At 68.8% G+C, this 55841-nt stretch carries 55 protein-coding genes, 3 tRNA genes and 2 riboswitches (2 of these 60 cut by a window edge); of the genes, 36 read left to right on the forward strand and 22 right to left on the reverse strand.

The features are described 5' to 3' along the window. Positions 1 to 84, reverse strand: the start of a protein-coding gene (locus VMT65_RS28255; RefSeq protein ID WP_326311527.1) for an EI24 domain-containing protein. It extends 690 nt beyond the left edge of the window; 84 of the gene's 774 nt are visible here — the first part of the coding sequence; it begins with the start codon at positions 82 to 84; its stop codon lies beyond the left edge, outside the window. 16 nt (positions 85 to 100) lie between these two features. After that, positions 101 to 613, reverse strand: coding sequence for an STM3941 family protein (locus VMT65_RS28260; RefSeq protein ID WP_326311528.1), 513 nt, complete (start codon positions 611 to 613; stop codon positions 101 to 103). Between the two features lie 150 nt (positions 614 to 763). Here VMT65_RS28260 and VMT65_RS28265 point away from each other — a divergent pair, with 150 nt between their 5' ends. The 4 genes from VMT65_RS28265 to VMT65_RS28280 all read left to right on the forward strand — a co-directional run bounded on the left by VMT65_RS28265 (position 764) and on the right by VMT65_RS28280 (position 3784). Then, positions 764 to 1504, forward strand: a complete 741-nt coding sequence (locus VMT65_RS28265) for a spermidine synthase (RefSeq protein ID WP_326311529.1) — start codon at positions 764 to 766, stop codon at positions 1502 to 1504. Positions 1505 to 1650: 146 nt separating this feature from the next. Further along, positions 1651 to 1860: a hypothetical protein gene (locus VMT65_RS28270; RefSeq protein WP_326311530.1), complete on the forward strand. Its 210-nt coding sequence runs from the start codon at positions 1651 to 1653 to the stop codon at positions 1858 to 1860. An 89-nt stretch (positions 1861 to 1949) separates the two neighbouring features. Continuing rightward, a complete protein-coding gene (locus VMT65_RS28275; RefSeq protein ID WP_326311531.1) occupies positions 1950 to 2843 on the forward strand; it encodes a 1,4-dihydroxy-2-naphthoyl-CoA synthase in 894 nt (297 codons plus the stop codon). 125 nt (positions 2844 to 2968) lie between these two features. Then, positions 2969 to 3784: an alpha/beta fold hydrolase gene (locus VMT65_RS28280; RefSeq protein WP_326311532.1), complete on the forward strand. Its 816-nt coding sequence runs from the start codon at positions 2969 to 2971 to the stop codon at positions 3782 to 3784. Here VMT65_RS28280 and VMT65_RS28285 read toward each other — a convergent pair. Together VMT65_RS28285 and VMT65_RS28290 are read right to left on the reverse strand one after the other, a co-directional pair. Then, positions 3753 to 4592 carry an MmyB family transcriptional regulator gene (locus tag VMT65_RS28285; protein WP_326311533.1) on the reverse strand — a complete coding sequence of 280 codons (840 nt, stop codon included), beginning with the start codon at positions 4590 to 4592 and terminating at the stop codon, positions 3753 to 3755. The genes VMT65_RS28280 and VMT65_RS28285 overlap by 32 nt on opposite strands. 280 nt (positions 4593 to 4872) lie before the next feature. Further along, positions 4873 to 6462 (reverse strand): FAD-dependent monooxygenase, encoded by a 1590-nt coding sequence (locus VMT65_RS28290; RefSeq protein WP_326311534.1) that lies wholly within the window; start codon positions 6460 to 6462, stop codon positions 4873 to 4875. An 87-nt stretch (positions 6463 to 6549) separates the two neighbouring features. Here VMT65_RS28290 and VMT65_RS28295 point away from each other — a divergent pair, with 87 nt between their 5' ends. The 4 genes from VMT65_RS28295 (at position 6550) to VMT65_RS28310 (ending at position 11805) form a co-directional block, all read left to right on the forward strand. Beyond that, complete coding sequence (locus VMT65_RS28295; RefSeq protein ID WP_326311535.1) at positions 6550 to 9402, forward strand: ATP-binding protein; 2853 nt, start codon at positions 6550 to 6552, stop codon at positions 9400 to 9402. A 60-nt stretch (positions 9403 to 9462) separates the two neighbouring features. Further along, complete coding sequence (locus VMT65_RS28300; RefSeq protein WP_326311536.1) at positions 9463 to 10269, forward strand: AfsR/SARP family transcriptional regulator; 807 nt, start codon at positions 9463 to 9465, stop codon at positions 10267 to 10269. A gap of 151 nt (positions 10270 to 10420) precedes the next feature. After that, a complete protein-coding gene (locus tag VMT65_RS28305) occupies positions 10421 to 10951 on the forward strand; it encodes a DUF3558 family protein (protein ID WP_326311537.1) in 531 nt (176 codons plus the stop codon). An 8-nt stretch (positions 10952 to 10959) separates the two neighbouring features. Next, a complete protein-coding gene (locus tag VMT65_RS28310; RefSeq protein ID WP_326311538.1) occupies positions 10960 to 11805 on the forward strand; it encodes an AfsR/SARP family transcriptional regulator in 846 nt (281 codons plus the stop codon). A gap of 65 nt (positions 11806 to 11870) precedes the next feature. Here the strand turns inward: VMT65_RS28310 and VMT65_RS28315 are convergent. Continuing rightward, a tRNA-Leu gene (locus tag VMT65_RS28315) sits at positions 11871 to 11952 on the reverse strand. Positions 11953 to 12341: 389 nt separating this feature from the next. Here VMT65_RS28315 and VMT65_RS28320 point away from each other — a divergent pair. Both VMT65_RS28320 and acpS read left to right on the forward strand, forming a co-directional pair. Then, positions 12342 to 21689, forward strand: coding sequence for a polyketide synthase (locus VMT65_RS28320; RefSeq protein WP_326311539.1), 9348 nt, complete (start codon positions 12342 to 12344; stop codon positions 21687 to 21689). A 227-nt stretch (positions 21690 to 21916) separates the two neighbouring features. Continuing rightward, on the forward strand, positions 21917 to 22339 hold the full coding sequence (gene acpS / locus VMT65_RS28325; protein WP_326311540.1) for a holo-ACP synthase AcpS: 423 nt from the start codon (positions 21917 to 21919) through the stop codon (positions 22337 to 22339). Between the two features lie 32 nt (positions 22340 to 22371). Here acpS and VMT65_RS28330 read toward each other — a convergent pair whose 3' ends face one another. Beyond that, positions 22372 to 23010 carry a TetR/AcrR family transcriptional regulator gene (locus tag VMT65_RS28330; protein ID WP_326311905.1) on the reverse strand — a complete coding sequence of 213 codons (639 nt, stop codon included), beginning with the start codon at positions 23008 to 23010 and terminating at the stop codon, positions 22372 to 22374. Positions 23011 to 23316: 306 nt separating this feature from the next. Between VMT65_RS28330 and VMT65_RS28335 the strand changes: the two genes are divergently transcribed. After that, a complete protein-coding gene (locus tag VMT65_RS28335) occupies positions 23317 to 24615 on the forward strand; it encodes a hypothetical protein (RefSeq protein ID WP_326311541.1) in 1299 nt (432 codons plus the stop codon). A gap of 70 nt (positions 24616 to 24685) precedes the next feature. Here the strand turns inward: VMT65_RS28335 and bcp are convergent, their stop codons facing one another. Continuing rightward, positions 24686 to 25159 (reverse strand): thioredoxin-dependent thiol peroxidase, encoded by a 474-nt coding sequence (gene bcp, locus VMT65_RS28340; RefSeq protein ID WP_326311542.1) that lies wholly within the window; start codon positions 25157 to 25159, stop codon positions 24686 to 24688. A 162-nt stretch (positions 25160 to 25321) separates the two neighbouring features. Between bcp and VMT65_RS28345 the strand changes: the two genes are divergently transcribed. Further along, entirely contained in the window at positions 25322 to 25546 is a 225-nt protein-coding gene (locus VMT65_RS28345; RefSeq protein WP_326311543.1) for a DUF3618 domain-containing protein, read from the forward strand. Between the two features lie 193 nt (positions 25547 to 25739). Here the strand turns inward: VMT65_RS28345 and VMT65_RS28350 are convergent, their stop codons facing one another. Next, complete coding sequence (locus VMT65_RS28350; RefSeq protein WP_326311544.1) at positions 25740 to 26045, reverse strand: excalibur calcium-binding domain-containing protein; 306 nt, start codon at positions 26043 to 26045, stop codon at positions 25740 to 25742. A 389-nt stretch (positions 26046 to 26434) separates the two neighbouring features. On the opposite strand from VMT65_RS28350, the gene VMT65_RS28355 reads away from it, so the two are divergent. After that, a complete protein-coding gene (locus VMT65_RS28355) occupies positions 26435 to 26899 on the forward strand; it encodes a MarR family winged helix-turn-helix transcriptional regulator (RefSeq protein ID WP_326311545.1) in 465 nt (154 codons plus the stop codon). Between the two features lie 23 nt (positions 26900 to 26922). Here the strand turns inward: VMT65_RS28355 and VMT65_RS28360 are convergent, their stop codons facing one another. Both VMT65_RS28360 and VMT65_RS28365 read right to left on the reverse strand, forming a co-directional pair. Further along, positions 26923 to 27954 (reverse strand): crotonase/enoyl-CoA hydratase family protein, encoded by a 1032-nt coding sequence (locus VMT65_RS28360; protein WP_326311546.1) that lies wholly within the window; start codon positions 27952 to 27954, stop codon positions 26923 to 26925. A 52-nt stretch (positions 27955 to 28006) separates the two neighbouring features. Beyond that, complete coding sequence (locus VMT65_RS28365) at positions 28007 to 28321, reverse strand: hypothetical protein (protein WP_326311547.1); 315 nt, start codon at positions 28319 to 28321, stop codon at positions 28007 to 28009. Positions 28322 to 28450: 129 nt separating this feature from the next. Here VMT65_RS28365 and VMT65_RS28370 point away from each other — a divergent pair, with 129 nt between their 5' ends. Together VMT65_RS28370 and VMT65_RS28375 are read left to right on the forward strand one after the other, a co-directional pair. Next, the gene (locus VMT65_RS28370) at positions 28451 to 28840 is read left to right on the forward strand and encodes a VOC family protein (protein ID WP_326311548.1); all 390 of its coding nucleotides are present in this window, start codon (positions 28451 to 28453) and stop codon (positions 28838 to 28840) included. Between the two features lie 27 nt (positions 28841 to 28867). Further along, a complete protein-coding gene (locus tag VMT65_RS28375; RefSeq protein WP_326311549.1) occupies positions 28868 to 29725 on the forward strand; it encodes a GNAT family N-acetyltransferase in 858 nt (285 codons plus the stop codon). A gap of 51 nt (positions 29726 to 29776) precedes the next feature. Here VMT65_RS28375 and VMT65_RS28380 read toward each other — a convergent pair whose 3' ends face one another. After that, positions 29777 to 30223: a MarR family winged helix-turn-helix transcriptional regulator gene (locus tag VMT65_RS28380; RefSeq protein WP_326311550.1), complete on the reverse strand. Its 447-nt coding sequence runs from the start codon at positions 30221 to 30223 to the stop codon at positions 29777 to 29779. A 78-nt stretch (positions 30224 to 30301) separates the two neighbouring features. Between VMT65_RS28380 and VMT65_RS28385 the strand changes: the two genes are divergently transcribed. The 4 genes from VMT65_RS28385 to VMT65_RS28400 all read left to right on the forward strand — a co-directional run bounded on the left by VMT65_RS28385 (position 30302) and on the right by VMT65_RS28400 (position 32941). Beyond that, complete coding sequence (locus VMT65_RS28385; RefSeq protein ID WP_326311551.1) at positions 30302 to 30676, forward strand: cupin domain-containing protein; 375 nt, start codon at positions 30302 to 30304, stop codon at positions 30674 to 30676. Between the two features lie 57 nt (positions 30677 to 30733). Continuing rightward, positions 30734 to 31552, forward strand: a complete 819-nt coding sequence (locus tag VMT65_RS28390) for an acyl-CoA thioesterase domain-containing protein (RefSeq protein WP_326311552.1) — start codon at positions 30734 to 30736, stop codon at positions 31550 to 31552. Between the two features lie 44 nt (positions 31553 to 31596). Then, complete coding sequence (locus tag VMT65_RS28395; protein WP_326311553.1) at positions 31597 to 31983, forward strand: avidin/streptavidin family protein; 387 nt, start codon at positions 31597 to 31599, stop codon at positions 31981 to 31983. Positions 31984 to 32071: 88 nt separating this feature from the next. Further along, complete coding sequence (locus VMT65_RS28400) at positions 32072 to 32941, forward strand: SGNH/GDSL hydrolase family protein (protein WP_326311554.1); 870 nt, start codon at positions 32072 to 32074, stop codon at positions 32939 to 32941. A 188-nt stretch (positions 32942 to 33129) separates the two neighbouring features. Here the strand turns inward: VMT65_RS28400 and VMT65_RS28405 are convergent, their stop codons facing one another. Next, complete coding sequence (locus VMT65_RS28405) at positions 33130 to 34038, reverse strand: LysR family transcriptional regulator (RefSeq protein WP_326311555.1); 909 nt, start codon at positions 34036 to 34038, stop codon at positions 33130 to 33132. 88 nt (positions 34039 to 34126) lie between these two features. Here VMT65_RS28405 and VMT65_RS28410 point away from each other — a divergent pair, with 88 nt between their 5' ends. The 8 genes from VMT65_RS28410 to VMT65_RS28445 all read left to right on the forward strand — a co-directional run bounded on the left by VMT65_RS28410 (position 34127) and on the right by VMT65_RS28445 (position 39985). Then, a complete protein-coding gene (locus VMT65_RS28410; RefSeq protein ID WP_326311556.1) occupies positions 34127 to 34477 on the forward strand; it encodes a DoxX family protein in 351 nt (116 codons plus the stop codon). Positions 34478 to 34706: 229 nt separating this feature from the next. After that, a complete protein-coding gene (locus VMT65_RS28415) occupies positions 34707 to 35726 on the forward strand; it encodes an AraC family transcriptional regulator (RefSeq protein ID WP_326311557.1) in 1020 nt (339 codons plus the stop codon). A 127-nt stretch (positions 35727 to 35853) separates the two neighbouring features. Beyond that, entirely contained in the window at positions 35854 to 36330 is a 477-nt protein-coding gene (locus tag VMT65_RS28420; RefSeq protein ID WP_326311558.1) for a hypothetical protein, read from the forward strand. 4 nt (positions 36331 to 36334) lie between these two features. Next, positions 36335 to 37006 carry a class II aldolase/adducin family protein gene (locus VMT65_RS28425; protein ID WP_326311559.1) on the forward strand — a complete coding sequence of 224 codons (672 nt, stop codon included), beginning with the start codon at positions 36335 to 36337 and terminating at the stop codon, positions 37004 to 37006. After that, positions 37006 to 37938, forward strand: a complete 933-nt coding sequence (locus VMT65_RS28430; protein WP_326311560.1) for a carbohydrate kinase family protein — start codon at positions 37006 to 37008, stop codon at positions 37936 to 37938. Before VMT65_RS28425 ends, VMT65_RS28430 begins: the two co-directional genes overlap by 1 nt. Beyond that, entirely contained in the window at positions 37935 to 39302 is a 1368-nt protein-coding gene (locus VMT65_RS28435) for a flavin monoamine oxidase family protein (RefSeq protein WP_326311561.1), read from the forward strand. Before VMT65_RS28430 ends, VMT65_RS28435 begins: the two co-directional genes overlap by 4 nt. A 13-nt stretch (positions 39303 to 39315) precedes the next feature. Further along, complete coding sequence (locus tag VMT65_RS28440) at positions 39316 to 39774, forward strand: SRPBCC family protein (RefSeq protein ID WP_326311562.1); 459 nt, start codon at positions 39316 to 39318, stop codon at positions 39772 to 39774. A gap of 16 nt (positions 39775 to 39790) precedes the next feature. After that, positions 39791 to 39985 carry an O-methyltransferase gene (locus tag VMT65_RS28445; RefSeq protein ID WP_326311906.1) on the forward strand — a complete coding sequence of 65 codons (195 nt, stop codon included), beginning with the start codon at positions 39791 to 39793 and terminating at the stop codon, positions 39983 to 39985. Here VMT65_RS28445 and VMT65_RS28450 read toward each other — a convergent pair. Next, positions 39948 to 40023: transfer RNA gene (locus VMT65_RS28450), tRNA-Lys, on the reverse strand. The genes VMT65_RS28445 and VMT65_RS28450 overlap by 38 nt on opposite strands. 275 nt (positions 40024 to 40298) lie before the next feature. Here VMT65_RS28450 and VMT65_RS28455 point away from each other — a divergent pair. Then, complete coding sequence (locus VMT65_RS28455; RefSeq protein ID WP_326311563.1) at positions 40299 to 40499, forward strand: hypothetical protein; 201 nt, start codon at positions 40299 to 40301, stop codon at positions 40497 to 40499. A 66-nt stretch (positions 40500 to 40565) separates the two neighbouring features. On the opposite strand, the gene VMT65_RS28460 is transcribed toward VMT65_RS28455, so the two are convergent. Both VMT65_RS28460 and VMT65_RS28465 read right to left on the reverse strand, forming a co-directional pair. Then, complete coding sequence (locus VMT65_RS28460) at positions 40566 to 41159, reverse strand: hypothetical protein (RefSeq protein WP_326311564.1); 594 nt, start codon at positions 41157 to 41159, stop codon at positions 40566 to 40568. A 41-nt stretch (positions 41160 to 41200) separates the two neighbouring features. Then, positions 41201 to 41294, reverse strand: a riboswitch (glycine riboswitch). Further along, positions 41295 to 41382, reverse strand: a riboswitch (glycine riboswitch). 98 nt (positions 41383 to 41480) lie between these two features. Beyond that, on the reverse strand, positions 41481 to 42188 hold the full coding sequence (locus VMT65_RS28465; RefSeq protein ID WP_326311565.1) for a hypothetical protein: 708 nt from the start codon (positions 42186 to 42188) through the stop codon (positions 41481 to 41483). 125 nt (positions 42189 to 42313) lie between these two features. On the opposite strand from VMT65_RS28465, the gene VMT65_RS28470 reads away from it, so the two are divergent. Together VMT65_RS28470 and VMT65_RS28475 are read left to right on the forward strand one after the other, a co-directional pair. Continuing rightward, positions 42314 to 42961 carry a cyclase family protein gene (locus tag VMT65_RS28470; RefSeq protein ID WP_326311566.1) on the forward strand — a complete coding sequence of 216 codons (648 nt, stop codon included), beginning with the start codon at positions 42314 to 42316 and terminating at the stop codon, positions 42959 to 42961. Positions 42962 to 43121: 160 nt separating this feature from the next. Then, entirely contained in the window at positions 43122 to 43475 is a 354-nt protein-coding gene (locus VMT65_RS28475) for a hypothetical protein (protein ID WP_326311567.1), read from the forward strand. A gap of 25 nt (positions 43476 to 43500) precedes the next feature. Here VMT65_RS28475 and VMT65_RS28480 read toward each other — a convergent pair whose 3' ends face one another. Then, entirely contained in the window at positions 43501 to 44706 is a 1206-nt protein-coding gene (locus tag VMT65_RS28480; RefSeq protein WP_326311568.1) for a L,D-transpeptidase, read from the reverse strand. 211 nt (positions 44707 to 44917) lie between these two features. Between VMT65_RS28480 and VMT65_RS28485 the strand changes: the two genes are divergently transcribed. Further along, positions 44918 to 44993: transfer RNA gene (locus tag VMT65_RS28485), tRNA-Lys, on the forward strand. Here VMT65_RS28485 and VMT65_RS28490 read toward each other — a convergent pair. The 3 genes from VMT65_RS28490 to VMT65_RS28500 all read right to left on the reverse strand — a co-directional run bounded on the left by VMT65_RS28490 (position 44956) and on the right by VMT65_RS28500 (position 49032). Beyond that, on the reverse strand, positions 44956 to 46176 hold the full coding sequence (locus VMT65_RS28490) for a GGDEF domain-containing protein (RefSeq protein ID WP_326311907.1): 1221 nt from the start codon (positions 46174 to 46176) through the stop codon (positions 44956 to 44958). The two genes, VMT65_RS28485 and VMT65_RS28490, sit on opposite strands and share 38 nt — an antisense overlap. Before the next feature lie 398 nt (positions 46177 to 46574). Continuing rightward, positions 46575 to 48062 (reverse strand): gamma-aminobutyraldehyde dehydrogenase, encoded by a 1488-nt coding sequence (locus tag VMT65_RS28495; RefSeq protein WP_442790317.1) that lies wholly within the window; start codon positions 48060 to 48062, stop codon positions 46575 to 46577. Between the two features lie 127 nt (positions 48063 to 48189). Then, positions 48190 to 49032: a class I SAM-dependent methyltransferase gene (locus VMT65_RS28500; RefSeq protein WP_326311569.1), complete on the reverse strand. Its 843-nt coding sequence runs from the start codon at positions 49030 to 49032 to the stop codon at positions 48190 to 48192. 112 nt (positions 49033 to 49144) lie between these two features. On the opposite strand from VMT65_RS28500, the gene VMT65_RS28505 reads away from it, so the two are divergent. Continuing rightward, on the forward strand, positions 49145 to 49570 hold the full coding sequence (locus VMT65_RS28505; RefSeq protein WP_326311570.1) for a helix-turn-helix domain-containing protein: 426 nt from the start codon (positions 49145 to 49147) through the stop codon (positions 49568 to 49570). Here the strand turns inward: VMT65_RS28505 and VMT65_RS28510 are convergent. Next, positions 49555 to 50037: a MarR family winged helix-turn-helix transcriptional regulator gene (locus tag VMT65_RS28510; protein ID WP_326311571.1), complete on the reverse strand. Its 483-nt coding sequence runs from the start codon at positions 50035 to 50037 to the stop codon at positions 49555 to 49557. The two genes, VMT65_RS28505 and VMT65_RS28510, sit on opposite strands and share 16 nt — an antisense overlap. Positions 50038 to 50141: 104 nt before the next feature. On the opposite strand from VMT65_RS28510, the gene VMT65_RS28515 reads away from it, so the two are divergent. From VMT65_RS28515 to VMT65_RS28530, 4 genes are all read left to right on the forward strand, one after another. Next, positions 50142 to 50765 carry a DUF4386 domain-containing protein gene (locus VMT65_RS28515; RefSeq protein WP_326311572.1) on the forward strand — a complete coding sequence of 208 codons (624 nt, stop codon included), beginning with the start codon at positions 50142 to 50144 and terminating at the stop codon, positions 50763 to 50765. Positions 50766 to 50810: 45 nt separating this feature from the next. Beyond that, positions 50811 to 51575 (forward strand): SDR family NAD(P)-dependent oxidoreductase, encoded by a 765-nt coding sequence (locus VMT65_RS28520; protein WP_326311573.1) that lies wholly within the window; start codon positions 50811 to 50813, stop codon positions 51573 to 51575. Between the two features lie 91 nt (positions 51576 to 51666). Beyond that, complete coding sequence (gene sigI / locus VMT65_RS28525; protein WP_326311574.1) at positions 51667 to 52530, forward strand: RNA polymerase sigma factor SigI; 864 nt, start codon at positions 51667 to 51669, stop codon at positions 52528 to 52530. 30 nt (positions 52531 to 52560) lie between these two features. Next, positions 52561 to 53430 carry a hypothetical protein gene (locus VMT65_RS28530; RefSeq protein ID WP_326311575.1) on the forward strand — a complete coding sequence of 290 codons (870 nt, stop codon included), beginning with the start codon at positions 52561 to 52563 and terminating at the stop codon, positions 53428 to 53430. Positions 53431 to 53439: 9 nt separating this feature from the next. On the opposite strand, the gene VMT65_RS28535 is transcribed toward VMT65_RS28530, so the two are convergent. Continuing rightward, on the reverse strand, positions 53440 to 55074 hold the full coding sequence (locus VMT65_RS28535; RefSeq protein ID WP_442790318.1) for a thiamine pyrophosphate-binding protein: 1635 nt from the start codon (positions 55072 to 55074) through the stop codon (positions 53440 to 53442). A 13-nt stretch (positions 55075 to 55087) separates the two neighbouring features. Further along, positions 55088 to 55841: the 3' portion of a cyclase family protein gene (locus tag VMT65_RS28540; protein ID WP_326311577.1), read on the reverse strand. It continues 17 nt past the right edge of the window; only the last 754 of its 771 coding nucleotides appear in the window; the start codon falls outside the window, past its right edge; it ends in the stop codon at positions 55088 to 55090.

The following is a 55841-nucleotide window of genomic DNA, read 5'->3' on the forward strand; positions in this document are numbered from 1 at the left end:
CCCGAAGGCGTACTGCCGCGGATGCCGACTCATCCACCGTTGCCCCGCGAGGAGATACCTGAGCCCGGCCCCGAAATCGCGCATGCCCGGACGATAGCCGCTACGACTCGATGACGAGGCTCGGATGGTGGCGGCGCATGGCGTCGGCGAGGTCCTGCAGCGAGACCGGGACGGTATGGGCCGAGATGGTCACGGGGCTCAGGCCGATACCCCGGTTGGCTTGTCCCAATACCCTTTTGACGAGGGACCCGCGCGTCAGGTAAGCGTCCGGATCGTGCAGCAGCACCTCGAGGAAGCCCTGCCAGCCGATCTGCTGGAAGCGAATGCGGTCGATCTCGGCCCACTCGAGTGAACCGCGACTGTGGTGGGTGATGCCCGTGGCGGTGATGGTCAATTCGGGCGAGCGGCGCACCAGGTGCAGCACGGTGACGGCGAGGTAGGTCAGGAAGAAGCACACCGCGAGCAGGCCGACCACCATCGCACTGGCCTCCCCGGTCTCGAACAGCTTCACGCCGAACTGCACGAAGAGGAAGGCTCCGAATGCGTGCAGCAGGGTGCGCGGCTTCGACGACTGGAAGACGGTCGCGGTGGCGTGGGCGTCGCGGGTATTCACTGTCCCTCTCCGAGGATCTCGCGCGGGCTGAGCGCGTCGGCGTAACCCGCTCACGCTAGCCATCATGTCGGCACCGTGAATCGGTCGTCCAATCAGTCGTCGTCCGGCACGGTGGCCAGGGCGTCCCCGCGGGCCTGCGATCATGGACGAATGAGCAACTGGCTGGAGGTACCCGCGAGCCGTCGGGTGCGGTTCGGCACCGCCGAGTTGCGGGCCGACGCCGAGCGGCCGGGCGGTTGGCTGCTGACCGTCAATGGCATCGCCCAGTCCTATGTCGACCTGGACGACCCGACCTTCCTCGAACTCGAATACGTCCGCTACCTCGGCTACGTGGTCGACGCCCTGGAACCTTCCGACGCCCCGTTGGACGCTGTGCACGTCGGCGGTGGCGGCGCGACCTTCCCGCGCTATCTCTCGGCGGTGCGGCCCGGCTCCCGGCATCTGGTCATCGAGGCGGACGAGGCCTTGGCCGAATTCGTGGACGAGCACCTGGGATTGCGATCGGTCCCGGGCCTCGAACTGCGCCTCGGCGACGGCCTGACCGAAATCGGCTCGCTCCCACCGGCTTCCGCGGACCTGGTGATCGCCGACGCTTACGAGGGACTGCGCCTGGCCCGGGGCATCACCGGTGCCGCCTTCACCACCGAGGTCGCCCGCGTCCTGCGACCCGCGGGCGTCTACCTGTTGAACCTGGTCGGCGCCCGCCACAACCTGGACGCCATCCGCGCGCTCTTCCCGCACCGGGCGCTGCTCGACGGCGATGTCTTCGCCGACTACAACGGCAATCAGGTCCTGGCCGCCAGCCGCGTCCCCCTCCCGCTCGAAGCAATGCGGCAGCGAACCGGCCAGGCCATGCCCCCGGCCCGCGTCTGCGTCGACACCCCCGAGTGAAAAGCGTTCCGCGCGTGGCCCAGCACACGAACCGCGCGGTTCGTAAGTGCCGATTGCCGGTCCGGCTGTGATTGAGTACTGGAGTGGGAGACGAACTTTCAGCTATCGGCGGTCGTCCTGACACTGGTGCGAGTCGTAAGCGCCCCGTGAGCCTGGGTGGCCGCATCGACAACCTCGGCACCTATCGATTCCGGTGCCCGACGCCGGGTTGCCGGTGGTACCGCGACGAGAACACCACCCACACCAATCCGGACTGGCGGGAGCTGGTCGAGGCAGCGATCGACGAGCATCTCGCGGCCAAGCATCCGCACTGGATCCATCCGGAATGGGATCGGCTGGAACCCGACGAGAGTTGATGTATCGCAACGTATTTCGGTCAGTAGCCACCGGAGTTCACTGAGGGGTCGTGGATCTCGCGGCGGGCGCGCCTGTCTAGGGTGGGGCGGTGACCTTCAATGCGAGTTTGTGGCGGCCCGTTCCGGGTTTCGAGAATTTGACCGACATTACGTATCACCGGCACATCGAGCAGGGCACGGTGCGGATCGCCTTCGATCGCCCCGAGGTGCGTAATGCGTTTCGCCCGCACACCGTCGACGAGCTGTATCGGGCCCTCGATCATGCGCGCATGACCTCCGATGTCGGTGCGGTGCTGCTGACCGGCAACGGCCCCAGCCCGAAGGATGGTGGGTGGGCGTTTTGTTCGGGTGGGGATCAACGCATCCGCGGCCGCAGCGGCTACCAGTACGCCTCCGGTGAGACCGCCGACACCGTCGATGTGGCGCGGGCGGGTCGTCTGCACATTCTCGAGGTGCAGCGGTTGATCCGGTTCATGCCCAAGGTGGTCATCGCGTTGGTGAATGGGTGGGCGGCCGGTGGTGGGCACAGTTTGCATGTGACCTGTGATCTGACTCTGGCGTCGCGGGAGCATGCGCGGTTCAAGCAGACCGATGCCGATGTGGGCAGCTTCGACGCCGGGTATGGCAGTGCGTATTTGGCGAAGATGGTGGGGCAGAAGTTCGCGCGTGAGATCTTCTTCCTGGGTCGGCCCTATACCGCCGAGGAGATGCATCAGATGGGCGCGGTCAACGCCGTGGTCGATCACGAGCGGCTCGAGGAGGTGGCGTTGGAGTGGACGGCCGATATTTTGGGGAAGTCGCCGCAGGCGATTCGGATGTTGAAGTACGCGTTCAACCTCCAAGACGATGGTTTGGTCGGTCAGCAGTTGTTCGCTGGGGAGGCCACGCGCCTGGCGTACATGACCGATGAGGCGGTCGAGGGCCGGGATGCGTTCCTCGAGAAACGCGAACCGGATTGGAAGCCCTACCCCTGGTATTTCTGAGCTGACGTATTTCCGAGCTGACCTGCGCTGTCGCGGATTTCGCCAGGCTGTCGGAGGGAACCCACCTCTGCACAGAGTGTGCCCGGGCCGCGACAGCGGGCCGAGGGCGCGGTTAGGCTACGGCAATGCCGTACGTCAGTACCGATGGGGCTCGCGTCTTCTACACCGACTCCGGCGGCCACAGCAGCTCGGTCGTCGTGTTGAGTCATGGATTCTTCATGGACCTGTCGATGTTCGCGCCGCAGGTGGAATATCTGGAAGCCGCGGGGTTCCGGGTGCTGTGCTGGGACGCCCGCGGGCACGGCGGCACCGTCGCCGAGCCGGATCGGCCCTTCACCTACTGGGATTCGGCGCGCGACCTGTTGGCCGTCATGGACGCGGCGGGCGTGGATCGCGCCATCCTGGGCGGAATGTCGCAGGGCGGCTACACGATTCTGCGCACCGCCCTGCTCGCGCCCGAGCGCGTGCAGGGACTGATCCTGCTCGACACCGAGGCCGGTGACTCGCCCGAGGAGCAGCGGGCCGAGTACCGCCAACTGTTCGACGCGTGGACCAATCCCGAAGTGCCCCTGGCGAATCTGGCCGACGGCCTGGCCCCGAACCTGATCGGCGGCACCGCGGCCGACCAGGCGCCGTGGCGCGCCAAATGGGCGGCCAGCGACCGCTCGGCCATCACCCAGGCCGCCAACTGCCTGATCGAACGAGAGTCGCTGCTCGACCGATTGGACGAGATCACCTGTCCCGCCCTCGTGCTGCGCGGTGAATTCGACGGCTCCAGCACCGCCGAAAAGTCCGCCGCCCTGGCCGCCGGACTGCCCGGGTCCGGTCCGGTGACCACGATCACCGGCAGCGGCCACGCCGCCAACTGGACCGACCCCGAGCCGGTCAACGACGCGATCGGCGGATTCCTCAGTCGGCTGGTGAACTCGCCGGCCCGCTGAAGGATTCGCGCATGCCGATGAACCACTGAAACGGCGCGTCCACACTCGGCACATCGGTGATCCGGACCCGTACGCTGTAGGGCTCGCGGGTCACCGGCTCCCGCAGGTGCATCAGGGGTTGATGGCGTTCGAAGTCGACGCGCTCGGCCAGATACATCGTCCGGAAGGTCTCACACGAGCTGAGCCGATCGAGCAGGTCCAGGGCCCACTGCGGGTTCTGGTACCTGCCCATGTGCCACCGGAACCAGTTCACGGTGAGCCTGGCCTCGTCCTCCCATTCGATCATCACCTGCCGCGACTCCGGGACCAGGAAGAACCAGACGAGAATGTTCTCCACGTCCGACAGCCGGGGAAACGCGCGATCGTAGGCCTCATTGGCCCACAACACATTCCAGCGCTCGTCGACATATCCCGACAGGTGCGGGATCAACCCGTCGCCCGCCGCGCGCAGATCGTCGGAGATCAGTTCACGCATCCGGGCGACCGACATCGGGGTGTGCGTGCGCGGTCCCGGAGTCTTGGGCGCCGCGAGATTGTGCATGTGCTGCCGCTCGGCGGGCGTCAGCCGCAGCGCGCGGGCGATCGCGTCCACCACCTCGGGACTCGGCGCGGTCTTCTCGCGCTGCTCGATCTGCGCGATATAGCTCGCGCTGACATCACACAGACCGGCCAACGCCGGACGGCTCAACCCGCGGGGATGATCCGGGTATCGCGGAGCCGTGCGATGGGTTCGAACGAAGTCGGCGAGGTTCGGAGCCAATAACCGCTCGACCTCGACTTCCCCCACTGTGGTGTAGCCAGCTTTCACGGCTGCAGAATACTCTCCGGCGAGCGCGACGACCCGAATCAGAGTGTGCCCCGGCCACCGGAACCCCATGTCGGAGTGGGTATCCCGCCGCATTTCCAATGAACCACCGGCCAGAGGTACCTCTGACCAGCGTGCCCTCGCCGTCTTTACCGCCGTGATCTCCGCGTGATCTGATTTTCCAGCCCCCGCCTCGCACGAGGGGGCGGGGATCCCGCCGCGAGGGCTGCGCGAAGGGGGCGCAGCCCTCGTAGAAGGCCTTCGCCGCGCTGGACGTCGTCGACTACCGTGACCCGCTCCGACGGGACGGCTCGGCCTCCGCGGTGCCGGCGATGGCCGCGAGCGCGTCGCCGAGGGCGTCGGGACGGGATGGACGTTCGGTCCAGACCGCGGCGATATGATCGTCGGGGCGGACCAGCAGCGCACCCTCGCGATCGAGGCGGAACAGCTCGGCCTGCTCACCGGTGAGGGCTTCGACGCGCAGCGGGCAGAAGCCGACGCGCTGTCGTCGCCACAGCGCCGGATCGGCGGTGAAGACGGTGAAGTGCTCACCGACCGCGTCGAGGGTGGAGCGATTCGCGCTCAGCCACAGGTGCGGCATGCGATGCCCCGGCTCGGGCGTGGGCCGGTAGTCGGTACCGGGCTCCGGCGGGTCGGACTCGCCGTGGGCCAGCACCGCCGCCGAGCGGTAGACAACACCGAGCACCAGGCCGAGCTGCGCGAAATACTGCTCCGACCAAGGCAATTCCATCTCCGGCGAGGTGGTCGCGGCAGGCGGCGACACCTCCTGGCGCAGTTGTTGGGTCCGCCGCATCAGCCGGGAGTTCGCCACCGCCTGGTCGAGTGTGCGATGCGCCACCGGAAGCCGTTCCACCGCATAGGTTTCCAACAGACTCGCATCCGCCCACCCCGACAGCACGCCCGCCAGCTTCCAGCACAGGTTGTGCACATCGCCGATACCCGCGTTCATCCCGAGCCCGCCGGCGGGCGGTACCGCGTGCGCGGCATCGCCGGCCAGCAGCACGCGGCCGTCGTGAAAGCGCTCGGCGACAAAGGCGTTGACCGTCCAGTGCTGCACCCGCAGCACATCGACCTCGACGGGGCGACCGGGCCCGATGGCCGCGGCGACGATCGCGTGCCAGTCGGCCGGGGCGTGTTCCTCGGCGACGGTCCCGATCCAGGCCCAGCCGCCCTCCGGATACAGCGGGGTGAAACTGCCGCGCGTGGTCATGTAGACCCCCGCGGGCTGCTCGGCCCGCCACTCGTTCAGGTCGGCGTCGAACACCACCGTCGTGCTGTCTCCGATCGCGCCGGGACCGGCGGCGGGGATGCCCAGCCGTTGTCGGACAGTGGAATTCGCGCCGTCGGCGGCGAGCACGTAGTGGGCGCGCACCCGAGACCGGGTGCCCCGGCGATGGTCGACCAGCTCCGTCCACACCCCCGCGGGTTCCGCGGCCAGATCGATCAGCTCGACGCCGAAGGCCACCGGCGCGTCGGCCGCGCCGAGCAGCACCGGCTCGAGTCGATCCTGTGAGCTGACCACGCCCAGCACCGGGCTGTCCGGGATCGGGGCATTCAGCCCGATCATCGCCGCGCTCGCGAAATCACCGCTGCGCAACGTATCTCGAAATCGCACCCGCCCGAATTCGGGCGCGAACGCGGCCGCCGTCACCGCCTCGGCCAGCCCGAGCTGGCGGAAAATCTCCATGGTGCGCACGTTCACCAGCCGCGAGCGCGGAAACGGCGACAGCGCGCGGTGCTTCTCGACCAGCAGCGTCCGCACCCCCCAGCGCTCCAGCAGGGCACGGGCCGTCAGCCCGACCGGGCCGCCGCCGACGATCAGGACATCCACTTCCGACTCCGCAACGGACATGACCCACTCTTCCTCTCCGCCGGGGCGCGCCCGCCCGGATTCTCGGAGCCGACGCGTTTCCGGTCAGTTTGCGAGAATGGCCTTGCAGTGACGTTTCAATGTCCCCGGCCGCCGACCACACGTCCCCGGCCGCGGGGACTCCGGCGAGGGAGGGCGACCATCACGCGGCAGAGCGCGTCGGCCTTCGGGCACAGCACCACACCCTTCGTCGGGCGGATTCGGGAGCTGGCCATCCTGGTCGAAGCCCTGGACAGCGTCGTCGCGGGCGCGGGCCGCATGGTGCTGATCGCGGGCGAACCCGGTGTGGGCAAGACCCGGCTCGCGGACCTGCTCGCCGAGCGGGCGCGGCGCCGGGGCCTACGTGCGGTCCGCGGACGCGGGCTCGACGACGAGGGCAGCCCGCCCTACTGGCCACTGCGCGAGATCCTGAAATCCTGGCACGACGGCGCCGAACAGCTGCTCGTCGCGCCGAGTTCCTCTTCGGCGGAGCGATACGCGCTGTTCGAGTCGGTCACCGACTATCTGAGCCGGGCCGCGACGCCCACCGGGCTGGTGATCGTGCTCGACGATGTGCAGTGGCTCGACCCGGGCTCGCAGGCGTACCTCACGTATCTGGCGCGCGACATCGCCCGGATGCCGATCCTGGTCGTCGCCACCTACCGCGACACCGAGGTCGTCGGCAACGAACCGCTGCGCAGAACGCTGTCGACGCTCGCCGACGAGCCGGGTGTGACCGGTCTGCGCCTCGGCGGACTCACCGAGTCCGAGGTCGACACCCTGCTGACCGAGTTGCTCGGCGCCGGCGGTGCCGCCGCGGACGTGTGCCGCCGGACCCGCGGCAACCCGTTCTTCGTCACCGAGCTGGCCCGGGTGCTCTCCGACGACGTGAATGCCGCACTGCCGGAACGGATTCGCGACGCGGTGCGCAGCAGACTCGATCGCCTCACCCCGCCCTGCCGCGATATCGTCACCGCCGCGGCCACGGTCGGCTCGGGTGCGGGCACCGGTGCACTGGCCGCGCTCAGCGGCCATCCCATGCCGACCGTGCTGGCCGCGCTCGACGAGGCCGCCGCCGCCGCGATCCTGTCCAGCACAGGCGAATTCGAACACGACCTGGTGCGCGAGACCGCGCGGGTGGAGACGCCCACCGCGCGGCGGCTCGAATTGCACAGGCGCATGGCCGAATACCTCGCCCACCGCGTCGACGCGGCCGACCGGGTCGCGGAGATCGCCTTCCACCTGCTCGCCGCCCTGCCCGTGGGCGACCCGGCCGCCGCCGCGACCTGGGCCGAGCGGGCGGCCGAGCGCGCACTGACCCAGCTTGCCTGGGAGGAGGCGGCTCGACTGTACGGGCGCGCGGCCGAGGTCTCCGCCGACGCCGGGTTCGGCGAACTCGACCGGTCCCGCATGCTGATCGGCAAGGCGAAGGCCCAGGCGCGCGGCAACGATATCGACGGCGCGCGCGAATCGGTGCTGGCCGCAGCGGAACTCGCGCGCGCCGTCCACGACGGGGCCGGGATCGCCGAGGCGGCGCTGGCCCTCGAAGGCATCACCGACAACTGGATCCAGCCGCGAAAACCCCTGTACGAGGAGGCCTTCGAACTCCTCCCGGACGGTGACAGCCCGCTGCGGGCACGCCTGCTCGCGCACTGGGCGATCCAGCTCGCCTACCGTGCCCCCGAGGAGGCGGAGGCACGGTCGGCGCTGGCACTGGCCATGGCCGAGCGAACCGGCGATCGCACCGCCCTGCGAGAGGCGTTGCGGGCCAGGCAGATCACCCGCGGCGGACCCGACGGCGTGACCGAGCGCCTGACCCTCGGCGACCGCATGATCGCCCTCGGACGCGAGGACGATGACGACTACGTCGTCTTCTGGGGGCACCTCTGGCGCTTCGACGCACTGGTCCAGTCGGGCCGCATCGATCACGCGGACGCCGAATTGATCGCCGTCGGCCGCTGCGCCGAGCGGCTGCGCTCACCGTTGGCGCGTTGGCACCTGACCCGCAGCAGCGCCGCCCTGGCGCTGGGGCGGGGACGGTTCGAGCAGGCGCGCGAGCTGGGGGAGCGGGCGCTGGCGCTGGCTCGCTCGGCGTCGCACATCGGCGCGGTCAGCCCCTCGTTGGGCTTCGTCTCCCTCGCCGATGTCCCGACCGGGCGCGGCCGCGATCGCGCGGACGAGTACTGCGCGGGCGCGGCCGCGGCGTTCCCGCCGCTGCGCGCGTTCGGCGCGGCCATGGTGCTGGGCATCGGCCGCCGCGCCGAGGCCGAGCGGCTCTACCGGACCCTGCTGCCCTTCGACTCGCTGCCGGTCTTCGTCCGGCTGGCGGTGCTCGCCGATACCGCCGAGCTGGCAAGGGAATTCGACGACCGCGAGATGGCGGCGGAGATCTATCGCAGGCTCGAGCCGCACGCCGAACTGTTCGCCTGCAATGGCGCGGGCATCACCGCCGTGCGCGGCAGTGTGCACCTACCCCTGGGGCGCGCCGCGGCGACCCAGGGCCGATTCGACACCGCGATCCGGCATCTGCGCGCGGCGATCGAGGTGAATCGGTCGGCCGGATTGCCGCCCGCCGCGCTCGAGGCCGAATTCGAACTCGCCCGCGTCCTGGCCCGGCGCGGGCGCGCGGGCGATCGGGAGCAGGCGCAGGCGCTGGCGGCCGCGACCGCCGCTGCCGCGGCCGCGCTCGGCATGGTGCCGCTGCACGAGCGGTGCCAGGAGCTGGCCGAGTCGCTGGCCGACCACGCACCGGGACCATTGACCCCACGCGAACGCGAGATCGCCGAACTGGTTTCGCGGGGGCTGACCAATCGCCAGATCGCCGCGGCCCTGCACATCGCCGAGCGCACCGCCGAAAATCACGTCCAGCACATTCTGGTCAAGCTGGGATTCACGGGCAGAGCACAGATCGCGGCGTGGTTCGTCGTCGATCGCCGCGAATGAGTACCGAGACTGAGTAGTCGCGCCGACGCGAATCCGGGCGCGGATCCCGACCATCGAACCATGACAATGGAGGGCTCAACCACACTGTTCTTCCGCGCATTGGGACCGACCCGGGTCGAACTCGGCGACACCGCGGTGCATATCGGCGGACCGGTGCCGCGCCGCATGCTCACCGCCCTGCTCGCCGCCGACGGACACCAGGTCTCCGATGGCGCACTGGTGCAACAGATCTGGGACGCGCCGCCGGGGCGCGTGATCGAGACGCTGCGTGTGGTCGCCTGCCGGCTGCGCACCGCGCTCGGCCGTGACGCCCGGAATCCACTGCGGCGCAGCGAATTCGGCTACACCCTGGTGCTCGAGGCGGGCGCGACCGATATCGAACTCTTCCGCGATCGCGTCGCTCGGGGACTCGCGCTGTCGCGTCTCGGTCGTGCGGCCGAGGCGGTCGCGACATTCGATGCGGCGCTGGACCTATGGCACGGACAGCCGTGGGCAGACCTGGGCGACTCGATCGAGATGACGGCCGCGCGACAGGGCCTGCTGGACCTGTACGACGCCGCGGTCGAGGAACGAATCGCGGCGTGCCTCGCCGACGGCGACACCATCGCGCCCCTGGCCGCGCTGCGCACCGCGCTCGCCGCCGGACCCTATCGCGAACGCCGTTGGGAACTACTGGCATTGGCGCTGTACCGCTGCGGACGACAGGTACACGCCCTGACCGAACTACGCCGAGCCCGGGAACTGTTCGTCCGCGAGATCGGCATCGAGCCCGGGCCGGCCCTCCGCGACCTGGAACACCGCATCCTCACCCATGACCCGCACCTGCTGGTCGCCGGTACCCGCGAACTCGTGGGCGGCCGGTTCTGATGCTTCCGCGCGTGGGGCTCGGCAGGGCTTCCTGGCTGGCGGGCTACCCCTGTAATGGCCTTGAAACGCCTGGCTGCAACGGTCAGCAGCGTCCTTCGGTGTAGCGCGGTTAGGAAGGGGCGAACAAATGCCGAATGTCAGGATGTCGTCGGTGTCATCGACCGTATCGATCGCGACGCTGACGTTGCTGACGCTGACCGGATGCGGCGGGGAGACTTCGTCCGCGACGCCGGGAACCTCGGTGGCCGCACAGGCCACCACCGTGGCCGCGAAGGCCACCACGGGATTCACCAAAGACCCTTGCTCACTGCTGACTTCGGCCGAGATCGCCCAGGCCCTCGGCGCCGATGCCACCGCGGCGCCGAGCACCGGCGCCGTCGGCCAGAAGAAGTGCGACTGGAATCTGCCCGGCGACACCACCGGTATCCCCGGCCTCAGCCTGTCCTACTTCAGCCCCAGCCTGGCCACCGCATTCGCGAACGCGATGCACCGGCACGAGCCGCTCGCGCAAAACGAGCGGCAGGTCGACGTGGGTGACGGCGCGATCCTCGAGACCGCCGCCTCCATCATCGATGTGCTGGTCGGCGACTCGGTCTTCCGTGTCACCGGCTACTCCCAGCACCCGATCTCCGACGACACTCTCACCTCCCTCGCCAGGGCAGCCGCTGCCCGATTGCCGTGACGCCCGGCGTGCGTCGAGGAGCGATCGGACCGCGATCGAATGCGCGGACGGCTCCGGCCGTGCTGTGCCGGGTGCTGGGGCCGATCGAAGTGGAGATCGACGGGACTGCCGCGGACTTGGGCGGGCCGCTGTCGCGGCGGGTGCTGGCGGTCCTGTCCACCGGTCTCGGCAATGCCGTCCCCGACGACGAATTGATCGAGCGGGTGTGGGGTGATGGCCGCCGCGGCAATGTCGTTCAAGCGCTACGCGTGATCATCTGGCGACTGCGGGCCGGGCTCGGCCCCGACGGCAGGAGATACCTCGAACGCAGCAGATCCGGATACGCGTTCACCCTGCCGGTCGCGATGACCGACCACGGTCTGCTGGCCGATCTGGTCGCCCGCGGTGAGCGGCACCTCGGCAACGGGGAAACCGGCAGTGCCGTAGCCGCTTTCGCGGAGGCGGTCGCCCTGTGGCGGGGGGACCCGTGGCAGGACCTCGGTGCCGCGGTGGAATTGTCCGGCACCCGTGCGCGCATGTGCGAGCTGCGCGACGTCGCGGTCGAAGAGTGGCAGGCGGCGCGACTGGCCGATGGCGACACCTCGACCGCCGTCGCGGCTCTCCACGAGGCCGTGGTGGACATGCCCTACCGCGAGCGCCGCTGGGAACTCTTGGCGCACGGCCTCTACCGATGCGGTCGACAGGCCGACGCCCTGGCCGCCCTGCGCCGAGCCCGTGCCGCGCTCGTCGCCGACATCGGCGTCGAACCCGGCCCCATACTGCGGACGCTCGAGCAACGCATCCTCGCCCACGACCCCGATCTGCTCGCCGATCCGCTGCTCGGCTCGGGTCGCCGGATGGTTGCTCTGATCTGAAACGAGTACCGACACCAGGGGATTCGAGGGTGTCGGAATCGGGTGATCGGATGCCGATCGTGTTGTGCGCGAGGCGGGACTTGAACCCGCACGTCCGAGGACACCAGAACCTAAATCTGGCGCGTATGCCAATTTCGCCACTCGCGCTGATGGTACGACCGTCCAAACTTTACCGGGTCTAACGGGGATCGCGAAGCACCGGGGAGGTGTGGCGTACTGGTCGGTAACCCTAGCTGGGATTATAACGATTTGATAAACGGCAATGTGAGGGGGCCTCATATTTCCTTCACGGGTGTAACTGACCTCACCAGCGGGTTCAAACATGAGGGAGAGTCATGTTTCGAGGCATTCTGGTACGGACGTACGGAAATACCGGCCGGTAGTGACCCTGGCGGAAACCAAACATGAGGAGATCCTCATGATTTTGTGCCATCCTCGGCGTCTACCAGGGCCTGCGGGCCGAGGGGATACCTGCGCACCGTGAGCGCGGCCCAGTCCTGTTGATGGGGGCCGCCAGGAGAAGGAAGTCGATTGTCTTGACGATCAACGAGAGCACCGGGACCGGATCGAAGGCCAGGGCGGCGGGGAAGTCACGGGAGAGTGGGGTCAGGTCGTCACTGTTGGACCGGTTGCTGGGGGGCGCGCCGTACGCTCTCGCATTCGGTGGACAGGGCGCGCAGTGGCTCAGTGAACTCGAGGAGATCGGGCGCGATTCGGCGCTCGAGCCGGAGCTCACCGCACTGGTCAACGAGGCGGCCGCCAAGCTGGAGCCGGTCGCGTCGCAGCTGCTCGTAGTCCGTCCGGTCGGTTTCGATCCGATCGCGTGGATGCTGGAAGAAGAGATCGCCGATCCGGAGCTGGGGGAGGTGTCGGGAGCGCCGTCAGCGCAGGTGTTGCGCTCCGCCGCCGTCTCGATGCCCGGTGTGTTCCTGACCCAGGTCGCCGCGCTGCGCGCGCTGCGCCTGCAGGGCCTCGACATCGTCGCGCACGCCCCCGCCGCCGTCATCGGTCACTCGCAGGGCCGCATCGCCGCCACCGCCGCCGAGGCGCACGGGCACCGCGATGCCGAACTGCTCGCGGTGGCCCAATTGATCGGTGCCGCCGCCGGACTGGTCGCCCGCCGTCGCGGTCTGCTGCCGGTGGGGGAGAAGTCCCCGATGGTCGCCGTCTCCAATGTCGATCCCGAGGCGCTGCAGGCCGTCATCGACGAGGTCATGGCCGGGGTCGCGCCCGAGAAGGCCGCCGTCCTCTCCATTCGCAACGGCCGCCGCCGCGCGGTGCTGAGCGGCCCGGTCGCCCAGCTGGACCGCGTGCGCCAGCGTGCCGCCGAGATCAATGCCGAGCAGGCCCGCGAGCGCGACGCCAAGAAGCGCGGCGGTTCCGTGTTCGCCCCGGTCTTCGAGGACATCCCGGTCGAGGTGGCCTTCCACCACCCGGCGCTCGCCGAGACCGTCGACCTGGTCGAGGGCTGGGCCCAGCAGTGCGGTCTGGACGCCGAGCTGGCCGCCGCCCTCACCCAGGAAGTCCTGGTCGATCCGATCGACTGGGTCTCCATCGTCGACGACACCGTCGCCGAAGGCGTGCAGTGGATTCTGGACCTGGGTCCCGGTGATCTGCTGTCCCGCCTCACCTCCGGCTCGCTCAAGGGCACCGGCGTCGGCGTGCTCGCCGCCTCCACCCGCCCGGGCCAGCGCAGCCTGTTCACCCCCGGCGCGGCCCCCGAGGTCGCCCCGGCCTGGAGTGAGTTCGCGCCCAAGCCGATTCGCCTGCCCAACGGCCGCATCGTGGTCGAGACGGCGTTCACCAAGCTGACCGGCCGCTCCCCGATCCTGTTGGCGGGCATGACCCCCACCACGGTCGACGCGAAAATCGTTGCGGCAGCGGCCAATGCGGGCCACTGGGCCGAGCTGGCCGGTGGCGGCCAGGTCACCGAGCAGATCTTCGCCGACCGCGTCGAGGAGCTGAAGAGCCTGCTGCAGCCCGGTCGCGCGGTGCAGTTCAACTCGCTGTTCCTGGACCCGTACCTGTGGAAGCTGCAGCTGGGCGGCAAGCGCCTCGTGCAGAAGGCCCGCACCGCGGGCGCCCCGCTGGACGGTGTCATCGTCACCGCCGGTATCCCGGAACTCGAAGAGGCCGTGGGGCTCATCGAGGAGCTGACCGAGGTCGGCATCACCCACGTGGCGTTCAAGCCCGGCACCGTCGCGCAGATCCGCGCCGTGCTGCGCATCGCCGACTCGGTCCCCGGCTACCCGGTCATCATGCACATCGAGGGCGGCAAGGCCGGTGGCCACCACTCCTGGGAGGACCTCGACGACCTGCTGCTCGAGACCTACGCCGAGCTGCGTGGGCGCGACAATGTGATCGTCTGCGTCGGCGGCGGCATCGGCACGCCCGAGCGCGCCACCGAGTACCTGACCGGCGAATGGTCGATCCAGCACGGCTATCCGGCCATGCCGCTGGACGGCGTGCTGGTCGGCACCGCCGCCATGGCGACCCTCGAGGCCACCACCGCCCCCGAGGTCAAGCAGCTGCTGGTCGACACCCCCGGCACCCCCGACTGGGTCGGCGCGGGCACCGCCTCGGGCGGAATGGCTTCCGGCCGTTCGCAATTGGGCGCGGACATCCACGAGATCGACAACGCCGCCTCCCGCACCGGCCGCCTGCTGGACGAGGTCGCCGGTGACGCCGAGGCCGTGGCAGCGCGCCGCGCGGAGATCATCGAGGCCCTCAATGTCACCGCCAAGCCCTACTTCGGTGACGTCGCCACCATGACCTACCTGGAGTGGCTGGAGCGCTACGTCGAGCTGGCCGTGGGCCTGGACCGCCGCAAGGACTTCGACTGCGGCGCCGACTTCTCCGACGCCATCGCCGACGCCACCCGCTCGGTGTGGCTGGACATCACCTGGCGCGACCGGTTCGCGGAAATGGTGCGCCGCACCGAATCCCGCCTCAACCCGGCCGACCGCGGCGAGATCGCAACGCTTTTCGCCAGCGACGACGCCTTCGAGGCTCCGGTACAGGCCATCTGCACGCTGAAGGAGCAGTACCCGGCCGCGGCCGAGACCGTGCTGCACCCCGCGGACGTCCCGTTCTTCGTGAGCCTGTGCAAGACCCCCGGCAAGCCGGTCAACTTCGTCCCGGTCGTCGACCAGGACGTGCGCCGCTGGTGGCGTTCGGATTCCCTGTGGCAGGCCCACGATCCGCGCTACAGCGCCGACCAGGTGTGCATCATCCCCGGCACCGTCGCCGTCGCGGGCATCACCCGCGTGGACGAGCCGGTCGGTGAACTGCTCGACCGCTTCGAGCAGAACACCGCCTTCGCCCTGGTGCGCGCGGGCGTCGTCCCGGCCGCCGTGGACGGCCGCCGCCGCGCCGAGGTCGCCAATGGCCTGCTCGACATCGTCTTGGCCGCACCGGATGTGCAGTGGGCCGGACGCACCACCGTCAACCCCATCCACCGCCTGGGCAACCTGGACGAGTGGGAGATGAACGGCAAGGGCGCCAAGCACCCGCGCACCGGCGCCACGCTGTCGGCCACCGAGGGACCCGAAACCGATTCCGCCTATGTGGAATTGGCGGTCCCGCTGCTGGGCAAGGATGCCGTCAAGATCCGCATCACCGTCCCGGCCTCCGTGTACAACGGTGGCGCGCCGGTCATTACGGAGGACGACGCCGAGGCCGCCATGTCGGCGCTGCTGTCGGTCGCGGCCGGGCAGTCGCTGCCCGAGGTCAAGGATGTCGACGGCGTCAAGGTCGCTCGCGTCAATGTGGCGTGGAGCCCGGACCTGATCGCCGACCACGCCGGTGTCACCGGATCCGGCCTGCCGGACACGCTGTCCACCATCGGCCGCACCGTGCCCGACGTGCTGGTCGGCGCGTGCTGGCCCGCCGTGTTCGCCGTCCTCGGCGCGACCCGCACCGCCGCCGGGCAGAGCGTCATCGAGGGCATGCTCGACCTGGTCCACCTCGATCACCAGATCGAGCTGAACGGCGAACTGCCTTCCGCCGCAAGCGTGCTCGCGGTCCGCGCCGAGTCGGTCGAGACCCTCGACACCGATCTGGGCCGGGTCGTCGAGGTGCGGGTGCGCATCTCGGGCATGCTCGACAAGCCCGAGACCGGCATGTCCATGCCGACCGTCGCCACTCTGACCGAGCGCTTCGCCATTCGCGGCCGCACCGGCTCCGCCGAACTGGCCGACCCGCCGCGCGCCGCCGGTTCGCTCTCGGCCGACGCGACCGACACCCCGCGTCGCCGCCGTCGCGACGTGGCCCTGGTCGCCCCGCGCGCCATGGGCGCGTTCGCGCAGGTCTCGGGTGACTTCAACCCGATCCACACCTCCGAGAACGCCGCCAAGCTGGCCGGTCTGGGTTCCCCGATCGTGCACGGCATGTGGCTCTCGGCCGCCGCGCAGCACGCCGTCTCGGCCATCGACTCGGGCGACAAGGTGCCGCCGCGCACCATCACCGCCTGGACCACCCGCTTCCTGGGCATGGTCCGGCTGGGTTCCGCGGTCGACGTGCGCGTGGAACGCGTTGCGGTGGACCACGGTTCGGAGATCGTCGAGGTCTCCTGCCGCATCGACGGCAACCTGGTGATGACCGCCACCGGCCGCATCGCGCCGCCGAAGACCGTCTACGCCTTCCCGGGGCAGGGCATTCAGGCCAAGGGGATGGGCCTGGAGGCACGCACTCGCTCCAAGGCCGCCAAGGAGATCTGGGACGCCGCCGACAAGCACACCCGCGAGGCGCTGGGCTTCTCCATCCTGGCCGTGGTGCGCGACAACCCGACCTACCTCAAGGCGCGCGGCGTGGAATACCGCCACCCGCAGGGCGTGCTGCACCTGACCCAGTTCACCCAGGTGGCCATGGCCACTCTCGGCGTGGCCCAGGTCGCGGAGCTGCGCGAGGCCGGTGCCTTCATCGAAGGGGCAATGCTCGCAGGGCATTCCGTCGGTGAGTACAACGCGCTGGCCGCCGCCGCGGGCGTGCTGCCGCTCAACGCGGTGCTCGAGGTCGTGTTCCAGCGCGGTTCGGCCATGCACGAGCTGGTGCCCCGGGATGCCCAGGGCCGCAGCGACTACCGCATGTGCGCCATCCGCCCCTCGCAGATCGGCATCGCCGACGACGAGGTCATCGACTGGGTCAAGGGCATCGGCGAGCAGGCCGGCGAGTTCCTCGAGGTCGTCAACCTGAACCTGCGCGGCTCGCAGTACGCCATCGCGGGCACCGTGAAGGGTTGCGAGGCACTGGAAGCCGAGATCGAGCGGCTGCGCGCCGAGACCGGCGGCAAGCGCGCGTTCGTGCTCATCCCGGGCATCGACGTGCCGTTCCACTCCACCGTGCTGCGCGCCGGTGTGCCCGAGTTCCGTGCCAAGCTGCTGGATCTGCTGCCCGAGGACCTCAAGCCCGAGCTGCTCATCGGCCGCTACATCCCGAACCTGGTGCCCAAGCCGTTCAACCTGGAGCGCGAATTCGTCCAGGAGATCGCGGATCTGGTGCCGTCCGAGCCCCTGGCGGAGGTGCTGGCCAACTGGGACGACTGGGCCGCCAAGGAAGTCGAGCTGTGCCGCGTGGTGCTGGTCGAGCTGCTGGCCTGGCAGTTCGCCAGCCCGGTGCGCTGGATCGAGACCCAGGACCTGCTGTTCACCGATGTCGAGCACGGTGGCGTGGGTGTCGAGCGGTTCGTCGAAATCGGTTTGGCCGCAACGCCGACCGTGGCGAACCTGGCCTCGAACACGCTGAAGCTGCCGCAGTTCTCCAATGCGGTCGTCGAGGTTCTCAATATCGAGCGCGAGCGCGGCATCGTCTACTCGACCGACACCGATCCGGCTCCGGTGGAGGAGGCCGAGGAGGCTCCCGCCGCCGAGACCGCCACCGCCGCACCGGCTCCGGCCGCTGCCGCCCCGGCCCCCGTGGCCGCGCCGACCGGCGGACCCACCCCGGACGACATCGCCTTCACCGCCGCCGACGCCACCCGCGTGCTCATCGCGCTGTGGACCAAGCTGCGCATGGACCAGATCGGCCCGGTGGACACCATCGAGGGCCTGTGCGACGGCGTCTCCTCGCGCCGCAACCAGCTGCTCGTCGACCTCGGCGCGGAGCTCTCGCTCGGCGCCATCGACGGTGCCGCGGACGCGGACATGGGCGCGCTGTCCAACACCGTCGACCGCCTGGCCCGCACCTACAAGCCGTTCGGCTCGGTGCTGTCCGACTCCATCGGCGATCACCTGCGCAAGGTCTTCGGCCCCTCCGGCAAGCGTCCCGCCGCCATCGGCGAGCGCGTGAAGAAGGTCTGGGGTCTGGGCGACGGCTGGGCCAGCCACGTCACCGCCGAGGTCTCCCTCGGCACCCGCGAGGGCCAGTCGGTTCGCGGTGGCGACCTGGGTGGCCTGGTGTCCGGCGGACTTTCGGACGCCGCGTCCGTGGACGCCGCCATCGACGCCGCCGTGCAGTCGGTGGCCGCGCGCCGCGGGGTCGCGGTCTCCATGCCCTCCGCCGGTGGCGGCGGCGGTGGCGCGACCGTCGACGCGGCCGCGCTCGGCGAGTTCACCGAGCAGATCACCGGACGCGACGGCGTGCTCGCCCAGGCGGCCCGGGTGATCCTGGAGTCGCTCGGCCACGTCGAGCAGGCGTCCGCGCCGGAGGCCACCACCGACACCCTGGTGGATCTCGTCTCGGCCGAATTGGGTTCGGACTGGCCGCGACTCGTCGCGCCCGCCTTCGACGCGAAGAAGGCCGTGCTCATCGACGACCGGTGGGCAAGTGCCCGTGAGGATCTCGCCCGCCTGTGGTTCGGCAACGACGGGTCCCTCCCGGCCGAGCCCGAGGTGGACGGCTACTACGGTGCCGGGGAAGCCGTTGCGGCCCAGGCCAACTGGTGGCGCAACCGGGCCATGAAGGAGGCCCGCTCGGTGCTGGCCGGTGTCTACGGCGCGATCGCCGAGGCCGCCGTGTCCACCGCGGAGGCCGGCGTCTGGTCCTCCGACATCGCCGTGATCACCGGCGCCAGCAAGGGTTCCATCGCGGCGGCGGCCACCGGCCGACTGCTCGCGGGCGGTGCCACGGTCGTGGTCACCACCTCCAAGCTGGACGACGAGCGCCTGGGCTTCTACAAGCAGCTCTACCGCGACAACGCCCGCCACGGCGCCGCCCTGTGGGTGGTCCCGGCGAACATGGCCTCCTACACCGATATCGACGCGCTCATCGAGTGGGTCGGCAACGAGCAGGTCGACAATGCCGGTGGCGCGAAGGTTCTCGTCAAGGACGCGATGACCCCGACGCTGCTGCTGCCCTTCGCCGCGCCCCGCGTGGCCGGTGACCTGGCCGACGCCGGAGCCCGCGCCGAAATGGAGATGCGCGTGCTGCTGTGGTCGGTCGAGCGCCTCATCGGCGGGCTGTCCAAGCTGGGCGCCGACCACGATGTGGACGCGAAACTGCATGTGGTGCTGCCGGGTTCGCCCAACCGCGGCATGTTCGGCGGGGACGGCGCCTACGGCGAGTCCAAGGCCGCCCTGGACGCCATCGTCGCCAAGTGGCGCGCGGAGAAGTCCTGGGCCGAGCGGGTCACCCTGGTGCACGCGCTCATCGGCTGGGTGCGCGGCACCGGCCTCATGGGCGGCAACGACCCGCTGGTCGAGGCCGTCGAGAAGGCGGGCGTGCACACCTGGTCCACGCTGCAGATGGCCGACGAACTGCTCAAGTGGTGCAGCTCGCGGGCCCGCGTGGTGACCGCGGCCGGACCGCAGCAGATCGACCTCACCGGCGGTCTCGCCGGAGCCAAGCTGGACCTGCCCGAACTCGCCCGCGAGGCGCGCGAGCAGGCCGAGGCCAAGGCGGCCGAGGAGTCGGAAGGCGCCGACGCGGCCAACACCATTGCGGCGCTGCCCGCCCCGCCGACCCTGAGCTCCAAGCTGCCGACCCCCGAATGGGGTTCGGTCACCGCCGATCTCGACGACATGGTCGTCATCGTCGGCGCGGGCGAGCTCGGACCCTACGGCTCGGCGCGCACCCGCTTCGAGATGGAGGTCTCCGATCAGCTCTCCGCCGCGGGCGTGCTGGAGCTGGCCTGGACCACCGGCCTGGTCACCTGGGAGAACGATCCCAAGCCGGGCTGGTACGACACCGAATCCGGTGAGTACGTCGACGAATCCGAGATCGCCGAGCGCTACCACGACACCGTGGTCCAGCGGTGCGGCGTGCGCCGCTACGGCGACGACGGGGCCATGATCGACAATGCCGCACCGCTTTTGACCTCGGTGTTCCTGGACAAGGACCTGAGCTTCGTGGTCAACAGCGAGGCCGAGGCGCGCGCCTTCTACGCCGCCAACCCGGAGCAGACGGTCGTCACCCCGGTCGAGGGCACCGGCGACTGGCAGGTGACGCGCAAGGCGGGCACCGAGATTCGCGTGCCGCGCAAGGCCAAGCTCTCACGCACCGTCGGCGGTCAGATCCCCACCGGCTGGGATCCCACCAAGTGGGGCATCTCCGCCGATATGGCGAGCTCCATCGACCGGGTGGCGCTGTGGAACATCGTCTGCACCGTGGACGCGTTCCTGAGCTCCGGCTTCAGCCCCGCCGAACTCATGAGCTGGGTGCACCCGGCCATGGTCGCCAACACCCAGGGCACCGGTATGGGCGGCATGTCGTCGATGCGCTCGCTCTACATCGACAACCTGCTCGGTGAGCCGCACGCCAACGACATCCTGCAGGAGGCGCTGCCCAACGTCGCTCTCGCCCATGTGGTTCAGAGCTACGTCGGCTCCTACGGCGGCATGATCCACCCGGTCGCGGCCTGCGCGACCGCGGCGGTCTCCGTCGAGGAGGGCGTGGACAAGATCAAGCTGGGCAAGGCCGACCTGGTGGTCGCCGGCGGCTACGACGATCTCGGCATCGAGGGCATCGTGGGCTTCGGCGACATGTCCGCCACCGCCGACTCGGCGGCCATGTCCGCCAAGGGCATCAGCGACCGCTACTTCTCCCGCGCCAACGACCGTCGCCGCGGCGGCTTCGTCGAATCGATGGGTGGCGGCACGGTGCTGCTGGCCCGCGGCTCGGTCGCCCTGGAGATGGGTCTGCCGGTGCTGGGTGTCGTCGCTTTCGCGCAGTCCTTCGCCGACGGGGTGCACACCTCCATCCCGGCCCCCGGCCTGGGTGCGCTGGGCGCGGGTCGCGGCGGCCCGGAGTCCAAGCTGGCCAAGGAACTCGGCAAGCTGGGCGTGAGCGCGGACGAGATCGCGATCGTGTCCAAGCACGACACCTCCACGGCCGCCAACGATCCCAACGAGTCCGAGCTGCACGAGCGGCTGGCCACCTCGCTGGGTCGCTCGGAAGGCGCTCCGCTGTTCGTGATTTCGCAGAAGACCCTCACCGGTCACGCGAAGGGCGGCGCGGCGGCGTTCCAGATGATCGGCCTGTGCCAGGTGCTCGAGCAGGGCGTCATCCCGCCCAACCGCAGCCTCGACTGCGTGGACGAGAAGATGGCCCAGTACCCGCACCTGGTGTGGCTGCGCGAGGCCTTGCAGGTGGGAGATCGCTTCCCGCTCAAGGCCGGTCTGGTCACCTCGCTCGGCTTCGGGCACGTGTCCGGCCTGGTCGCCATCGTGCACCCGCAGGCGTTCATCGAGGCCATCGCCGACGCCGAGCAGCGCGAGGCCTACCGGCGCAAGGCGCAAGAGCGTCAGCTCGCGGGCCGTCAGCGCTTCGTCGAGGCCATGTGCGGCGGGGCCCCGCTGTACGAGCGGCCCGCCGACCGCCGCCTCGGCGGCGACGGGACCCCGGCCAAGAAGTCGCGGCAGCTGGAAGCCGATGTGCTGCTGTCGCCTTCGGCTCGCCTGAGCTCCGACGCGGTGTACGTGGCGGTGCCGAAGGGACCGGCCTGCCAGTGAGAGACGGGCCTGCTGGTAATTAGCCCCCGGCAGGTCAGACACGGCGGGCTCGCGCCTCGGCTTTCAAACACGAGAGCTGCGGCGCGGGCCCGCCGTTCCATGTCGTCGACAGGCGTCCCAGGTCGGCGACAAACAGGGCATGCGCGGCGGCTACGGTGCCGTAGGTCCGCTGGTAAGTTCGCAGCCAATTCGACTGCACCTCACGAGGAATCTAGGAGTCCCGCACTGTGACGATCCTGGGTATCGGCCTGGACTTGGTCACCATCTCCGAGTTCGCCGAACAAATGGAACGCACCGGAACCACCATGCTCCGGGAGAGTTTCACCGCCGGAGAACGGCGCTACTGCCAGAGCAAGGGCACCGATCCGGCCCGCAGCTACGCCACCCGCTGGGCGGCCAAGGAGGCGGTCATCAAGGCGTGGGCCAGCTCTCGCTTCGCCCGCAGCCCGCAGATCGGGGACAACCCGTACCCGCTCATCGAGGTGGTGAACGACGCCTGGGGACGGCCCAGCATCAAACTGCACGGGCTGGCAGCGGAATTCCTGCCGCGGGTGCGAGTTCACCTGTCGCTCACCCACGATGGGGACACGGCGGCCGCCATGGTCGTACTCGAGGATCCGGGCGAACTAGCGGACCTGATTCGCGACTGACCCCGTCATTCCGGCGGGCATTTGGCCGGAATCTAGTCAGGATCGAACGTCGTGCGCTGTCCGCCGGATCGCGACTCCTTCTCCGCGATCAGCAGATACGCCACCATGAGGCGCTTGAGCTCGGCGACGGCGTCCTCATGGGCCAGCCCGTCCTGCACCGAGAAGTTCAGCATCGAGTACACGACGTGCACCAGCACCTGCGCCATCATCGAGCGCCGACCGCGGGGGGTGCGCGGCATGAGCGGGCGCAGCATCTGCGAAACCGCCTCGGCGAACTCCTTTTCGTGGATCGCGCCGGTCGCCCGGGTGGACGGCGTGGACTGCATGGCCAGCCACACCTCGCGCCGCGACGGGTCGGTCATCCACAGATCCGCCAGGTGATCGACCAGCTGCGTCATGTGCCGCAGCCAGTCCATGGACGGGATCTCGCCGTGAAAATCGGACAGCTCCTGCGAAACCGCCACCAGGTCTTGACGATTCAGCTCGCAGACGATGACGTACTTGTTGGCGAAGAACTGATACAGCGTGCCGATCGGCACCTCGGCGCGGGCCGCGACCTCTTCACAGGTGAACGATTCGAACCCGACCTCGACGAGTAATTCCCGGGAGGCCTGCAACAGGGCGTCGAACTTGCGTTTTGATCGTTCCTGCGTCGGGCGGCGACGGGGCATCAGCTCCTGTGGATCGTCCTGCAGCTCCAACGCAGGGTCCGGTCGTCGCGTCGACCTGGTTCCCGTGCGTGCTTCCACGCTCAACAGCCTACGGGTAGCGACACGCGCATGACACGCTGCGGTACTTCGTGTGTCACCGCGTCCTACCCATCCGAGCCGCCTTCGGCGCCGAAGACCCATCGCAGCTGCGTCTCAGCAGCGGGCTATCTGCTGGGTGGGAATCGACATAGCGGGAATCGAAAACATTGTCGGCATGACGACGTTGGAAGGCTGATTGTGGTTGCTTCTACCTCTGCTCGTTCCGCGGTGACCATCGGCGTCTCCACCGAGCGCGGCACCGTACGCGCCGTGGCGTTGGCCGATGACGGCGACAAGCTGCACGAGCGCGTGGTGCTCGAACGTGTCGTCGAGATCGGCGGGGATGCGAAGGCGGACTTGGCCGTCGCGGTGGAGTTGGCGATGGAGGACATCGCCGACAAGATCGGCGCGGATCGCGAGATCCTCGGCGCGGCCGTCGCCTACCGCGATGCCGCCGAGCGCCGGGCCATTGTCACCAGGCTGGCCGCCGGGCCCTGGCACGACGCCTCGCTGGTGTCGGCCAAGTCCGCGCATCTCGCGGTCGCGCGTGCCATCACCTGGGTGGACGAGTTCGAGGATCTGGCCATCTGCGAGGTGGTGCCGGGCTTCCAGGCGTTCTCGCTGATCTCGCCGGACCGCAGCCGGGTGCTCGCCGCGGTGACGCTCAGCGGCGGCGCGGCCACCGAGGAGACCATGCGGGCCGCGGTCACCGCCGCCTGGGACCAGTTCGACGCGGCCGGGGTGAAGCCGGACGCGGTGGTGCTCATCGGTTCGGCCGCAACCGAACCCGCGGTGGTGGCGGCGCTGGAGTCGGGCTTCGGCGCGCCGGTCATCCCGTGCGGGGTGGCGGCCATCGCGCCCGCGATCGGGGCGGCCTTGGCGGCATTGCCCGAGGCCGAGTTCGCGGGTGAGGCGGCCGAGCGGATTCGCCGGGCGCGCGGCACCGCGGCGCTGTTCGCGGCGGCCAGCGTGCTGGCGGGCGGACTGGTGGCCGGTGGCGTCTACGCCGCGGGCAGCGATTCCAAGAAGGTGCCGCAGCCCATGCTCATCGACTCCCGGGTCTCGGCCGACGCGCACAATGGCGGCGCGCATCCGGTCGGTGATCAGGCCGTGGCCCCCGCACCGGATTCCGGTTCGGCCGGTGCCCCGATGGATGGCACACCGGGCATGGTCACCCCGACCGACGCGGTCACGCCGAACTCCGATCAGCCTGCGCCCGAATCGCAGCCGAGTGATCTGGTGACCATCGACCCGGCCACCCTCAATTGGGGCCCGCACTCGGACGGCACCAAGTTCGGCACCCACCCCAAGCCCCTGATCAAGGCCGCCCCCGAGCCGGAGGTCAACTCCAGCCCCGACTCCATCATCCCGGCCCCCACCCACGCCGTCGGTGCCCCGACCGAATCCGGCCTGTTCCCCGGCGAACTCGCCCCACCCCCATTAGGCACCCAGGAATTCTCCACCTGGTGGGACAACCACTGGCGCATGATGCTCCAGTGGGCCGCGCAAATGATGCCCAAGGTCTAGCGGTCGCTCCCCGCATCTTTCGCATGAGCCCCGGCCGAATCCGGCCGGGGCTCAATGCATTGGGAGAAGCTCAGACCGAGAGGTCGCGGCGGAGTTTGGCGACGTGGCCGGTGGCCTTGACGTTGTACTGGGCGACCTCGATCTTGCCGTTCTCGTCGACGAGGAAGGTCGAGCGGATGACGCCGGTGACCTTCTTGCCGTACATCGTCTTCTCGCCGAACGCACCGTAGGCGCTCAGTACTTCTTTGTCCGGGTCGGACAGCAGCGGGAAGGTCAGCTTTTCGGCGTCGCGGAATTTGGCGAGCTTGGCGGGCTTGTCGGGGGAGATACCGACCACCTCGATGCCCGCGCCCTCGAGTTCGGCCAGGTTGTCGCGGAAGTCGCAGGCCTGCTTGGTGCAGCCGGGAGTGCTGGCCGCCGGGTAGAAGTAGACGATCACTTTGCGGCCGCGGTAGTCCGACAGCGAGACGTCCTTGCCGTCGGCGTCGGGCAGGGTGAAGGCGGGCGCGGTGTCGCCGGGACTGAGTCGGTGATTCTCGGTCATGCCGCCACGCTAGTCGACGGGCTCGAGGCGGTGTTGGCGATACACTCCTGAGCAGGTCGGCTCGCCCGCCTCCGCGTCGCCCCGATGCTCAGGCGCCTGCGCGACCGACCCCGAGACGACAGCGCCGCCTGCCCAGCGCGGCTATCCAGACAGGAGTGTGACGTGGCGAGAGACACCGAGGCGATCGAGCGTGAGATCGAGGCGGCCCGCAACCGGCTCGCGAGCACCCTCGACGAACTCGCGGTCCGCACCGACCCCCAGCGCCTGGCCGACAACGCCAAACAGTCCGTCGTGGCCAAGCTCAACGAGCCCAAGATCAAGTACAGCCTCATCGGCGCGGGCGCCCTCATCGTGGGCCTGGTGGTCCTCAAGATCGTCCGCCGCTAGCCGACGCCCGAACGCGAGAGCGGCCCCGGTCCAATCGGACCGGGGCCGCTTTCTTGTTCAGGGGTTTCAGGGGTTGCTCTGCGAGTTCGAGAGTCGCAACCCCTCCCGATTCGGGGTTTCAGGGGTTTACCCCTGAGAGTTACGAGAGTTGTTTCAACTCTCGGGGCGACTGCTTCGGCGCGTCAGCGGCGAATCAGACCGTCGGGCACGCCATTCCGGTGCCGTCGGGGTCGAGGTGGGGGCTGTAGCCGGGCTGCCCGCGGAAGAGCGGAGCCACGCCCGCGGCGCGGGCCTGGTCGCAGTTCTGGTAGACCGGACCGCCCGCGGAGCCGGTCTGGGTCAGACCCGCGGAACCGGTGGCGGCGGAGCCGGTGTCGATGGCGGACGAGCCGGTGCCCGAGGACCCGGTGGGGACGTCGGCAAGGGCGACGGCGGACTGGGCTGCGATGGTCGTCAGGCCCGCGACGCTGGCGGTGACGAGAAGCCGTCGAACGTTCATGTATTCCTCAATGTCGGCGCAATAGGGTGGTAACTGGCCCGGTTCGGCGCGGATTGCCACCGCCGCCGCGGGCGATCGCGACGCGGTGACCGGTCCGGGCTCGGCGTCGAGTGTTCTGGCGCAACGTTGCATTGTCAACCGGATGAGCTATCCCTCCAGGTGAATTAGGGGATTTGCCCCGAACGCCCGGAACCTCTTCTGCCGGAATATGTCTCATTCGTCCTGCCCGGAAAGCCGCTCTCGCATTGACGATTTCCGCCAGAACTACGCAAATCGAACGGCTTGTACTGTACGTCAGCACGTCGTTCCAGGCCCGCGATGATTCGCCGTGAGGTTCCTGTGCATTCTTATGGTGTCCGTGTCAACTATCCGTCGATAGTATGGAGCCCATGACGCGCTGGCTGACCGACGAGGAACAGACGACCTGGCAGTCCTATATCCGCATGCGGCAGCGGCTGGACTCCGCGATCGCCGCCGGTCTCGCCCAGGACGGCCTGTCCTTCTCCGACTACGAGGTCCTGGTCGCCCTCTCCGCCGCCGGTGGCCAATTGCGCGCCAAGGAACTCGGCGCCGAGATCTGCTGGGACAAGAGTCGCTTGTCCAAGCACCTGTCCCGCATGGCCACCCGCGGTCTGGTCGACCGCTGTCAGGCCGCCGACGACGCCCGCGGCCGCGAGGTCCGCCTCACCGACGCGGGCCGCCACGCCCTCGAGGCCGCCGCCCCCAACCACGTCGAACTGGTCCGCCGCCTCTTCATCGACGACATGACCCCGGCCGAGGCGGCGGCCATGCGCTCCCTGGCCGAGCGAGTGGTCGCCGAGGTCGAACGCACGGACATCGAAGGGCTCGGCTGAGCGACCGCCGCATCGAACCGGGCTCAGTCCTTCTCGCGCTCGAACTGCGCGCGTTTCCAGTCGCCGAAGGGCTCGTCGCGTTCGCGGACGGCCTCACGGAAACCGGCGGTGGCCGAGCGCAATTGGAAGGCGTAGCCCTCGCGGGTGTGGCGGGAGATGCCGTCGAAAACGGTGCTGACCATGCCGGAGTTGAGCACGCCCTGGTTGAGCAGGGCGCTGTTGAGGGCCAGTTTGGCCATGATCAGCTGGTTGATCGGAACGCGGGAAATGCGTTCCAGCAGTTCCTCGGTGCGGGCGTCGAGCTCGTCGGCGGGTGGGGCCTCGATGGCCAGGCCCCACTCCAGCGCCTGCTTGCCGGTGAGGCTGTCGCCGGTGAACAGCATGCGTTTGGCGCGCTGGTCGCCGACCCGGTGCGCCCACATGCCCGCGGCGGGAATCCCCCAGGTGCGGGTGGGCGGGTAGCCGAAGCGGGCGTCCTCGGCGCAGACGATCTGATCGGCGAACAGCGCGATATCGGTGCCGCCCGCGATGGCGAATCCGTGCACCTTGGCGACGGTCGGCTTGTTGGCGTGCAGCAGGCTGGCGAAGCCGCGGTTGAAGCGCGACATCATGGCGTAGTCGACCATGGGATCCCAAGTGCCCCAGGGATTGTGATTGCGCGCCTGCACCACCGGATCGAGCACGGTGCCCTCGGTCGGCTGGGCGCCCTCGGCGGGAGCGAAGCTGTTCTCGGCGAAGATCGACAGGTCGTATCCGCCGCAGAACCCCTTCCCGCGCCCGCTCACCACGATCACGTGCACGCGCGGATCCAGATCCGCCCGCTCGACCGCGGCCGCCAATTCGATCGGGGTGTCGGCGGTGATCGCATTGCCGCGCTCGGGCCGATTGAAGGTGATGCGGGCGATGCGCCCGGTCACCTCGTAGGTCAGCGTGCGACCGGTGTATTCGTTCACCGGTTCGGGGCGGCCCGCGAACAGCGAGTCGTCACCACCGGTCAGATCATCGCGCCAGGCCGCCGGGCGCGTTCCGGAGTGGTTCTCGTAATCGGGGGACACTCAAGCAGTGAACCCCGGTTCATTTCTTGCTGTCAAGCCTTCGCGCGGACCGCTATTCCCACGGTTTGACCGGCGGTTTCACCCAGAGGATCTTTTCGTCGGCGAACTCCCGCCGCGCCGCGGCGTGCCCCGGATTGCGCGCGGCCCACGCGTCCTTCTCCGCCAGCAGCCCGGCCACCACCTGCCACGTCTCCTCGGTGCTGGGCGGATTGGTCTGCGCCGCACGCGCCAGCTTCCGCCGTTGCGCGTCGGGCATATCCAGCAATTCGTCCCCGGTGATCCCGCGCGCCCAGACGTAGGCGGCCAGTCGTCGGGCCTTCTCCTCGCGGCTGCGACTGGCGTGATCGGAGTGCGCGTAGTCGGCCATATCTCCCAACCCCGCAGGTAGTGGACGATGTCTTTGCCCGACCCTACCCGAGCGCCGGGTTATGGTTGCCGGGCAGTTGGATGGCCGCTACACCGACGAAGGGCTCCCGCCCGCTGAAAGGACACCGCCGTGACCGCGCCGATCGCGCTCAGCTGCGTCACCATCGACTCCGCCGATCCGCGCCGGCTCGCCGAGTTCTATGCCGCCCTGCTGGATTGGCGAATCATGCACTCCGAGGACGGGTACGCGTTGATCACCGATGGCAAGTCGGTGCTGTGCTTCGGTTTCGTGGAGGGGCACGCGCCCGCGCCGTGGCCGGACAACCCGACCCAGCCCAAGCGGGTGCACCTGGATCTGAATGTCGCCGATATCGACCAGGCCACCGATCTCGCGGTGTCCCTGGGCGCGACGATTCCCGAATTCCAGCCGGGCCTCAATCCGGACTGGGACAACCAGTTGCCGTGGGGCATCGTGCTCGACCCCGAGGGCCACCCCATCTGCCTGAATCTGCGTGAGTAGCAGAGGTTTTGCGGCTACCTTGGTGGCATGCCGGATGCCGTGCGTATCGATGATCTCGTCATTGCCCGCGCCACGCCGGGGGAGTGGGCCGCCGTCGTGGATTGGGCCGCCGCCGAGGGCTGGAATCCGGGCGCGCGGGATCTCACCGCGTTCTTCGCGCAGGATCCGGACGGGTTCTTCCTGGGTCGGGTGAACGGTGAGCCCGCCACCGCGGTGTCGGTGGTCAACTACGGTGACGAATTCGCTTTCCTGGGTTTCTATCTCGTGCGTCCCGACCTGCGCGGGCGCGGATTCGGGCTGGCCACTTGGGAAGCCGGGTTGAAGCACGCGGGGGACCGGGTCGTCGGGTTGGACGGCGTCCCGGATCAACAGGACAACTATCGGCGCAGCGGCTTCGAACTCGCCTACGGCAGTGCGCGATTCATCGGCGTACCGCGCTTGCCCCTACCGGACAACTCGGTCACGGCGCTGGCGCCCGCGGATTTCGCCGTCCTGCACCCGTACGATTCGGCCTGCCATCCGGCGGATCGCCCGAACTTCCTCACCGCCTGGCTGAACGAGCCGGGCCACCGCACCTTCGCGCGCATTGTCGACGGCACGGTGACCGGCTACGCCACCCTGCGCCCGGCTCGTGAGTCGCTGCGCGTCGGCCCGCTGTTCGCCGACACCCCCGCCGACGCCCGTCAGTTGCTCGCCGCACTGGCCGCGCACGCCGCGGGAATGCCACTGGCGGTGGATGTTCCGCTCGACAACGAGGCGGCTGTGCGCTTGATGGAGGAGGCCGGACTGCGGCCCAGCTTCGAGACCGCGCGGATGTACACCGGACCGGTTCGCCCGTATGCCCGTGAGCGCGTCTTCGGCGTGACCACCCTCGAACTCGGCTGAGCCATGGGCGGATTCGCCCGATTCCCGTAATCGACCGGGCCGCCCTCGATTTCACCAGGACGACGGCCGCACCCGCCCGGGTGTGACGACGCGCGCGAGCGCATTGCGTACCTCCACGGTCGCCTTCGCGCCGAGCGTGGCCGCCCAGCGCTCGGTGAACCGCGCCGCCGCGGCATCGGCGGCGCGGGTGCACGCCCATCCGCGCTCGGTCAGCGTGATGAGCTTCGCCCGCGCATCGGTCGGATGCGGATTGCGTTGGGCGTAGCCCTTTTTCACCAGTTCCTCGACCAGCTGGCTGGCGGCCTGCTTGGTCACGCCCAGATGGTCGGCGATCTCGACGACCGTCGCGCCCGCGGGAGCCATGCGCACGAACGCGAATCCGTGGCTGGGTCGGATATCGGTGAATCCCGCCGCCGCGCAGCCCTGGTGGATGGCGTCGGTCACCTCCGCGGCGGCCGCGAGGAGGAGCAGCGGCAGGTCCTGTGCGTATCCGGGCATGCCAGGAATCTTGGCACTTGACAGAAAAGTCAACAAGCTTGACCATATAGTCAACCTGCTTGACCAAAGGAGAAGGCAATGCCAGTAATCCACGCCGCCGACACCCAGGCCCACGAAATGCACGGCTCCCGTTTCACCCCGCTGATCCGGCCCAGCGTGGGCAGCGTCGACCTGTGCCTGTGGCGGCTCGAAATCGGGCCCGGCACCGAGGGCGTCGCGCACCGCATCCACCGGGAGGAGGCCTTCGTCGTGCTCGAGGGCGGGATTACCCTGACCATCGATGGCGAGGCCGCGCGGCTGGCCGCCGGTGACGCGGCCCTCGCCCCGGCCGGGTCCACCATCCGCCTGGACAATCCGGCCGCGACCCAGGCCATCCTGCTCGTCAACGCGCCCGTCGGATTCAGCGGCGAGCTCCTCGACGGCACCGTCGTGAACCCGCCCTGGGTGAACTGACCATTTCTGCAACTTGTTCTAATCTAGGAAGATCATCATCCTGGCAGGGGAGGCAGCATGGCGTTCTTCACCCATGAGGACGGTCGCTACCGCGCGACCGCGATGGCCGTCAGCGCCTGGTCGCAAGGCCAATTGGCGGGGACCGCCGTCTGTGGCCTGCTGGCTCACCGGCTCGAAACCCACAGCCCCGGGCCCGGTTTCCTCCCCGCTCGATTCACCGCCGACCTGTTCCGGCCCGTGCTCGACGAGCCGATCGAACTGCGCAGCGCGATCGTCCGCGACGGCAATCGGATTCGCGCCGTCGACGCCTCGATCGTCCAGCGCGACGAGGTCCGGGCCCGGGCGACGGTGCTGTTCCTGGCCATTGCCGACGAACCGCCGGGCGAGGTGTGGCAGCCCGACGCCCAGGATCTTCCGATTCCGGAGCAGCGGCTCGACGGACCGCACGGCGCGCCGCCGCTGTTCAAGTCCGGGGCGGGGGACTGGACCCACGATTTCGCTTCGGGCGTCAATCCATTCCGGAAGTCGGCGTGGAACAACGTCCCGGCCATTGTCGACGGGCAGGCCGTGACGCCGTTCGAGCGCGCGGCCTTCGTCAGCGATACGGCCAATCTGGTCTGCAACTGGGGCACGCAGGGCGTCGGCCACATCAATACCGATGTCGCCCTCGCCCTCGTGCGCCTGCCCGAAGGCCCCGAACTCGGCATCGTGGCGCAGAACCGGATCGCCGCGAACGGTATCGCGGTGGCCACCACCACCCTCTACGACCGTGTCGGCCCGGTGGGCACCTGCACCATCACCGCCCTGTCCAATGCGATGCGGCAGGTCGACATGGCCGAATTCGCCGCCGCCCGGGGCATTCCGGTGCCGCGCTGAGCTGGACGGTCGACATCACCCGGCGAAACGGGTATGCGGGAGGCATGGACACCGCATCATCGATCGACTGGAAGGGCTTGTGGCGGAACGAGTACGGCTCCCGCCTCACCATTGCCGACGACACCGGCGGCAAGCTGGCCGGCACCTTCGAAACCGCGCTGGGCGACAGTGCTTTCGCGGGCAACGAGGTGCCGATCATCGGCCTGCACACCGGTCCGTGCGCGCAGTTCTCGTTCGTCGCACCCGGATCCATCCCCAGCATCTGCTCGTTCACCGGTCTGCTGCGCGACGGCGATCTGCACGCGGCCTGGCATGTGGTCTCGGACCGGGCGGTCAAGCCGCCGCGGCCGGGCGCACCGCCGGAGCTGATCACGCTGCCGTGGGCGCATGCCGTGCTGACCAATAGCGACACGTTCACTCGCGTGCGATAACGATTTGATCATTCGACCTACTGGTCGGAAGGTCATCTCGTACCGTCGGTGGCTATTCGTCAGAGCCCCACCGCGAGGAACCCCTATCGTGAAACTGAAGCATTGCCTGTCCACTATTGCGATCGTGGCCGCCGGATCCCTGGTCGGCCTCGCTCCCGCCCACGCCGACGGCCCGAAGTACGTGGCCATGGGCGATTCGTACGCGGCGGGGGTCAAGATCTCGAACATTGTCGACCAGGCCTGCTCGCGCTCCGATCGCAACTACGCCCACCTGTTCGCGGCCGCCCGCGGGTACACCCTCACCGACGTCACCTGCGGCGGTGCGACCACCGATTCGGTGACCAGCACCCAGCTCTCCGCGGTCACCTCCGACACCGCCCTGGTCACCCTGGGCGTGGGCGGCAACGACATCGGCTTCACCGATATCGTCACCGACTGCGTGAAGGCGGGAACCATCGGCACCGGCTCGGGGACCGGCAGCGCGGTACTCCAGAATCTCGGGACGGGAATCGCCAGCGGCAGCGCGGAACTGCTGCTGGGCTGCAAGAACAAATACGACGCCTCGATGCCGACCCGGCTCTCGCAGACCACGGCCAAGCTGGCGAAACTGATCTCCGACATCAAGACTCGCGCCCCGCAGGCCCGCGTGGTCCTGGTCGGCTACCCGCACATCCTGCCCGACAACGCGGCCCTGTGCGCGGGCCGTCAGCCGCTGCTGCCCGGCGATGTGGACTGGGCCCGCGACACCGTCATCGGCGGACTGAACACCATGCTGCGCACCCAGCCCGGTACCGAGTACTTCAGCACCTACGAGATCTACAACGGCCACGACGTCTGCGAGGCGATCCCGGACCGGTGGGTCAATGGCACCTCGGTCGACAATGGCGAAGGCGCGCAATTCCATCCGAACCAGTACGGCCACGCGGCCACCGCGCAGAAGATGATCGCCACCCTCTGACGGCGCACCCTCCGGCCGCAGGCTCTTCCGGGCTCTAAGGTGTGATGTCGTCCCCGTCATCCCGGCATGCTTTTGGCCGGGATCCATACAGCGCGGCAGCACAACCGCTTTCGGTGGATTCCGGCCAAGAACACGCCGGAATGACCGGGTCGGGCTGACAAGGCGGAGGCGACATCGCGCCGGGACGATCAGTCCGGCCGGCCGCCCTCGCGGTACTCGAGGCAACTGCGGACGAAATCCTGGACGACCGGGTCGGTGTCCTGGGCGGGCCGCCAGGCGACGCCGACCCTGGTCGGGCTGACGCCGTTGACCGGGCGGTAGACGATGCCGGGCCGGGCGAAGTACCGCGCCGCGGATTCGGGTGCGAGCGCGACCCCGTAGCCATTGGCGATGGCGACCAGCCAGTCGTCGGGCCGGTCGGCGACCGCGCCGATGCGTATCGGATGGCCGTCGCGTTCGTCGGCCGCGAGCCAATAGTCCCGCCACGCACCGGTTTCCGGTGGTGCCGCGATGAACGGCTCGTCCCAGAGCTCGCGGAATTCGATCACTTCGCGGGCCGCCAAGGGATGTGCGGCGGGGAGCGCGACGCAGCGCGGCTCGGTCAACAGCCATTCGACGCGCAACTCTCCCCGCCCCTGAAACGGCAATCGCAGCAACGCCACATCCACATCGCCCTCGACCAACCCGGCCGTCTGATTCGACCAGGTCGGGGCCTGCCGCATCGCCACCCGCCACTCGGGCCTGCGCCGCCCGAACTCGGCGATGATCAACTGGGTGGCCTCGTTCGCGGCGCTGGCCACGAACCCGACCCGCAGGACTCGCGCCGCGCGGCTGGCCACGCTCTTGGTTTCGGTCAGCGCCTCGTCCCAGCTGCCCAGCACCGCGGGCACCCGCTCGGCCAGGGCCCGCCCCGGCTCGGTCAGTGCCATACCGGCTTTGGAGCGCGTGAACAATGCCACGCCGAGCAGACTCTCCAGCTGTTTGATCTGTTTGGTCAGCGCGGGCTGTGAGACGAACAGCCGCTCGGCGGCGCGGCTGAGATTCCCCTCCTCCGCGACCGCGGCGAAATAGCGCAGCAGCCGGGTGTCCACATCCATGCCATCAGGTTATAGATGCAGGTATTGGACGCGTGAACGGCGTTGTACCAGGCTCGAATTCGTCCCCCGATTCCGTCTGGAGAAGCGAATGTTCATCGCCTACCTGGTCATTACCGCGATCACCATCGCCATCAATGGCGGCATGGCCGTCGCCGATCTGGCCCGCGCGGATTTCGTGCGCGCCAACTCGGCTGCCGTCCGCTTTCCGGAGTCCTGGATTCCCACGGCCGGTGTCCTGAAGGGCGCGGGCGCGATCGGCCTGCTCCTGGGCATCCTCGGTTTCCGCGTCATCGGTATTGCCGCCGCCATCGGGCTGGTGCTCTTCTTCGTCCTCGCCCTGGCGATCCACGTGCGCGAGCGCGTGTTCGCCAATATCGCCTTCCCGGGCGCTTACTTCGCCTTCGCCGTCGGGTCCCTGGCCTTGGCTCTCGCGCGATAACCGCAGGTCGAAAATGGTTGGCGGAGGCCGGGCCGGAGCCGTTAGAGTCGTCGCCGCGACGCGGGGAAGCTCCTGGATCTATAGCTGGGGGCCGAGTTGAGTTCCCCGGCGTCGTCCAAACTTCCCGCGAATTCCGTGTCGGCACGAACCGGGTACGAACGGCGACCGCTGACCCTAGTATTGGTCGCGTGACCAGCTCCGCGATGGTGCGGTCCGGGGAGCGGGCCGCATGAACGATCGAATCGATCTGCCGATCATCCCGCCCACCGTGCTCAGCGGCGTCGTGGAGATCGGCCGCCGCGAAGGAGTCGAGGTCGGCGCGTGGTTCGTCGGCACCGGGCTCGATATCGCGCAGCTGCTGGCCGCCGACCCGATCAAGGTGTCGTTTCGCCAGGCGACCGCGGTGCTGCGCCGGGCGGTGCGGGACCTGCCAGGCAAACCGCTCGGCCTATTGGTGGGCGGCCGGGACATGCTGCTGTCGATGGGGATGCTCGGGGTGGCCATGCGCTCGTGCGCCACGGTCGGCGACGCGGTGTCGGTCGCGCTCGATCTGCATCTGGCCTCGGGCAGCCTCGTGGATGTGGATCTCGAGCACCTCGACGACGAGGTCGCGGTGCGTTTCCGTGAGCGCCGACCCGAGCCGGAGCTGCGCCGGTTCCTCGTCGAGGAAGCCCTGTCCACGCTGATGGTCTTCGCGCGCACGGTGATTCGCGCGGACTGGTCGCCCTCGCGAGTGGAACTGACCTACCCGCCCCCGCCGTACGCCGCCGAATATTCGCGGTTCCTGCGCTGCCGGGTGGTATTCGGTGCCGGGGCCGACCGTGCCGTCTTTCCCGCGCGGGCCCTCGACATCGCCTTCTCGACCCACCACGAACCCACCCGGGCGATGGCGGTCGACGCGTGCCGCCGACTGCTGGGCAGCGGCCGGACGGAGCCCGAGGTGGTGGCCGCGGTCGAAGCCGTGCTGGAACGGGATCTGCGGCATCCGCTCTCGGCGGCCGATGTCGCCGGTCAACTCCACGTCTCCGAACGCACCCTGCGCCGCCAATTGGCGCTGGCCGAACAGAGTTTCAGCGTCATCAGAGACCGGGTGCGACAGCGTCACTCGATTCGTCTGCTGCGGGAATCCAGCCTGCCGGTCGCCGTCGTCGCGCGCGAGGTCGGCTACAGCGATATTCGCGATTTCCGGCGCGCCTACATCCGCTGGACCGGACATCCGCCCAGCGCGGAGCGGCGGCTCGCGGGCTGACGGGGGATTTCCGGCCATTGTGGGGGCCGGCGCGGTCAGCGTGCGGCCGCGGGATGTGACGGTGTTCACCCGGTCCTAGATTTCTGCGCAGTCGCGAACGCGACGCGGAACAGACGAAGGATCCACCATGCGGAACACTGCACGTACCCGGATGACACTGGCGGTCGCCACGGCGGCCTTGGTCGCGCTCGGCGCGGAAGCCACGACGGCCAATGCCGCGCCCGCGGTCTCGGATCCGGCCCCCGTCCAGATCGCGCCCGCCGCTCCCGTTTCGCCTGCGGCCGACGCGATTTCGCCGATCCAGTCCGCGACGCCCGTCGACGCCCAAGCCGATATCAACAACGCGCTGAACCAGGCCGGGAACGAATTCATGCTCGGCGCGACGATCGGCAGCATGGCCGGCGGTGTGGTCGGTCTGGTCGCGGGCTGCGCGATCGGAGCCGTCGTGGGCATGATCGGCGGCTGCATCCCCGGGCTGGGAATCGGCGCGGCGATCGGTCCGATCATCGGCGGTGTCGTGGTCGGCGTGCCCGCGGGGCTGGTCGCACTCGGCCAGGCGTACGCCACCCTGCACGGGGCGGGCGAGATCAGCGCACCGCAGTAATCACATGGCGCACAGGGAATTCGACGAAGCTCGCGCGGCCGTGGCGGCGGCGGCGCGCAGGTTGGCCGCGGCCGGATTGCTGATCGGTACGGCGGGCAATGTGAGTCTCCGGGTGGGTGATCACATGGCCGTGACCGCGACCGGAGTCCGGCTCGCGCAGGCCGGACCCGAGCACGTCACCGTCGTCGATGCGGACGGGCGGGTGGTCGCCGGTGAGTTCGCGCCCACCTCGGAACTGGAACTGCATCTGGGCGTGTACGCGCGGTTCGACGCCGCCGCGGTGGTGCACACCCACGCCGTCGAGTCCACCGCGCTGTCGCTGGTCGTGGACGAGATCCCTTGTGTGCATTACCAACAGCTCCTGCTCGGGGGTGTGATCCGAGTGGCCCCCTTCGCCACCTTCGGCACCCCCGAGCTGGCCGCCCACGTGCTCGCCGCGCTGGACGGCAGGCGCGCCGCGCTGATGGCCAACCACGGTGCGGTCGCCCTCGGCTCGAGCCTGGACGACGCGGTGGAGAACACGCTGCTGCTGGAGTGGGTGTGCGAGATCTACCGCAAGGCAATGGTTTCGGGCTCGGTGCGCACGCTCAGCACGGAACAGCAGGCGGCCGTCATCGAGGCCGCGCTGCGCCGCGGCTACGGCACCACCCATCGCTTGGACGAACAGGACACGTAGTGGAGCAATCGATCATCTGCCTGGGGGCGCACGTGTTCGACGTGCAGGTGCGCCCGGTGCAGGAGATTCCGGACGGGCAGGGCGCGACCCTGGTCGAGCAGATTCGGTTCAGCCCCGCGGGAACCGCCGGCGGGACGGCGCTCACGCTGGCGAAACTCGGTGCGAGCGTGCGCTGCGCGGGCGCGATCGGGACGGACCCGATCGGTGATCTGCTGCTCGCCATGCTCGGTGCGCGCGGCATCGACACCTCACTGCTGCTGCGGCGCACCGACGTTCAGACCTCGGCGTCGGTGCTGCCGATTCGACCGGACGGCAGTCGGCCCGCCTTCCATGTGCCCGGGGCCAATCTGACCTACGGTCCGGACGACGCTCCGCACGCCGAGATCGCCCGCGCCACCCACCTGCATCTGGGCGGACCCGAGCTGATCGGTGGGGAGGCGGCGGCGAAGATACTCGAACCGGCCCGCGCCGCAGGCGTTGTCACGTCGGCCGATTTGCTGGCCGTCGGTGATCCGGGTGTGCTGGCCTGGATCGCTCCGGCGCTGCCGCACTTGGATTATCTGCTACCCAATGACGATCAGGTGCTCGGCTGCACCGGTGCCGCCACCCTCGAACAGGGCTGCCGCGACCTGGTGGATCGCGGGGTCGGCTGCGTCGTGGCGACGCGCGGTGCGCAGGGTGCGTTGGTGGTCACCGCCACCGAGACGTTCGCGGTGCCCGCGTTCGCCACCGATGTCGTGGATACGACCGGGTGTGGTGACGCGTTCTCGGCCGGATTCCTGCGCGGAATCGCCCTGGGTCGCGATCTGCGCGCCGCCGCCGTATTGGGTTGTGCCGCAGCCGCGCTCGTGGCGCAGGGGCTGGGCAGCGATCACGGGGACTTCGATCTGACCGCCGCCGACGCCTACGCGGAAGGGACTCCCACACTATGAGCGAGAAGACGGACGTCGTCGTGGTGGGTGCGGGCCTGGCGGGGCTGTCCGCGGCCCGCGACCTGGTCGCCGCGGGGCTGAATGTCACTGTGCTGGAGGCCCGTTCGCGCGTCGGTGGTCGAACCGTCAACCACGACCTCGGCGACGGGCGAGTGGTCGAGGCCGGTGGCCAATTCGTCGGTCCCACACAGGATCACATCCTCGGGCTGGCCCGCGACCTCGACGTGCGAACCTTCCCCGCCTACAACGAAGGCGCGAGCGTCTACGTGCGCGGTGACTCCGCCCGCCGCTTCACCGGGGACATCCCGCCGGACGTGCTGGCGCTGCCGGATCTGGGTGTCGCCATGCATCGGATCAACAGCCTGGCCCGCACCATCCCGGTCGACAAGCCCTGGCGCGCGGATCACGCCCGCAAATGGGACGGCATGACCTTCGAAAGCTGGCTGCGCGGAACCACACTCACCGACGGCGCGCTGGACCTGGTGAACGTCTTCCTCGGCTCCGCCTACGGCGGGTCCGCCGCCGACGCCTCGCTGCTGTTCAGCCTGTGGTACATCGCCGGTTTCGGCAACGAGACCACGCCCGGCACCATCGACCGCGGCATCGGCGTCACCGGCGGTGCCCAGGAGTCACGCTTCATCGGTGGCTCCCAGCGCATTTCGGAACTCCTGGCCGAGCAGCTGGACGGCCGGGTGGTGCTGGACTCCCCGGTGCGGCAGATCGAGCAGGATGCTCACGGCGTCACCGTGACCGCCGACTCCGGCGTCCACCGCGCGGCCCGGGTGATCGTGGCCGTACCGCCCGCTCTCGCCGCTCGCATCGTGTGGCGTCCGCTGCTGCCGCCGCAACAGGACGCCCTGTTCTCCCGCCTGACCTTCGGCACCTTGATGAAATGCGAAGCGGTGTACCCCGAACCATTCTGGCGCGCGGACGGACTCAACGGCCAGGGCGTGTTCCGTGCCGATTCCCCCGTCTGCTCCATGTTCGACAACACCCCGCCGGACGGTGGCCCGGGCGTGCTGATGGGTTTCGTCGGCGGCCCGCAGTGGCGCACCTGGGCGCACCGCCCGCCGCGCGAACGCCGTGGCGCGGTCCTGCGCCAGTTCGCGAAGGTCGTCGGCAAGACCGCCCTGCGCCCCCTCGACTACTTCGAAATGGATTGGACCACAGAGGAATGGACCCGCGGCGGCCCCACCTCGGTCCCCGGCCCCGGCGTCCTGTCGACCCTCGGCGACTGGCGAGACACCCCCTTCGGCCGCGTGCACTGGGCAGGTGCCGAGCACGCCGACCACTGGAACGGCTTCATGGACGGCGCGGTCCGCTCCGGCCGCGACACCGCCCGCGCCGTCCTCGCCCAACTCTGACGAAAGCCCGCCCATGCCAGCACATTTCGAAATCTCCGAACGTGCCCTCATCCCCGCCCCCGTCGAGCGCGTCTGGGAAGTGGTCTCCAACACCGCCCGCTACGCCGAATGGGTCGCCGCTGTCCTGGAGGTAACCGACCACCACGGCCCCGCCGAACTCGGCAAAACCTACTCCGAACGCAACCGCACCCTGGGCCCCCTCACCACCCGCTCCACCTGGACCGTCCACGAAATAAAACCCCTCCGCCGCCGCGTCGACACCGGCACCGGTTTCGAACCGCTACGAAAAATGACCAACATCTTCGAATTCCGCCCGCTCGACACCGAAACCGAAATGACCTACACGGTCCACTACCAAATCACCCCCGCCCCTCTCGCCCACCTCCTCCACCGCATAGTCCAACCGTCCACCCGCCAAGGCATGCAAACCTCCATGTCCAACCTGACCGACCTACTAATCGCCGAAGGCTGAACGCCAACAGACGCTGATTTGTCAGATGACAGGTGCGCGGCGGGTGCTGGAGTTCGGAACGCTCTGGGGATACAGCACCATTTGGTTCGCTCGCGCCGTCGGTGCTGATAGGCATGTCACCACGCTCGAGGTAGACGAGCAGTACGGGAGCTCAGGGCAAGAACATCCTGTTGTGGTGCGCCATCAGGGACTCGAACCCCGAACCCGCTGATTAAGAGTCAGCTGCTCTGCCAATTGAGCTAATGGCGCTGGGCACCGTGGTGGGTGCGGTGAAGAAGATAGCAGGGGTGGGGGTGGGGAAACTAATCGGTGGGGTCACCAGGTGTGCCAGGGTGGGGGACCATGTGTGCCGAAGTCGGGGCGCGGTGGGGTTTGGGGGCGGTGGGTGTAGCAGAATGGTTGCCGCCGGTGCGGATTCGTTGCCGGACTGTCCTGTTCGACGCAGCGCACCGCACGCGCACCACGATGCGCCACGGTGTCGCGGGTGGGTCTGCTGCGATCAATCCATGCGGAAGGTTTGATACGTGCGCAAGCACCTGATCACGGTGGCGACCATTGCACTCCTGGCGGGAACGGTTGCCGCCTGCGGCGATCACCGCAGTGCCCCTTTGACTCCGCCCTCGCCGACGTCGTCGGTGCCGTTCCTCGGCGGCGGCCAGATCCCCGAAGTGATCGACGTGCCGACCAGCACCCCGGCGACCACCTCCGCGACCAAAACCCGCTAGCGGCCCCGGAATTCGTCGACGAGCAGGCGACCGCCGGGCGGGGTACACCGACGCAACGCGTGGCGGTCAGGCCGGGACATCGGTCGGGCGGGAGGGCGGTCGCTTCAGCAGGGCCAGGGTGCGGGCGGTGTGCCGGTGCACACTCAGGACCGGGATGCCCAGGGCCACAGCGGTTTCGGTGGCGGACAGGCCGACCGCCACGCGGAGGGTGAGAAGATCGCGCTGACCGTCGGACAGCTGGGTGAAGGGGGAGCGGCGGGAGTGCTCGTAGCGGCACAGGCCGACCGCGCGGCGGATCGTGGTGTACGCGAATTCGAGGAAGTCTCGGCGCGCGGTGCGGGCGGTGGGCCAGCCGGTGAGGATCGCGGTCGTCACCTGGTCGGCCAGGCGGTCGGAGATGACGTTCGCGCCCAACTCCGCACGGCAGCACGCGGTGGCGAAATACCGCGTGTAGGTGAGCAATTCGGCAAGGGCGGTGCGGCGACCCGAGGCCGCGGCGGCGAGGGTGGCGGAGCTGGGAACCGCTGCCCGCGACGGTGCCACGGCGGTCATCGGTGTCACAGCGGTCATCGGGGTCACGGCGGTCGCCGCGCGGGTGACGGGCGGAGTCACGCAGGGCAGAGAGGCCACGCGGGGCAGAGAAGCGGTATCGATGCTCATGGGAGGTCCTCGGATCAGCCGGGCGTTCGCCCGGTTATCGGATCTCCCCCTCTGTCATGGGACCTGAGAGCTTCGCCGCATGCACGACTTGCACCGTAGGTGAGGCGCTCCATACGCCTGACTTTCCAGAGTGGCCTGGTCGAAACGGTATCTGTGCCTGAGAGATTCCGGGGAGGTTGCTCCTTCGGCACCCCGGATCCGGGGCTTCTCCCGCCACGACTCATAGCGGCCGGATATTCGATTGTCTCGGGCCAGCCTAGTCGATGCGGTGGGTCGCCGACACCACACAGCAACCCACCGGCATCCGGATTGTGGCCGATCTCACCGCGGATCGCTGAGCAGCCACTGCTCGCGCGGCGTGCGCCGGCGCTCACGGCGACTGCCGACGCGAGCCCGCGCGGCGTACGCGAGGGTGCTCTCCTCCGCGGTCAGCTGATGCCAGCCGCTGCCCCCGCCGATGTCGAACGCGCCGATGTACCCGCCGGGCAGCAGCTGGAACGGCTCGGTGATGTGCTTGCCGAAATCGAACTGGGTGCTTCCGGGCTTGCGGAAGTTCTCGAACCAGGCCGGAAACACGAAGTCCGACACCATGACCCCATCGATCTGATACCCGTACTGATCGGCCTCGCACGCGTCGGCGACCTCGTAGGCGTAGAGGCGGCCGGTGGTCGCGGTGGTGAAGACGTAGGCGGCCAGATTGATGTCGGGATCGCCGAGCATCTCGAGCAGTTCATGGCTCGCGGTCACCGTCCACTGCAGTCCGGCATTGGTGTCGCTGCGCGCGAACACCTTTCCCAGCGGCAGCCCCTCGCTGGTGAGATCGTGGTAGCCGAGCGCCCCGGCCTGATCCGAATCGTCGGCGATCACGATCCACCACGCGCCCGGCTCGGGCTGCTGACCGCTGCCCACGAAGCTCAGCTCGGCGTCACTTCCCCAGACCGGAGCCCAATCCCGGTGCACCTGCGTCTGCAGCGCCGGGACGACCGCGGAAACCTGGGCGTCGGTCAGTACGGTACTGCGGTTCAACACGGCAATATGTATGGCAGACATGGCGATTCTCTCGTCGTTGTGGCTGATCAGCGTGGTAGGCGCGACGTCATTCGATCTTGCTGGCTGTCATCATCTCGCGAAAACCCCAGGGAGGCAGGCCAAAAGTGCGCATTATCGATCTTTCGGTCCCGATTCGGTCCGGTATGCCGGTGTATCCCGGCGATCCGGAGGTCACCATCCGCCCCGCCTTGACCGTAGCCGCCGACGGGGTCAATGTGCTGCATCTGGATCTGGGTTCGCAGACGGGGACGCACGTGGACGCGCCGAGCCATATCGACGATTCCCTGCCCACCCTGGACGAACTCCCGCTGGAACGGTTCCTCGGCCCCGGTGTCGTCATCGATGCCCGCGCGGTCGGTGCCGGTGGTGCGATCGGGCGGGAACTGTTCGAGGGCCGGGTCGCCGCGGGGCAGATCGTGCTGATCGCGACCGGTTGGTCCGAACATTGGGGCACGCACGCCTACCTGAACCATCCGCACCTGACGGTCGAGGCGGCCGAGTACCTCATCGCCACCGGTGTGCGCACCCTCGGCATCGACGCCCTCTCGGTCGATCCGACTCCCGCCGAGGAGATTCCGGTGCACCGCATCCTGTGCGGCGCGCACGCCGTCATCGCCGAGAACCTGACCGGACTGGCCCGGCTGCTCACCCCGGAAAACGCTGGTCAGCCCGTGGAGGTATCGCTTTTCCCGCTGAGCCTGCCCGGGGCGGACGGAGCCCCCGTGCGGGCCATCGCCCGCCTCGGGGCATGACGGCGACCTCGGGAATGTGTGACAGAAACACCAGTGTGTCGCATTTTGCGGCGCAGGTCACTCGATCTTCGTAGACTGCTCTGGATCACCGGGGGCGTCGGGGCCCCCGGCCACGCCCGATCCGAAGGAATCCGCAGTGAACCGTTGTGCCGTAACCACTTTGCTAGCCGTTGCGGCTATCCTCCCCGTTGCGCCCATCGCCTCGGCGGAGATCGTCCTCACCGACGCCACCTCGACGACGACCACCACCCCCACTCCGGGCGTGGCCCCCAGCCCCGGCACCGGCGTCCCCGGCGAGAAGGACGACCCCAACAACCCCATCGAATCCGATGTCGAACTCGGATCCTCGGCCTTCAAACTCGGCGGCGCGCTCGGCTCGGCGACCACGGGCTCCTCGGGTCAGAAGGGCCTGTGCACGGTCCTCGGCACCGCCTCCTCGCTCGGCGGCCTCGCGGCCCTGGGCTGCGGCAACCTCAATGGCGGCGGCGGCATCGGCCCCGGCACCATCAAGTAGGACTCAGCCGCGGTCGGCTCGGCGTTCAGCCGCGGTCGGCATTGCCCGCCTTCCACTGCTCCCACGGAATGTTCCAGTCGCCCAGCCCGTCCACGCCCGACAGCGTCCCGCCGACCGTGTTCTTCACGATGGTGATGTCACCGCGCTTGACGTTGTCGTAGACCCACTTCGCGTCGGACGGGCTCAGATTGAGGCAGCCGTGGCTGGTGTTGACCGAGCCCTGCGCGCCCACCGACCACGGTGCCGAGTGGAAGAAGATGCCGGAGTAGGAGATTCGCGTCGCCCAGTCGATCGGCGTCTTGTAGCCGTTGGGTGAGTTCACCGGGACGCCGTAGGTGGAGGAGTCCATGATGATGCGGTCGAACTTGTCGCCGACGATGTAGACGCCATTGTCGGTCGGGGTGGAGTCCTTGCCCATCGAGGTCGGCATGGTCTTGATGACCTGGCCGTTGCGCTCGACCGTCACGATCTTGGTGTTGTCGTCGGCGGTGAAGATGGTGGCGTCGCCGACGGTGAAGCTGGAGTGGATGTCGCTGTCGCCGACCAGGCCGTTGCCCATATCGTGCCCGTAGGCGTTGACCGCGATGTCGACCTTGGTGCCCGGGGCCCAGAAGTTCTGTGGCCGCCAACGCACCTCGCGGTTGTTGACCCAGTAGAACGCGCCCTCGACCGCCGGGGTGGTGGTGATCTTGATCGCGTCCTGGGCGGCCTTGCGGTCCGGAATGTTCTCGTCGAACTGCACGGCCACCGGCTGCCCGATGCCGACCACCTCGTTCTCGGCCGGGAGCAGGTACGGGTGGGTGCGGTTGTTCGGCGAGATCGTGGTGAAACTCATAGTGGTGGTGGCCGCCCCGCCCAGCCCGACGGCATCCACGCTCAGCTTGTAGGTGCGCCCGAATCCCAACTGCTCGGCCAGCTTCCACGAGCGGCCGTCCTGCGCCAGCTCACCCGGCACCGCCTTGCCCTCCGGGCTGGTGAGCACCACATTGGTGAGGGTGCCGTCCTCGACCTTCAACGTCAGCTCCCCGGGCGACACGCCCTTGTCGCCGTCCTTGACAGGGGAGATCAGCTTCGGCTTGATCAGCTCGCCGATCGGGTTGGAATCGATTGCCACCGGGGCGGATTGGTGCTTCCCGGAGGAGCAGCCGACCAGCATCAACGCCAGCACAGACAGTGCCGCCCCGATCCCCAGCAGCTTCCCGGTACGTCGTCGACCCTTCGCATCACTCATCGCAACCCCACTCCCACGTCTCGGCGCACCCGGTCCCACAGCGCTCGCTCCAAACATCCGTGATCACCCCCCGCGCGTTAACAACTCTCGACACCTTTGCAAACGCGCAGCTCAGAGGGGCGATTTCACTTTCGGAGCCCAAGCCTGTTAATGTTCTTTCCGCACCGCAGAGCGGCCGGAGCGAAAGCCAAGGCCCCCGGCGGAGTAATCCGCGCCATTAGCTCAATTGGCAGAGCAGCTGACTCTTAATCAGCGGGTTCGGGGTTCGAGTCCCTGATGGCGCACCACAAGAAGCTCCCGATCGAATATTTCGGTCGGGGGCTTCTTGCGTTCCAGGGGTTCCACGCCGTCGCTGTCGGTGATGACGAAAGTGTTGCCGCCCAGGCCTTTCGCGCGGTACATGGCGGAGTCGGCCCGGTGCAGCAGGCGGCGCAGGCTGGATTCGGTCCATTCGGAATCCGCGTGCGAGGCCTCGATGATCGCGACGCCGATGCTGGCCGTGATGGTGACGGGCAGGTCCGGGGTGGTCTCGATGGCGGCGCGCAGTCCCTCCGCCAGGGCCGCGGGATTGTCTCGGAGGTAGCCGACGACCACGAATTCCTCACCGCCGGTGCGGGCCACGAGGGCGTCCGATTCGACGGTGTCGCGCAGTCGCTGGGCGGTCCGCACCAGGACCTCGTCGCCGAAGGGGTGGCCGAAGGTGTCGTTGATGGTCTTGAACCGGTCCAGGTCCAGCGAGGCGACATACGCCGACCGGCGCTCGCTGCGGCCGATGCGCGCGGCCAGATAGGAGTCGAGGCCGCGACGGTTGAGCAACTTGGTCAGCGGGTCCGACAGGGCGTCCACCCGCACGATCCAATGGCCCAGCTGCACGAACGGCAGGATGACGCCGACCACGACCACCATCACCAGAATGATGTCCAGGCCCAGGGCCAGATCCTGGAATCGCCCGTGGGTGTGTGACTCGCCGCGTCCGGTGGCCGGCAGGTAGCCGAGCGCGATCAGTGTGGCCAGCATCACCGTCACCAGAATCGACCACGCGACGTGCAGGGCCAACACGCGCGGGCCGTGGAATACGGTCACATATCCGCCCATCGCCATCAGCAGCACGATGCCGAGCACCGCGATGACGCGGTCGCGCGCGAGGAGATCGTTGGCGGCGGTGTCCAGGTCGAAAAGCACTATCCAGACCAAGGATTCGACTTCGCGCGGCCACGGCAGCAGCCACCAGCGCAGCGTCCACAGCCCGGCGACCGTGGCCTCCAGCGCGCCCTGCCAGCCCAAGGGCCCCGACACCTCGCTCTGCGCGAGGGCGGCCAACACCGCGATCAGCAGCATGACGATCCCGCCCGCCCCGAGCATGATCTTGAATCCGCGCAGCGCCGAGTGCGACTGCAGGGTGTCGACCAGCCATCGATAGTCGACCCGGTCTCGCCACCAGGTTCGATACAGCGATCGAGCGTCGGTCATGGAACCGCCTCACAGCGTCAGGAGATCCTGTGTTCGGCTGGGTAATCGCGACTCTTCGCGCAGGTTATGACCATTTCGCGGGGTGCGCAATGTTAACTTCCCTACGCTCCCGTCACCTCACGGCCGAGTCCCGGCACGCGTCCACGTCCGAAGCACCCCGCGTGCTGCGGGATCACCTGTGGATGCACTTCACCAACCACAATGGCCGCGACGAGGCCGACGCGCCCGTCATCGTGCGCGGGGAGGGCTCCTACCTGTTCGACGCCCGCGGCAAGCGCTACCTCGACTCCGGTCTGCGCTGTGGTCTCGGGTCTGCCCTGCGGTCTCGGGTCTGCTCCGCGGGGCATGAGAAAGCGGCGGGCGCTGGAATTCAGCGACCGCCGAGCCTGTGCCAATCCTCAGTCCGCGCGGAAGATCACGTCGTGCCACGGCTTGTGCGCGGCGGCGGTGATATCGGACATGACGTGTTTGATGTTGGTGTATTCGTCGAATGCGTAGGTGGACATGTCTTTTCCGAATCCGGAGGCCTTGTACCCGCCGTGCGGCATTTCGCTGATGATCGGAATGTGGTCGTTGATCCACACGCATCCGGCCTGGATCTCGCGGCTCGCGCGCTGGGTGCGGAAGACATTGGTGGACCAGGCCGAGGCCGCCAGACCGTAGACGGTGTCGTTGGCGAGCGCGATGGCCTCGTCGTCGGTATCGAAGGGCAGCACCACCAGCACGGGGCCGAAGATCTCCTGCTGCACGATGTCGGAATCCTGTGTCGCGCCGGTGATCAGGGTCGGTTCGTAGTACGCGCCGCCGGGATGGGTGTGCTCGGGAATGCGGCCGCCGCGAACGACTTTCGCGCCGGCCTCCCGGGCGCGCTCGACCATGCCGCTCACCTTGTCCCGATGCGCGAGCGAAATGAGCGGCCCCATATCGGTTTCCGCGTCCTCCACCGGACCGAGAGTCACGTGATCCATGAGATCGGCCACGCGCCCGACGAATTCGTCGAACAGCGGCCGCTGCACATACGCCCGGGTGGCGGCCGTGCAGTCCTGGCCGACATTGATCAGGGCCCCGGCGACCGCGCCGCGCGCCGCCGCCTCGAGGTCGGCGTCGTCGAAGACGACGAAGGGGGCCTTGCCGCCGAGTTCCAGATGCACGCGCTTGACCGACCCGGCGGCGGTCGCGGCCACCCGACGCCCGACCACCGTCGATCCGGTGAACGAGACCATGGCGACATCGGGATGCTCGACCAGCGCCTGCCCCGCCACCGGGCCCACGCCGACGACCACATTGATCACCCCCGCCGGTATCCCGGCCGCGGTAGCCGTCTCGGCGAACAGCAGCGAGCTGAGCGGGGTCAGCTCGGAGGGCTTGAGCACCACGGTGTTTCCCGCCGCCACGGCGGGCAGGATCTTCCACGCCGCCATCTGCAGCGGATAGTTCCACGGCGCGATGGAGCCGATCACGCCGAGCGGCTCGCGGCGGATGGACGAGGTGTGGTCGCCGGAGTACTCGGCGGCCGCCTTGCCCTCCAGGTGGCGCGCGGCCCCGGCGAAGAAGGCGGTGTTGTCGATGGTGCCGGGCACGTCGAACTCCCGCGCCAGGCGAATCGGCTTGCCGGCATTGCGGCTCTCGATCGCGGCCAGTTCCTCCGCGCGCTCGTGCAGGATTCGCACCCAGGCGTGCATGAGATCGGACCGCTCACCGGGCGTGCGCCCGGCCCAGTCCGGGAAGGCGGTCTTGGCGGCGGCCACCGCGGCGTCGACATCGGCCGCGCTCGCACCGGCTCCCTCGGCGATCACCGCACCGGTGGCCGGTGCGGTGATCGACAGTGGCGCACCGGATCCGGTCCGCCGCGCACCGCCGATGAACTGCAATTCCTGCTGAGTCACTGTGCTCCTTGTCGGCATGCCGCGTGACGCGGGTGGCGGTGTCCAGACATACTCTGCACCGTTTCCGCCGGGGAGCAACTCGACGATCTGTAAGCGATTCCGGAATTCGTATGACGGTTCGTCGATCTCAGGAACCGTTCGGGGCGTGTCCCGTGAGCAGCCAGCAGGCGGCGGTGAAGCGAACCTCGTCACCGTGGATATATGGATCGAAGGCCGGGCGGATCGCTTCGATCACCTTCGCACGGGTGGCGTCGTCGACCTCGAGCAGGGCCAGGCCGACCGGGCCCAGGCGGGAGATGTAGGGGGTGAGGTCCCGTTCGGGCATGGTGCATTCGACGTCGAGGGGACGCACATCGATGTCGACCCAACCGCCGCCCGCGAGGATCTCGGTGACGTATTCGCGGTCGGCCAGGGCGAATTGGCCCGGCGACCCGGCGACCCGGGGCGGCAGGTCCGGCAGCAGCGGTGCGGCCGCGCGTTCGGCGGCGGTGAAGTACGGATTCTCGTCCGTGCCGCGCCAGACGATGCAGCCGAGGCTGCCGCCCGGGCGGGTGGCGCGGCGCAGATTGGCGAAGGCCGCCACCGGATCGGGGAAGAACATCACGCCGAAGCGGGACATGACCAGATCGAAGGTGGCGGGCTCGAAGGGATGGGTTTGGGCGTCGGCGCGAATGAAATCGACCGGCAGGGCATCGTTTTCGGCATTCGCGCGGGCGGCGGCGATCATCGGCTTCGCGATATCGACACCCAGGCACTCCGCGCCGAGCGCGCGGGCGACGGCGAATGTGGTGCTGCCCGTGCCGCATCCGACATCCAGCACCCGGTGGGCGTCGGCCGCACGGGCCGTATCCACCAGCACGTCCTCGAACGGCCGCATGACCCGGGTGATGAGGTCCTGGGCCTCGACCCAGGCATTGCCGGACGGTCCGTTCCAGCGGGCGGATTGGTCGTTGTCGGTCGGTGCCGTCATGGTCGTCTCCAAGGTCGGTTGGACGGGCGGAGAACTACACTGTGTCAGTTCAAGTCGACTTGAGGTCAAGGGTCAGGAGTACGCCGTAAACAGCCTGGATATCGCCGAAGTCGTGCGCCGATCCGGTGTGCCCGCCTCGACGCTGCGCTATTACGAGGAGCGTGGACTCATCGCTTCGACCGGGCGGCGCGGACTGCGTCGCCAGTTCGACGCCTCGGTGCTCGAGCAGCTGGCCCTCATCGGCATCGGCCGCCTCGCCGGATTCTCACTCGACGACATCGTGCGCGTCTTCGGACCCCAGGGCGAACTGCGCGTGGACCGCGCCCTCCTGACCGGCAAGGCCGACGAATTGGACCGCACCATCACGCAATTGACCGCCGTGCGCGACGGTCTGCGCCACGCCGCCGCCTGCCCGGCCCCGAGCCACGCGGAGTGCCCGACCTTCCGGCATCTGCTGCGCGCGGCCATGAACGGCGATATCACCGTGGACGAGGCGTTGACCGCGACGAATTCGGCGGTACCTCACACCGACTTGTAACCCGGATGGACGCCGGGCATCAGCCCCTGGTCGGCGGCGATCCGGACGAGTAGCTCCGACAGTTGCTTGTGCTCCTCCGCGCTGAGCGAACGGCACAGGTGTTCCTCGGCTTCGCGTGCCACACCGGCCAATTCGACCAGGGTGGTCCGCCCCTTCTCGGTCAGATACAGGGCGTGCTGGCGGCGGTCGTCCGGATTGCGCTTGCGTTCGATGAGTCCCCGGTCCTCGAGCTTGTCGGCGAACTGCACGAATCGGCTGGGCGGCATGCCCAGTTCGTCGGCGAGCTCGCGCTGGCTGCGGCCGGGCTGGGCAATGAGCAGCCGCAGCAGTCCGGCCTGCGGCGGGGTCAGGTCCAGAGCGGCCGTGCGCTCGGCGAATCGATTCGCGGCATAGGCCCCGACCTGCGCCAACAGGAACCCGACGGCCGTCAGGGCACGCTGCGGCGCGAACTCGTCTTTCGCATCCATGCGGCAATAGTAGCAGCGGAAAAATAATAGACGCTTGACAATCGTTACAGATTGTAATCATTATTTGAGGTGTACGGATCGCCCCGAGATTGAGGATCCCCGCGATGACCGCCACCACCACCGTTCGCACCGGCCCCGCCGTGCTCGCCCCGGTCGCCGCGTTCGCGGCGCTCACCATCGCCTACGTCGCCACCAACGCGCGCACCCCGCACCCGGACGCCAGTGGCCCGGACGTGCTCGCCTACACGACGTCTCACGTCGGGCTCATCAATGCCGGGGCGGTGCTGATCGTGCTGTCGGCCGCGCCGCTGGCCATTGCCGCCGGGCTGATGCAGCGCATCCTGCGCGGCCCGTCCATCACCACCATCGGCGCGGCACTCGCCGCGGGCGGGCTGACCTTCAGCGGCCTGTTCGCCTGGGCCGGTGCGCGATTGACCGATTCCGCCGGGCCGGTGCTGGCGCGCACCCTGGCCGATCTCGGCTACCTGTCGGGTGGTCCGGCCTATGCGGCGGGCTTCGGACTGCTGGTCGTCGGCATCGTGATGTCGGCTCTGCCGGAACGGAATCTGCCGGAGTGGCTGATCTGGTGCGGTGTCGCCCTCGCCGCGGTCGCCGCGCTCTCGACGCTGGCGCTGGTGGTCTCCGGCCTCGGGTATCTGCTGCCGGTGGTCCGCTTCGGCGGGCTGCTGTGGCTGATCGGCGTGGCCGTCGTGCTGTCCCGGCGCTGATTCACCCCCAACCATCTCGCTCCATCGATCGAAAGGCTCACTCCCATGCTCAGCACCTACTCCGACCTCGCCGGCAAGACCGCCGTCATCACCGGTGGCTCACGCGGCATCGGGGCCGAGACCGCCAAGCGTTTCGCCGCCCAGCAGACCAATGTCTGTGTGGTCGGCCGGGACAAGCGGGCGCTGGATTCCGTTGTCGCCGAGATCCTCGCGGCGGGCGGTACCGCGGTCGCCGCGGTCGCGGACGTCACCTCGGCCGCCGCGCTGGCCGATGTCCGGACCCTGGTCGAGAGCGAGTTCGGCCGGGTCGACATTCTGGCCGCCTTCGCGGGCGGCATGGGTCAGCCCACGCCGAGTTCCGAACTGTCGGAGGAACTGTGGTGGCAGGCCCTGGACGCCAATCTGACCTCCGCCTTCCTGACCGTGCGCACCTTCCTGCCGATGCTGCTGGCGCAGGGTTCCGGCAGCATCATCACCATGTCGTCGTCGGCGGGCCGTCAGCCCAGCCAGGCCAATCTCGCCTACGGGGTGGCCAATGCCGGGGTCATCATGCTGGCCCGGCACCTCGCGACGGAATTGGGTCCGCGCGGGATTCGCGTGAATGCCATTGCGCCGTCCTCGATTCGCACCGAGAAGGTGGCCGCGAACATGCCCGAGCCGGTGCAGGAACAGGTGGCGGCATCGCATCCGCTGCGGCGCATGGGCCTGCCGGGGGATGTCGCCGAGACCGCGCTGTTCCTGGCCTCGGACGCCTCCGCGTATCTGAGCGGCATCACGATCGACGTGGCGGGCGGGCGGATCACCAACTGACGCTGTCCCTGCGGCGGTGGCCCAAAGGGTCACCGCCTTTCCGTGTGCGCGGGACCGGTAACTTTCCGCGGGCGTGTCCCGTCATATGTGTATGAGCACCGAGGAGCGCCCGGACCGGTTCGGTGGAGCCTGGCGGCGGCATCGCGCCTACGTGGTGGATCTGGCCTTTCGACTGCTGGGCGATATCGGCGGTGCCGAGGACGCGGCCCAGGAGGCCTTCGCGCGGCTGGCACGGACGCGGCCCGGCGAGGTGGAGGACGAACGCGCCTGGCTGACCGTGGTGACCAGCCGGTTGTGCCTGGACGAATTGCGCAGTGCGCGAGCGCGTCGCGAGCGGGCCGACGATCCGGCGGAGTTGGAGAACGCGGTACCGGTCGCGCAGGCCGTGCCCGTCGATCCGGTCGATCGGATCACCCTGGACGAAGAGGTGCAGTTGGCCCTGTACCGCATGCTGCAGCGGCTCGCGCCCGCCGAGCGGGTGGTGTTGATCCTGCACGATGTGTTCGGGGTGCCGTTCGAGACGGTGGCGGACACCGTGGGTCGGCCGACGGGGACGTGTCGGCAGTTGGCGCGGCGGGCGCGGATCAAGATGGCGCAGGCGCGTCGACCGGACGGTCCGGTCGCACCGGCCGAACATCGGGCCGTGACGGAGAGATTCATCGCCGCCTGTGCCGGTGGGGATTTGGCGGAACTGCTGGCGGTGCTGGATCCGCGGGTGTGGGGTGTGGCCACCTTCCGGCCGGACTCACCCATTGTCGCGCCGACCAGCCGGGGGGCGGAGATGGTGGCGGCCAATATGATCGCGTTCTTCGGGCCGGGGGTCACGCTGGTGACGCATTCGGCGTTCGGGCGGCCCGCGTTGCTCGCCTATCGGGAGCGGGAGCTGTTCGGGGTGCTGGTGCTGACGATTTCGGGGGAGCGGATCGTCAGTGTGGAGGCGACGGTGGATGCGTAACTTTCCGGCGCGTGGTCTCGTCGTAACTGTATGACTCACAACAGCATTCGAATCAGCTATGGGAAATGTGTCGTCGCGGCGCTGTTCGGACTGACCGTGGCCTGGGGTACCCCGGCAGCGGTTGCCGAGCCGGTGGACGCCGCGAATCAGTATCTGGGCGTGTGGAATTACGAGCAGCCCGATCGCGCCGATGCCACCGATATCGCGACGGTTGGACAGTTCGGGATCAATCCGCTGACGTTTCCTCAGGTCGGGACGATCGAGTTCAGCAGGGGCGGCGACGGAGAGATCATCGGGCACACCGATCAGGGCTGCACCTGGCATTTTCGGGTGAACGGTGACGGATTGGATCTGACCGGTACGGATCAGTATTGCTTCAACAATGTCATCGGCTCCGGGTACAACATCTACTCCTGGCATGTCACCGTGCACGACGGCCAGGAGCGGGAAGTGGTGCGGGCCAACAGCTATCTCGGCTACGGCACCTTCGACTTCGACCTGCCCAATGGCAAGCGCACCCGTGCCGATGCCGCCGGACCGGATGACGCGGCGCGCCTGTTCACCGGAACGTGGATGTTCGATCCGACGAATCCGGCGTACCTGAACAACCTGACCTCGCCCGGCTATCAGCCGAAAACCGGTGCGGTACGGATCGATTCGAACGGTTCCGGACTGACCGCTCACACCGACGACGGGTGCTCGTGGACGTTCGACGCCCGGGGCAATACTGCCGAACTCGCGCCCGCCGAGCAGACCTGTGCGCGGCCGGACGGCACGGTCACCGTGTCGTTCTGGTCGATGTCCAGCGACGGGACGCACGTGTACACGGTGTTGAACAGCACTGACCCGCAAATGGGTTCGTACTTCATCGGCAGCGGCAGCCTGACCCGGCAGTCGTGACGCGGACCGTCAGTGCCGGGCAAAGGCCTCCTGCAGCCACCAGGACCCGCCGTCGCTGGTGATCTTCGCGTCGAGCAGCAGCGGGGTGTTCCGGTGACCTGCCAGCCATTTCGGGACGATGTCGAGGTCGGCGACGGTGCGGACGACGGCGGCCTCGCAGCCCGCGCCCCGGGCCAGGGCGGCGATATCGGTGTCGGGGAACGTCACCGCGCCCAGATCGGCGTCGCGAAAATGGTGGACCTCGGCACCGTAGGCGTGGTCGTCGTAGATGACGATCAGCATCGGAATACCCAGGCGCACCACGGTTTCCAACTCGGCGATGCCCATGAGCGCGCCGCCGTCGCCCAGCGCGGCGACCGGCAGGCGGTAGGGGTGGGCCAGCGCTGAGCCGATGGCCGTGGCCAGACCCAGGCCGATCGATTGGAAGGCCTGGGTGAAACAGAAGCCGTACTGGTCGGGGACGTCGAGATAGGCGCTGGGGTAACCCATGAAATTGCCGGAGTCGACGGCGACGATGCGCTCGGGCGGCAGGAGATCGTCGAGCGCGATGCTGAGCGTTCGGGGGTCGATGCGCTCGGCGGTGGATCGATCCTCGAACGGCACATCGCGCCAGCGTGCGGTCGACAGCCGCTGTGCCACCTCGGGCGTCCGATAGCCGACCCGCGGAGCGCCGTCCCCGACCCGTGAGGACGCCAACAGCACATCACGCGCGGTCTCACCGACATCGCCGTGCACACGGAGGTCGACCGGGCGGTGTGCGCCCAGCGCCGAGTGCTCCGAATCGACCTGAACCACAGTGGTATTCGGTCCGATGAGGCTGCCGTGGCGCATGGTCCACATGTTCAACGCGCAGCCCCACCCGATGATCAGATCGGCCTCGGTGATCAGCTCGGCCGCCGTGGGCGAGGCGAATCCACCCGAAATGCCCAGTGCCCAACGATCACCGCTGAACAGCCCGTGCGCGACCGCCGAGGTGGTGAGCAGCGCCCCGACGGATTCGGCCAGGGCCCGCAGTTCCGAGCCGGAGCCGCGCGCCCCGCGGCCGGCCACGAACACCGGTCGGCTCGACTCCGCCAGCAGCGTCACCAGTTCCGAGACCGCCTGCTTGCCCGGGCGGATCGCGTCCGGTGCCATCGGCGCGGTGACCGCCTCCGGTGCGGCGATCTCGGCGGCCTGGATGTCCAGCGGGAGGTTGAGCACCACGCAGCGGCGCTGGTCGCGGGCGGTGCGGAAGGCGCGCACGGTGTCGGCCACCGCGCTGTGCGGGGTATGGACGCGTTCCGCGACCGCGCCGACGGCGGTCGCGAGGGCATCCTGATCCACTCGGAAGTTCGACAGGACCGAGGCACCGGGGGTGTCGGCGGCCAGAACGAGCAGGGGCGTCCGGCTTTTCGCGGCTTCGGCGATCCCGGTGAGGGCATTGGTCAGGCCGCAGCCCTGATGCAGGGAGACCGCCGCGACGGTGTCGGTCATGCGGGCATAGGCGTCGGCCATGGTGGTCGCGCCGCATTCGTGGCGGGCGGCGACATAGCGAACACCCTTGGCGCGCAAGGCGTTCGTCAGGTCGAAATTCCCGCTGCCCACCACGCCGAACACCCGGGAGACGCCGAGTTCGGCGAGGACGTGGCCCACGACCTCGCTCACCGATGGCACGGCGCTACCGGTCGACGAGCGCGAGAACCCGCGCGGGACTGCCGGTTCCGCCCTTGATGGGGAGCGGGCTCACGATCAGTCCGGCGCCGGTCACCGGCAGCCGCGCCAGATTGCGCAGCTGGGTCAGACCGCATTTGCCCGCGCCGAGCAGGAAGTGGTGACAGGGGAACGGCGGTTCGAACGCGTGCGCCGCGCCCGCGTCGGTGCCGACGGTCTCCACGCCGAGGCCGAAGATCGTTTGCTGCGAGAGCCATTCGGCGCAGTCGGCCGAGAGCCCCGGGGAGTGCGGGCCGGTCGGATCGGCGTTGAGGAAGCGGTCGGCGTCATCGGCGTAGGCGTCCCAGCCGGTACGCAGCAGCACCCAGCCGCCGTCGGGCAGCGGGCCGTGCTGTTTCTGCCAGGCCAGCACATCGTCGACCTCGAGCAGGAAGTCGGGATTGCCCGCCACCCGTTCGGAGACGTCGATGACGACCGCGGGGGCGATCAGACCGCGCAAAGGCGTTCCCGCGACATCGAATCCGCCCTGCCCGGTGACCCAGTGGATCGGCACATCCAGGTGGGTCCCCGTGTGTTCGCCGGTGTGGATATTGTTCCAAAACCAGCCCGGACCCCGATCGTCGTAGTGACTGATCTCCTCCAGCCCGAACGGAATGGTGTTCGAAAACGGCGGTGGCAGTTGGAGAATCGGGGTGCCGGGATGCAGCGGCGCGGTGAGATCGATGAGGTCGGTGGATCCGTCGGCGAGCGCGGCCAACAGT

Origin of the sequence: Nocardia sp. CDC153 (assembly GCF_035818515.1) — a bacterium.
In the GTDB taxonomy this organism is placed as follows: Bacteria; Actinomycetota; Actinomycetes; order Mycobacteriales; family Mycobacteriaceae; genus Nocardia.

What these genes read in the sequence shown, in the direction of transcription:
- VMT65_RS28515 (WP_326311572.1), top strand. Translation starts at nt 50,142, where the DNA reads ATGACCGCCACCACCACCGTTCGCACCGGCCCCGCCGTGCTCGCCCCG.
- VMT65_RS28530 (WP_326311575.1), top strand. Translation starts at nt 52,561, where the DNA reads ATGACTCACAACAGCATTCGAATCAGCTATGGGAAATGTGTCGTCGCG.
- VMT65_RS28300 (WP_326311536.1), top strand. Translation starts at nt 9,463, where the DNA reads ATGACAATGGAGGGCTCAACCACACTGTTCTTCCGCGCATTGGGACCG.
- VMT65_RS28410 (WP_326311556.1), top strand. Translation starts at nt 34,127, where the DNA reads ATGTTCATCGCCTACCTGGTCATTACCGCGATCACCATCGCCATCAAT.
- VMT65_RS28380 (WP_326311550.1), bottom strand. Translation starts at nt 30,223, where the DNA reads ATGCCCGGATACGCACAGGACCTGCCGCTGCTCCTCCTCGCGGCCGCC.
- VMT65_RS28330 (WP_326311905.1), bottom strand. Translation starts at nt 23,010, where the DNA reads ATGCCCCGTCGCCGCCCGACGCAGGAACGATCAAAACGCAAGTTCGAC.
- VMT65_RS28440 (WP_326311562.1), top strand. Translation starts at nt 39,316, where the DNA reads ATGCCAGCACATTTCGAAATCTCCGAACGTGCCCTCATCCCCGCCCCC.
- VMT65_RS28290 (WP_326311534.1), bottom strand. Translation starts at nt 6,462, where the DNA reads ATGTCCGTTGCGGAGTCGGAAGTGGATGTCCTGATCGTCGGCGGCGGC.
- VMT65_RS28425 (WP_326311559.1), top strand. Translation starts at nt 36,335, where the DNA reads ATGGCGCACAGGGAATTCGACGAAGCTCGCGCGGCCGTGGCGGCGGCG.
- VMT65_RS28420 (WP_326311558.1), top strand. Translation starts at nt 35,854, where the DNA reads ATGCGGAACACTGCACGTACCCGGATGACACTGGCGGTCGCCACGGCG.
- bcp (WP_326311542.1), bottom strand. Translation starts at nt 25,159, where the DNA reads ATGACCGAGAATCACCGACTCAGTCCCGGCGACACCGCGCCCGCCTTC.
- VMT65_RS28405 (WP_326311555.1), bottom strand. Translation starts at nt 34,038, where the DNA reads ATGGATGTGGACACCCGGCTGCTGCGCTATTTCGCCGCGGTCGCGGAG.
- VMT65_RS28365 (WP_326311547.1), bottom strand. Translation starts at nt 28,321, where the DNA reads ATGGCCGACTACGCGCACTCCGATCACGCCAGTCGCAGCCGCGAGGAG.
- VMT65_RS28375 (WP_326311549.1), top strand. Translation starts at nt 28,868, where the DNA reads ATGCCGGATGCCGTGCGTATCGATGATCTCGTCATTGCCCGCGCCACG.
- VMT65_RS28350 (WP_326311544.1), bottom strand. Translation starts at nt 26,045, where the DNA reads ATGAACGTTCGACGGCTTCTCGTCACCGCCAGCGTCGCGGGCCTGACG.
- VMT65_RS28435 (WP_326311561.1), top strand. Translation starts at nt 37,935, where the DNA reads ATGAGCGAGAAGACGGACGTCGTCGTGGTGGGTGCGGGCCTGGCGGGG.
- VMT65_RS28265 (WP_326311529.1), top strand. Translation starts at nt 764, where the DNA reads ATGAGCAACTGGCTGGAGGTACCCGCGAGCCGTCGGGTGCGGTTCGGC.
- VMT65_RS28280 (WP_326311532.1), top strand. Translation starts at nt 2,969, where the DNA reads ATGCCGTACGTCAGTACCGATGGGGCTCGCGTCTTCTACACCGACTCC.
- VMT65_RS28355 (WP_326311545.1), top strand. Translation starts at nt 26,435, where the DNA reads ATGACGCGCTGGCTGACCGACGAGGAACAGACGACCTGGCAGTCCTAT.
- VMT65_RS28520 (WP_326311573.1), top strand. Translation starts at nt 50,811, where the DNA reads ATGCTCAGCACCTACTCCGACCTCGCCGGCAAGACCGCCGTCATCACC.
- VMT65_RS28385 (WP_326311551.1), top strand. Translation starts at nt 30,302, where the DNA reads ATGCCAGTAATCCACGCCGCCGACACCCAGGCCCACGAAATGCACGGC.
- VMT65_RS28500 (WP_326311569.1), bottom strand. Translation starts at nt 49,032, where the DNA reads ATGACGGCACCGACCGACAACGACCAATCCGCCCGCTGGAACGGACCG.
- VMT65_RS28480 (WP_326311568.1), bottom strand. Translation starts at nt 44,706, where the DNA reads ATGAGTGATGCGAAGGGTCGACGACGTACCGGGAAGCTGCTGGGGATC.
- VMT65_RS28415 (WP_326311557.1), top strand. Translation starts at nt 34,707, where the DNA reads ATGAACGATCGAATCGATCTGCCGATCATCCCGCCCACCGTGCTCAGC.
- VMT65_RS28510 (WP_326311571.1), bottom strand. Translation starts at nt 50,037, where the DNA reads ATGGATGCGAAAGACGAGTTCGCGCCGCAGCGTGCCCTGACGGCCGTC.
- VMT65_RS28460 (WP_326311564.1), bottom strand. Translation starts at nt 41,159, where the DNA reads ATGAGCATCGATACCGCTTCTCTGCCCCGCGTGGCCTCTCTGCCCTGC.
- VMT65_RS28490 (WP_326311907.1), bottom strand. Translation starts at nt 46,176, where the DNA reads ATGACCGACGCTCGATCGCTGTATCGAACCTGGTGGCGAGACCGGGTC.
- VMT65_RS28395 (WP_326311553.1), top strand. Translation starts at nt 31,597, where the DNA reads ATGGACACCGCATCATCGATCGACTGGAAGGGCTTGTGGCGGAACGAG.
- sigI (WP_326311574.1), top strand. Translation starts at nt 51,667, where the DNA reads ATGAGCACCGAGGAGCGCCCGGACCGGTTCGGTGGAGCCTGGCGGCGG.
- VMT65_RS28390 (WP_326311552.1), top strand. Translation starts at nt 30,734, where the DNA reads ATGGCGTTCTTCACCCATGAGGACGGTCGCTACCGCGCGACCGCGATG.